At 73.0% G+C, this 56,021-nt stretch carries 54 protein-coding genes (1 of these 54 running past the window's edge); 29 read left to right on the top strand and 25 right to left on the bottom strand.

The genetic code is table 11. The features are described 5' to 3' along the window. Positions 1-127, top strand: the 3' portion of a protein-coding gene (locus MUB56_RS00270; protein ID WP_244929928.1) for a PfkB family carbohydrate kinase. 788 nt of this gene lie to the left of the window's left edge; 127 of the gene's 915 nt are visible here — the last part of the coding sequence; its start codon lies off the left edge, out of view; the stop codon is at positions 125-127. An 86-nt stretch (positions 128-213) separates the two neighbouring features. Here the strand turns inward: MUB56_RS00270 and MUB56_RS00265 are convergent, their stop codons facing one another. Further along, a complete protein-coding gene (locus tag MUB56_RS00265; RefSeq protein ID WP_244929927.1) occupies positions 214-1,890 on the bottom strand; it encodes an FAD-dependent oxidoreductase in 1,677 nt (558 codons plus the stop codon). A gap of 27 nt (positions 1,891-1,917) precedes the next feature. Here MUB56_RS00265 and truA point away from each other — a divergent pair, with 27 nt between their 5' ends. Beyond that, positions 1,918-2,748, top strand: a complete 831-nt coding sequence (gene truA, locus MUB56_RS00260) for a tRNA pseudouridine(38-40) synthase TruA (protein WP_244929926.1) — start codon at positions 1,918-1,920, stop codon at positions 2,746-2,748. Next, positions 2,745-3,344, top strand: a complete 600-nt coding sequence (locus tag MUB56_RS00255; protein ID WP_244929925.1) for a methyltransferase — start codon at positions 2,745-2,747, stop codon at positions 3,342-3,344. The genes truA and MUB56_RS00255 overlap by 4 nt, the downstream gene beginning before the upstream one ends. Before the next feature lie 15 nt (positions 3,345-3,359). On the opposite strand, the gene MUB56_RS00250 is transcribed toward MUB56_RS00255, so the two are convergent. The 8 genes from MUB56_RS00250 to MUB56_RS00215 form a co-directional block, all read right to left on the bottom strand. Beyond that, the gene (locus MUB56_RS00250; RefSeq protein ID WP_244929924.1) at positions 3,360-4,295 is read right to left on the bottom strand and encodes a hypothetical protein; all 936 of its coding nucleotides are present in this window, start codon (positions 4,293-4,295) and stop codon (positions 3,360-3,362) included. Between the two features lie 59 nt (positions 4,296-4,354). Further along, positions 4,355-5,041 carry a maleylpyruvate isomerase family mycothiol-dependent enzyme gene (locus tag MUB56_RS00245; protein WP_244929923.1) on the bottom strand — a complete coding sequence of 229 codons (687 nt, stop codon included), beginning with the start codon at positions 5,039-5,041 and terminating at the stop codon, positions 4,355-4,357. Next, positions 5,038-5,970 carry an aminoglycoside phosphotransferase family protein gene (locus tag MUB56_RS00240; protein ID WP_244929922.1) on the bottom strand — a complete coding sequence of 311 codons (933 nt, stop codon included), beginning with the start codon at positions 5,968-5,970 and terminating at the stop codon, positions 5,038-5,040. Before MUB56_RS00240 ends, MUB56_RS00245 begins: the two co-directional genes overlap by 4 nt. Positions 5,971-6,047: 77 nt before the next feature. Then, a complete protein-coding gene (locus MUB56_RS00235) occupies positions 6,048-7,364 on the bottom strand; it encodes an ABC transporter substrate-binding protein (RefSeq protein WP_244929921.1) in 1,317 nt (438 codons plus the stop codon). Beyond that, positions 7,361-8,440, bottom strand: a complete 1,080-nt coding sequence (locus tag MUB56_RS00230) for a branched-chain amino acid ABC transporter permease (RefSeq protein ID WP_244929920.1) — start codon at positions 8,438-8,440, stop codon at positions 7,361-7,363. Before MUB56_RS00230 ends, MUB56_RS00235 begins: the two co-directional genes overlap by 4 nt. Continuing rightward, entirely contained in the window at positions 8,440-9,318 is an 879-nt protein-coding gene (locus tag MUB56_RS00225) for a branched-chain amino acid ABC transporter permease (protein WP_244929919.1), read from the bottom strand. Before MUB56_RS00225 ends, MUB56_RS00230 begins: the two co-directional genes overlap by 1 nt. 21 nt (positions 9,319-9,339) lie before the next feature. Continuing rightward, positions 9,340-10,044 carry an ABC transporter ATP-binding protein gene (locus MUB56_RS00220; RefSeq protein WP_244929918.1) on the bottom strand — a complete coding sequence of 235 codons (705 nt, stop codon included), beginning with the start codon at positions 10,042-10,044 and terminating at the stop codon, positions 9,340-9,342. Continuing rightward, positions 10,028-10,810: an ABC transporter ATP-binding protein gene (locus tag MUB56_RS00215; protein WP_244929917.1), complete on the bottom strand. Its 783-nt coding sequence runs from the start codon at positions 10,808-10,810 to the stop codon at positions 10,028-10,030. Before MUB56_RS00215 ends, MUB56_RS00220 begins: the two co-directional genes overlap by 17 nt. A gap of 169 nt (positions 10,811-10,979) precedes the next feature. On the opposite strand from MUB56_RS00215, the gene MUB56_RS00210 reads away from it, so the two are divergent. Next, complete coding sequence (locus tag MUB56_RS00210; RefSeq protein WP_244929916.1) at positions 10,980-12,191, top strand: helix-turn-helix domain-containing protein; 1,212 nt, start codon at positions 10,980-10,982, stop codon at positions 12,189-12,191. 7 nt (positions 12,192-12,198) lie between these two features. Here MUB56_RS00210 and MUB56_RS00205 read toward each other — a convergent pair whose 3' ends face one another. The 5 genes from MUB56_RS00205 to MUB56_RS00185 form a co-directional block, all read right to left on the bottom strand. Then, positions 12,199-12,624, bottom strand: a complete 426-nt coding sequence (locus MUB56_RS00205) for a hypothetical protein (protein ID WP_244929915.1) — start codon at positions 12,622-12,624, stop codon at positions 12,199-12,201. Positions 12,625-12,718: 94 nt separating this feature from the next. Continuing rightward, entirely contained in the window at positions 12,719-13,798 is a 1,080-nt protein-coding gene (locus MUB56_RS00200; protein ID WP_244929914.1) for a hypothetical protein, read from the bottom strand. Positions 13,799-13,889: 91 nt separating this feature from the next. Beyond that, positions 13,890-16,520 carry a LuxR C-terminal-related transcriptional regulator gene (locus MUB56_RS00195; protein WP_244929913.1) on the bottom strand — a complete coding sequence of 877 codons (2,631 nt, stop codon included), beginning with the start codon at positions 16,518-16,520 and terminating at the stop codon, positions 13,890-13,892. Positions 16,521-16,602: 82 nt separating this feature from the next. After that, entirely contained in the window at positions 16,603-17,127 is a 525-nt protein-coding gene (locus tag MUB56_RS00190) for a DUF1269 domain-containing protein (RefSeq protein ID WP_244929912.1), read from the bottom strand. 17 nt (positions 17,128-17,144) lie between these two features. Next, complete coding sequence (locus tag MUB56_RS00185) at positions 17,145-17,642, bottom strand: DUF1269 domain-containing protein (protein WP_244929911.1); 498 nt, start codon at positions 17,640-17,642, stop codon at positions 17,145-17,147. Positions 17,643-17,803: 161 nt separating this feature from the next. On the opposite strand from MUB56_RS00185, the gene MUB56_RS00180 reads away from it, so the two are divergent. Further along, positions 17,804-18,007, top strand: coding sequence for a hypothetical protein (locus MUB56_RS00180; protein ID WP_244929910.1), 204 nt, complete (start codon positions 17,804-17,806; stop codon positions 18,005-18,007). A gap of 26 nt (positions 18,008-18,033) precedes the next feature. Here the strand turns inward: MUB56_RS00180 and MUB56_RS00175 are convergent, their stop codons facing one another. Further along, positions 18,034-19,185, bottom strand: coding sequence for an acyl-CoA dehydrogenase family protein (locus MUB56_RS00175; RefSeq protein ID WP_244929909.1), 1,152 nt, complete (start codon positions 19,183-19,185; stop codon positions 18,034-18,036). A gap of 113 nt (positions 19,186-19,298) precedes the next feature. Between MUB56_RS00175 and MUB56_RS00170 the strand changes: the two genes are divergently transcribed. Then, on the top strand, positions 19,299-19,964 hold the full coding sequence (locus MUB56_RS00170; RefSeq protein WP_244929908.1) for a GntR family transcriptional regulator: 666 nt from the start codon (positions 19,299-19,301) through the stop codon (positions 19,962-19,964). A gap of 8 nt (positions 19,965-19,972) precedes the next feature. Next, positions 19,973-20,416 carry a hypothetical protein gene (locus MUB56_RS00165; RefSeq protein ID WP_244929907.1) on the top strand — a complete coding sequence of 148 codons (444 nt, stop codon included), beginning with the start codon at positions 19,973-19,975 and terminating at the stop codon, positions 20,414-20,416. On the opposite strand, the gene MUB56_RS00160 is transcribed toward MUB56_RS00165, so the two are convergent. From MUB56_RS00160 to MUB56_RS00145, 4 genes are all read right to left on the bottom strand, one after another. Next, positions 20,406-22,199: a VCBS repeat-containing protein gene (locus tag MUB56_RS00160; protein WP_244929906.1), complete on the bottom strand. Its 1,794-nt coding sequence runs from the start codon at positions 22,197-22,199 to the stop codon at positions 20,406-20,408. The genes MUB56_RS00165 and MUB56_RS00160 overlap by 11 nt on opposite strands. A gap of 81 nt (positions 22,200-22,280) precedes the next feature. Then, a complete protein-coding gene (locus tag MUB56_RS00155) occupies positions 22,281-23,249 on the bottom strand; it encodes a phosphatase PAP2 family protein (protein WP_244929905.1) in 969 nt (322 codons plus the stop codon). 29 nt (positions 23,250-23,278) lie between these two features. Beyond that, positions 23,279-24,430 (bottom strand): acyl-CoA dehydrogenase, encoded by a 1,152-nt coding sequence (locus MUB56_RS00150; protein ID WP_244929904.1) that lies wholly within the window; start codon positions 24,428-24,430, stop codon positions 23,279-23,281. A gap of 10 nt (positions 24,431-24,440) precedes the next feature. Next, on the bottom strand, positions 24,441-25,586 hold the full coding sequence (locus MUB56_RS00145; protein ID WP_244929903.1) for an acyl-CoA dehydrogenase family protein: 1,146 nt from the start codon (positions 25,584-25,586) through the stop codon (positions 24,441-24,443). Positions 25,587-25,685: 99 nt separating this feature from the next. On the opposite strand from MUB56_RS00145, the gene MUB56_RS00140 reads away from it, so the two are divergent. The 5 genes from MUB56_RS00140 to MUB56_RS00120 all read left to right on the top strand — a co-directional run bounded on the left by MUB56_RS00140 (position 25,686) and on the right by MUB56_RS00120 (position 31,002). Beyond that, a complete protein-coding gene (locus tag MUB56_RS00140; protein ID WP_244929902.1) occupies positions 25,686-26,213 on the top strand; it encodes a SigE family RNA polymerase sigma factor in 528 nt (175 codons plus the stop codon). After that, complete coding sequence (locus tag MUB56_RS00135) at positions 26,206-27,351, top strand: hypothetical protein (RefSeq protein WP_244929901.1); 1,146 nt, start codon at positions 26,206-26,208, stop codon at positions 27,349-27,351. The genes MUB56_RS00140 and MUB56_RS00135 overlap by 8 nt, the downstream gene beginning before the upstream one ends. A 169-nt stretch (positions 27,352-27,520) precedes the next feature. After that, positions 27,521-28,198 (top strand): DUF559 domain-containing protein, encoded by a 678-nt coding sequence (locus MUB56_RS00130; RefSeq protein WP_244929900.1) that lies wholly within the window; start codon positions 27,521-27,523, stop codon positions 28,196-28,198. A gap of 42 nt (positions 28,199-28,240) precedes the next feature. Then, the gene (locus tag MUB56_RS00125) at positions 28,241-29,983 is read left to right on the top strand and encodes an ATP-binding cassette domain-containing protein (protein WP_244929899.1); all 1,743 of its coding nucleotides are present in this window, start codon (positions 28,241-28,243) and stop codon (positions 29,981-29,983) included. Beyond that, a complete protein-coding gene (locus MUB56_RS00120) occupies positions 29,980-31,002 on the top strand; it encodes a GNAT family N-acetyltransferase (protein ID WP_244929898.1) in 1,023 nt (340 codons plus the stop codon). The genes MUB56_RS00125 and MUB56_RS00120 overlap by 4 nt, the downstream gene beginning before the upstream one ends. Before the next feature lie 72 nt (positions 31,003-31,074). Here MUB56_RS00120 and MUB56_RS00115 read toward each other — a convergent pair whose 3' ends face one another. Beyond that, the gene (locus MUB56_RS00115) at positions 31,075-32,448 is read right to left on the bottom strand and encodes a trypsin-like peptidase domain-containing protein (RefSeq protein ID WP_244929897.1); all 1,374 of its coding nucleotides are present in this window, start codon (positions 32,446-32,448) and stop codon (positions 31,075-31,077) included. A gap of 119 nt (positions 32,449-32,567) precedes the next feature. On the opposite strand from MUB56_RS00115, the gene MUB56_RS00110 reads away from it, so the two are divergent. Continuing rightward, positions 32,568-34,136, top strand: a complete 1,569-nt coding sequence (locus tag MUB56_RS00110; protein ID WP_244929896.1) for a long-chain-fatty-acid--CoA ligase — start codon at positions 32,568-32,570, stop codon at positions 34,134-34,136. Between the two features lie 57 nt (positions 34,137-34,193). Here MUB56_RS00110 and MUB56_RS00105 read toward each other — a convergent pair whose 3' ends face one another. Further along, a complete protein-coding gene (locus MUB56_RS00105; RefSeq protein ID WP_244929895.1) occupies positions 34,194-34,841 on the bottom strand; it encodes an HAD family phosphatase in 648 nt (215 codons plus the stop codon). A gap of 73 nt (positions 34,842-34,914) precedes the next feature. Further along, positions 34,915-36,204 (bottom strand): citrate synthase, encoded by a 1,290-nt coding sequence (locus tag MUB56_RS00100; protein ID WP_244929894.1) that lies wholly within the window; start codon positions 36,202-36,204, stop codon positions 34,915-34,917. Between the two features lie 248 nt (positions 36,205-36,452). Here MUB56_RS00100 and rplM point away from each other — a divergent pair, with 248 nt between their 5' ends. The 6 genes from rplM (at position 36,453) to MUB56_RS00070 (ending at position 41,630) form a co-directional block, all read left to right on the top strand. Further along, a complete protein-coding gene (gene rplM, locus MUB56_RS00095; RefSeq protein ID WP_244929893.1) occupies positions 36,453-36,896 on the top strand; it encodes a 50S ribosomal protein L13 in 444 nt (147 codons plus the stop codon). A 38-nt stretch (positions 36,897-36,934) separates the two neighbouring features. After that, complete coding sequence (rpsI, locus tag MUB56_RS00090) at positions 36,935-37,438, top strand: 30S ribosomal protein S9 (RefSeq protein WP_244929892.1); 504 nt, start codon at positions 36,935-36,937, stop codon at positions 37,436-37,438. A 124-nt stretch (positions 37,439-37,562) separates the two neighbouring features. Further along, entirely contained in the window at positions 37,563-38,906 is a 1,344-nt protein-coding gene (gene glmM / locus MUB56_RS00085) for a phosphoglucosamine mutase (protein WP_244929891.1), read from the top strand. Positions 38,907-38,929: 23 nt separating this feature from the next. Then, positions 38,930-39,838, top strand: a complete 909-nt coding sequence (locus MUB56_RS00080) for an ATP-binding cassette domain-containing protein (protein WP_244929890.1) — start codon at positions 38,930-38,932, stop codon at positions 39,836-39,838. Beyond that, entirely contained in the window at positions 39,835-40,629 is a 795-nt protein-coding gene (locus tag MUB56_RS00075) for an ABC transporter permease (protein WP_244929889.1), read from the top strand. Before MUB56_RS00080 ends, MUB56_RS00075 begins: the two co-directional genes overlap by 4 nt. After that, the gene (locus MUB56_RS00070; protein ID WP_244929888.1) at positions 40,626-41,630 is read left to right on the top strand and encodes a GNAT family N-acetyltransferase; all 1,005 of its coding nucleotides are present in this window, start codon (positions 40,626-40,628) and stop codon (positions 41,628-41,630) included. The genes MUB56_RS00075 and MUB56_RS00070 overlap by 4 nt, the downstream gene beginning before the upstream one ends. A gap of 8 nt (positions 41,631-41,638) precedes the next feature. On the opposite strand, the gene coaA is transcribed toward MUB56_RS00070, so the two are convergent. After that, a complete protein-coding gene (gene coaA / locus MUB56_RS00065) occupies positions 41,639-42,607 on the bottom strand; it encodes a type I pantothenate kinase (RefSeq protein ID WP_244929887.1) in 969 nt (322 codons plus the stop codon). A gap of 106 nt (positions 42,608-42,713) precedes the next feature. Between coaA and glmS the strand changes: the two genes are divergently transcribed. The 8 genes from glmS (at position 42,714) to rimI (ending at position 51,234) form a co-directional block, all read left to right on the top strand. Further along, positions 42,714-44,558, top strand: a complete 1,845-nt coding sequence (glmS, locus tag MUB56_RS00060; RefSeq protein ID WP_244929886.1) for a glutamine--fructose-6-phosphate transaminase (isomerizing) — start codon at positions 42,714-42,716, stop codon at positions 44,556-44,558. Further along, positions 44,555-44,905, top strand: a complete 351-nt coding sequence (locus MUB56_RS00055; protein ID WP_244929885.1) for a holo-ACP synthase — start codon at positions 44,555-44,557, stop codon at positions 44,903-44,905. The genes glmS and MUB56_RS00055 overlap by 4 nt, the downstream gene beginning before the upstream one ends. 196 nt (positions 44,906-45,101) lie before the next feature. Next, positions 45,102-46,487: an NAD(P)H-hydrate dehydratase gene (locus MUB56_RS00050; protein ID WP_244929884.1), complete on the top strand. Its 1,386-nt coding sequence runs from the start codon at positions 45,102-45,104 to the stop codon at positions 46,485-46,487. A 16-nt stretch (positions 46,488-46,503) separates the two neighbouring features. Then, positions 46,504-47,664: an alanine racemase gene (gene alr, locus MUB56_RS00045; protein ID WP_244929883.1), complete on the top strand. Its 1,161-nt coding sequence runs from the start codon at positions 46,504-46,506 to the stop codon at positions 47,662-47,664. After that, positions 47,661-48,692: an alpha/beta hydrolase gene (locus MUB56_RS00040; RefSeq protein WP_244929882.1), complete on the top strand. Its 1,032-nt coding sequence runs from the start codon at positions 47,661-47,663 to the stop codon at positions 48,690-48,692. The genes alr and MUB56_RS00040 overlap by 4 nt, the downstream gene beginning before the upstream one ends. Beyond that, positions 48,689-50,143 (top strand): tRNA (adenosine(37)-N6)-threonylcarbamoyltransferase complex ATPase subunit type 1 TsaE, encoded by a 1,455-nt coding sequence (tsaE, locus tag MUB56_RS00035; protein WP_244929881.1) that lies wholly within the window; start codon positions 48,689-48,691, stop codon positions 50,141-50,143. The genes MUB56_RS00040 and tsaE overlap by 4 nt, the downstream gene beginning before the upstream one ends. Positions 50,144-50,152: 9 nt before the next feature. After that, a complete protein-coding gene (tsaB, locus tag MUB56_RS00030; RefSeq protein ID WP_244929880.1) occupies positions 50,153-50,785 on the top strand; it encodes a tRNA (adenosine(37)-N6)-threonylcarbamoyltransferase complex dimerization subunit type 1 TsaB in 633 nt (210 codons plus the stop codon). Then, positions 50,782-51,234, top strand: coding sequence for a ribosomal protein S18-alanine N-acetyltransferase (gene rimI / locus MUB56_RS00025; protein ID WP_244929879.1), 453 nt, complete (start codon positions 50,782-50,784; stop codon positions 51,232-51,234). The genes tsaB and rimI overlap by 4 nt, the downstream gene beginning before the upstream one ends. Before the next feature lie 143 nt (positions 51,235-51,377). On the opposite strand, the gene MUB56_RS00020 is transcribed toward rimI, so the two are convergent. After that, entirely contained in the window at positions 51,378-51,788 is a 411-nt protein-coding gene (locus MUB56_RS00020; RefSeq protein WP_244929878.1) for a DUF2000 domain-containing protein, read from the bottom strand. A 48-nt stretch (positions 51,789-51,836) separates the two neighbouring features. Here MUB56_RS00020 and MUB56_RS00015 point away from each other — a divergent pair, with 48 nt between their 5' ends. Both MUB56_RS00015 and tsaD read left to right on the top strand, forming a co-directional pair. Next, positions 51,837-52,640 (top strand): AraC family transcriptional regulator, encoded by an 804-nt coding sequence (locus MUB56_RS00015; RefSeq protein ID WP_244929877.1) that lies wholly within the window; start codon positions 51,837-51,839, stop codon positions 52,638-52,640. Further along, complete coding sequence (gene tsaD, locus MUB56_RS00010) at positions 52,637-53,683, top strand: tRNA (adenosine(37)-N6)-threonylcarbamoyltransferase complex transferase subunit TsaD (RefSeq protein ID WP_244929876.1); 1,047 nt, start codon at positions 52,637-52,639, stop codon at positions 53,681-53,683. Before MUB56_RS00015 ends, tsaD begins: the two co-directional genes overlap by 4 nt. Before the next feature lie 75 nt (positions 53,684-53,758). On the opposite strand, the gene MUB56_RS00005 is transcribed toward tsaD, so the two are convergent. Next, the gene (locus MUB56_RS00005; RefSeq protein WP_244929875.1) at positions 53,759-55,921 is read right to left on the bottom strand and encodes an MMPL family transporter; all 2,163 of its coding nucleotides are present in this window, start codon (positions 55,919-55,921) and stop codon (positions 53,759-53,761) included. Positions 55,922-56,021 lie beyond the last annotated feature (100 nt).

The following is a 56,021-nucleotide window of genomic DNA, read 5'->3' as shown; positions in this document are numbered from 1 at the left end:
CCGCCCCGCGCTCGCCCAGCTGCGCGACGTGGACCGGGCGGCCCTGCTCCGGCACGCGGTCCAGGCCGCTGCGCTGGTCGTCGCCCGGCCCGGGGCGGACCCGCCGTACCGCCACGAGCTGGGCTGACGGCGGCGGGGTACTCCGTCACACCAGCGGGGTGTTTCGGGCCGTCGACCCCCCTGGTGTGACGGACTACCCCGGCTCTCGGCCCCTCAGGCCTCCGCGGGGGCGAGCCAGCGGTGCACGAGCGGGACGACGCTGGCGCCCTCGCCGCTGGCGGCGGCGACCCGCTTCATCGACCCCGAGCGGACGTCGCCGGCGGCGAAGACGCCGGGGACGGTGGTCGCCAGGCTCGCCGGGGGTACGCCGTCGACCCAATGCTCGCGGGGGATGTCGCGGCCGGTGAGCACGAAGCCGTTCTCGTCGAGGGCGACCTCGTCGGGCACCCAGTCGCAGTGCGGCTCCGCGCCCAGCAGCAGGAACAGGCCGCCGGCGTCGCGCTTGGTGCGCTCGCCGGTGCGGGTGTCCTCCAGGCAGAGCCACTCGAGCCGGCCGTCACCGCCGCCGTCGACGACCTGGGTGCAGGTCTGGACGGCGATGCGGGGGTTGTAGTCGATCTCGCCGATGAGGTACTGCGACATGGTCTCGGCCAAGTCGGGGCGCCGGATGAGGATGGTGACCGAGCGGGCGAAGCGGGAGAGGTGGACGGCCGCCTGGCCGGCCGAGTTGCCGCCGCCGACGACGAAGACGTCCTGGTCCTCCATCTCGCGGGCCGCCGTCATCGCGGCGCCGTAGAAGACGCCGCTCCCGACCAGCTGCTCCAGCGGCTCGACGCGCAGCTTGCGGTAGGCGACGCCGCTGGCGATCACCACCGAGCGGGCACTGACGTCGCCGCCCTCGGTGCGGACCAGGTGCGGAGCGCCCTCGGCACCGGGCCGGAGACCCTGGACCGTCCAGCCGGTGACGAACTGGGTGCCGAACCGGATCGCCTGGTTGCGCGCCCGCATGGCCAGCCGCATCCCCGAGATGCCACGGGGGAAGCCCAGGTAGTTGCGGATCATCGAGCTGGTGCCGGCCTGCCCGCCGATCGCCTCGGCCTCCAGCACCACGCAGGACAGCCCCTCGGAGGCGGCGTACACGGCGGCCGCCAGCCCGGCGGGTCCGCCACCGACGACGCAGACGTCGACGGTGCCGTCGAGCACCCCGTCGACCTGGAGGTCGCTGGGGGCGCCGTACATGCTCATCGCGACCTTGCGGACCGTCGCGGACTCGACGGGCGTCCGGTTCGCCGTCCAGACCAGGGGGTACGCCGCATCCGGCGGGAAGTCGGCCCGCACGTGCCGGGCCACCTCGTGGTCGGGGGAGTAGACCCGGCTGGCCATGCCCATCCGGTCGAGGAAGTCGCGGATCGCCAGCACCTCCCCGTCCTGGACCGGACTGATGATCTTGACCGAGACGACCTCCGGGTCGGCGACGGTGGAGCCCCAGTCGCTGAGCAGGTCGGTGACGGCGTTGTGGAACTCCTCGTCGCGGATGCCGCGCGGCATCAGCAGGTAGGCGTCGTACTTGCCCTTGGCCATGCCCGCGCGCAGCGCCGGTCCGTCGACGAGGAACCGGTCCCAGTGCGCGGCGATCATCCGCCGGGCGTTCGGGACGACGGAGCGCCAGCGGTGGAAGCCCTCGAGGACGTGGCAGTCCGGGAGCACCGAGTCGGAGACGAACAGGGCGACCGTGCTCCCACCCGTGACCACGTCGCGGGCGGCGTCCTCGGCCTCGGTGCAGCTGCCGACGCAGCGGACGTCGTACTCGCGCTCGTAGCGGGTGAACGCGTCGCGCAGGTCGTCGGCGTGGTGCTCGGAGACCAGGATGATCGCGGGGCCTGAGGTCACGGGTCCAGCGTACGGAAGGATGGGGGTGTGCGGCTCCGGATCGATCTCGCCTACGACGGCTCCGACTTCCACGGCTGGGCGGTGCAGCCCGGGCTGCGGACCGTCCAGGAGACCCTGGGGTCGGCGCTCGCGACCTCGCTGAGAGTCCCCTCGGCCGCGCTGGTCTGCGCCGGCCGCACCGACACGGGGGTGCACGCCCGCGGTCAGGTCGTGCACGTCGACGTGTCCCGGGACGCGCTGGCGGCGTCTGCCGGCCGGTCGCCCGACGGCCCCCTCGTCGCGCTGGTACGACGGCTCAACGGGATCCTCCCGCCCGACGTGCGGGTACGCCGGGTCGCCGAGGCCGCGGACGGGTTCGACGCCCGGTTCTCCGCGCTGTGGCGCCGATACGCCTACCGGATCGCGGACCGACCGGACCTGCTCGACCCGCTGGCGCGCTCGCACGTGCTGGCCTGGTCGCGACCGCTCGACGAGGAGCTGATGAACCAGGCCGCGACCACGCTGGTCGGGCTGCAGGACTTCGCGTCGTTCTGCCGGCAGCGTGAGGGGGCTACCACGATCCGCACCCTGCTCGACCTGAGCTGGTCGCGCACCCCCGACGGGCTGCTGGTCGGCACCGTCCGCGCGGACGCGTTCTGCCACAGCATGGTGCGGGCGCTGGTCGGCTGCCTGCTCCCGATCGGGGAGGGCCGCCGGCCGCTGGAGTGGGCGGCTGAGGTGATGCACGCGAGACGACGCCACCCGGCGGTCACCGTCGCGCACGCGCACGGCCTGACCCTGGAGGAGGTGGCCTACCCCGTCGACGACGAGCTGGCCGCGCGGGACCAGCTGACCAGGGCGCGGAGGATGCAGCCATGAACGACGAGCACTACTTCACCGCCGACCCCACGGTCGCTTTCAAGCGGGCGCCGGTGACGGCGCAGGTGTGGGGACACTCGGTGGAGCTGGTCAGCGGATCCGGGGTCTTCGCCCAGGGCCGGGTCGACATCGGCACCGCCGTACTGTTCCGCGAGACGCAGCCGCCCGCGCCCGGCCGGATCCTCGACCTCGGCTGCGGGTACGGCGTGATCGGCCTCGCCGTCGCCGTCGCCGTCCCGGGGGCCGTGGTCACCGCGGTCGACGTGAACGAGCGGGCGGTGCTGCTCGCGAACGAGAACGCGCTCTCCCTCGGGGTGGCCGACCGCTACACCGCTGCGGTCCCGGCCGCGGTCGACCCCGCGGCGGAGTACGACGAGATCTGGTCGAACCCGCCCATCCGGATCGGCAAGGAGGCACTCCACGAGCTGCTGCTGACCTGGCTGCCGCGGCTCGCGCCCGGCGGCCGGGCCGTCATGGTCGTCGGCAAGAACCTCGGCGCCGACTCGCTGCAGCGCTGGCTCGGTGAGCGGGGCTTCCCCACCACGCGGCTGGCGAGCGCCAAGGGGTTCCGGGTGCTGGAGACCCGGCGCGGGTAGGCGGCTCGCGCTCGCTCAGCGTCCCCGGGGACGAGTGGCGGTCAGCCCGAGCAGGTTGCCCTGGAGCAGGGTGCGGTCGGGCAGCGTCGTACCGACCATCTGCAGCGTGTCGGCGAGCGGTCCGACGCCGATGGTCGAGCGGCTGAGCACCCGGCCGGTGCACGGCGCGATCCGGGTGAGCTCGTAGACCAGCGCGCGGCTGCGCGACACCGTGTAGATCACGCCCTCCGCGGTCGACAGTTTGGGTACGGCGGCGGAGCGGACGGTGTTCGTCCAGCGCGACCGGCAGCCCTTCCGGGTCACGTCGAAGCGCTGCATCCCGCCCACGAAGTCGGCGGTCGCGGGGTCGGCCTCGCCCGCGCCGTCGGGGGTCGTGGGGTAGGGGTAGCCGTAGGTGCTGGCGACGTACACCGAGCGGCGCCAGCCGATCGGCGAGTTCTCGGTGCCCGAGCCGGCCGCGTCCAGGAAGGGGACGCGGCAGAGGAGCCGACCGGTGCCGGCGCGGTAGACGAGCAGGTGCGCGCGCGGCCGGGCGTTGTCGGTGATCGCGACGAGCTCGTGCCCGGTGCGGGGGCCGAAGAACGTCGGGGTGGCGCCGCTGCCGTGGCTGAGCTGGCCGGGCTTGCGCGCGGGGCCCCGGTCGTAGCCGCGCCGCCAGACGGTGCGGACCCGTCCGGTCCGGCCGGCACGCAGGAGGTACGTCGCCCGGTCGCTCGTCACCGCCACGCCGTCCGGCGAGGTGGACATGCTGTTGGCGACGATCTCGGTCCGGTCCGAGAGCCGACGCAGCCGCACCTGCTTCGTCCGACGATCGACGTACCCCGCCCGTCCGTGGGCGGTGGCGAACCAGATCCGGCCGTCGTACCCCGGCGCGAGCGTGGTGACCGCGTCGCAGTCCTCGGCGCCACAGACCCGCGCGAACGCCGGCACCACGGGCAGTCGCTGCTGCACGTGGACCCGCCAGCTGTGCCGGCGGGGAGCGGCTTGTGTCCGGGCTCACGCCGCGCGACTCAGGGCGTGAGGGCCAACCCCAGCAGGCCGACCGCCTCAGGCGCCAGGTCGTACGACGCCGGGTCGGCGCGGTGCCACAGCAGGAGCAGCAGGGTCTCGGCGGTCGCGGAGACCTCGACCGGGTCGCCGCCGCCGAGGACCACCGAGTCGAGCCGGTCGGTGGCGACCAGCCGCAGCGCGCGGGGCAACGGCGCGGTCCGAGCGAGGCGGACCTGGCGCGGGTAGAAGACGGTCGCGACCTCGGCGACGCCGTCCCAGGCCAGCTCGGACTCGAGCTCGTGCCGCCGGCCCTGCGAGGCCAGCGCGTCCCAGGTGTGCACCTCGACCTCGTGCACCTGCCGGCGCCGCCAGAAGAGGGCCGTGTGCGGCTCCGGCCCGAACGTCCAGGCCGGGGTGTCGGGGGAGCGCTCGGCCAGGACGTCGACGAGGTGGGCGGCGTGGCGGCGGTACCACTCCGCGACCCCGGTCGCCGGCTCGAAGGTGCCGTCGAAAGGGCCGTCCGGGGTGCCGTGCACGACCGCGTGCGCCGCCCACTGGTGCACGCCACCGACGTGCTCGGCGAGGTCGGCGAGCGTCCAGCCCGGGCAGGACGGCACCGGGGCGGCGAGCTCGGCGTCGTCGAGCACGGTGGCGAACCGGTCGGTCGCGGTCCGCAGCAGCGACAGCCAGTCGTGCTCCATGCTCATGCCCGGCCGTCGAGGAACATCCGCAGTCGGGTGACCGTCTGGTCCACGTCCCCGGGGAGGTGCCCGTTGACCGCGCGGATCGCCCAGCCCAGGCGCACGGCCGGCATCACCGCCGCGGCCAGGTCGACGCCGGGCAGGCGCGCCGCCCACGGGGCCAGGTAGGCGTCGCGGAACGGCGCGGTGTCGACCGAGTCCTCGACGTCGTCGAGGCCCCACGCGATCACGCCCTCGAGCGCCACCGACAGCACGCAGAACGGCTGCGAGACACAGGCGTCGCCCCAGTCCATCACCAGCTGTCTCCCGCCGTCGGCACCGTCCTGCACGAACACCTGCGCGTCGTGCAGGTCGTCGTGCTGGATCGAGTCGGGGATGCCGTACGACGCCAGCTCGGCGCACAGCTCCTCGACGTACCCCTGGGCGGTGCGGAAGCGTGGCTCGGCGTCGATCTCGTCCATCAGCCGGGCGTAGCCCGCGGGCACGCCGGCCAGCCGGTGGTCGGGCACGCCCATCGCCAGCAGCGCGTCGACGTCGTCCTCGACGGCGAGCTGGATCCGGGCGACGGCGCCGAGCGCGTCGTACCAGCGCTCGAGGCTCTCCTCACGGGCCGACACGACCCGCAGCGTCTCGCCGGCGTCGGCCATCAGCATCCAGCCACGCTCGGCGTCGACGGCCAGCAGCGGCGGGACCCGGTCGGGCACCCGCGCCGCCAGCAGGCCGACCACCGCCGCCTCGTGTCGCAGCAGCTCCTGGTTGGCCTTGAAGAAGACCGCTCCGGCGTCGGTCGGCACCCGCAGCACCGTCGACCACCGGGCGACGTGGGGCTGCTCGACCGCGCCGGTGCGGGTCAGCCCCAGGTCGCCGAGCTGCTCGTCGACCCAGTCGTACGCCGTCGCCAGCCAGGCCGGGTCGGTCCACCGCTGCTCGTCCATGGTGGGAAGTCTGGCCGCCGGCGGACCGGCGCGCGCGCGAGTTTCCGCGCCGATCCGCCGTCACCCGACGTCTGGGCTCACTCCGGCACGCCGCTCTCGGGCGGGGCGTCCTCGGCCTGCCCGGAGGCGTCCTCGGTGATCTCGGCGTCGCCGAGGTCGGAGGTGAGCACCGGCGTGCGCGGGTCACCGACGCCGCCCTGGAGCTCCACGACACGCAGACCCGAGATGCCGAGGTGGCTCTCGGGGCTGTAGCGGAACGGCGCGAGCTGGGGCCCGGGCTGGTCGCCGAGCTCCTCGAGGGCCTCGACCAGCCCGTCGCGGGTGAGGTCCTCGCCGGCGGCCTGCAGCGCCTGCACGAAGGCGTAGGCGTGGGACATCCCGTAGATCCGGTAGTTGGTCAGCTCGCCCTCGCCGCCGTGCTCGTCCCAGACCCGCTGCCACAGCTGTACCCAGGGGTCGTCGGGGGCGTCGACCCCGGGAATGTACTCGGTCGTGAGCACCCCGTCGAGTGCGTTCGCGCCGGCCTTGACCGCACCCTCGGAGAACTCCGAGAGCAGCCCGCCCACCAGTCGCGGGTCGGCGCCGACGTTGCTGTAGAACCACTGCGGCTTGAACCCCAGCTTCAGGGCCACCAGCTGGCTCAGCGCCGTGTACGACGGGGTGTCGAACGCCAGGACCAGGTCGGCCCCGGCCGCCTGCAGCCCGGCGATCTGCGGACCGACGTCGGTGTTGCCGGAGGTGTAGCGCTCGACGCCGACGATCTGCTCGTCGACGAACTGCCGCACGCCCTTCTCGGCGTCCTCGCCGAAGTCGTCATCCTGCAGGAACAGCCCGATCTTGGCGTCGGGCAGGTTCTCGGCGACGTACTGCCCGATGATCTTGCCCTCGACCTCGTAGTCGGTCTGCCACCCGAAGGTGTACGGCGACCTCTCGACGTCGTCGCCCCACTGCAGGGAGCCGGAGGAGACGAACAGGTCCGGGACGCCCTCGTCGTTGAGGAAGTCGACCACCGCGCTGTGCGTGGGGGTGCCGAGGCCTCCGACCATCGCGAAGATCTCGTCGGAGAGGACCAGCTCATTGGTGACCTTGCTGGTGTTGGTGGGGTTGTAGGCGTCGTCCTTGACGACGTACTCGATCTGCCGGCCGTGCACGCCGCCGGCGGCGTTGACGAAGTCGAAGTACGCCTGGGCTCCGGTCGGGATCTCGTTGTAGCCGGGCGCCGCGACCCCGGTCAGGGGGAAGTGGGCGCCGACCTTGACGCTGTCGTCGGTGACGCCGGGCTGGGCCGCGGCCGGGCCGTCGCCGTCGTCCTCGTCCCGCCCGTCGGCGCCGCACGCAGCAAGGACGACCGACGCCGCGAGCAGCGGCACCGCCGTCCGGATCAGGTGTCTCATGGTGTTGTTCCCTTCGAGGTGGTGAGGAGCGCGCGCCGGGGCCGGCGACGCGCGACGAACGAGCGGACGGTGCCGGCGAGGCCGGTCGGCGCGACCAGCACCACCGCGACCATCACCAGGCCGTAGACCAGCGGCGTGAGCTCGGCGGCCTGGATGTCGGAGAGGCCGAGGTCGGTGCCGAGGTCCGTGACGACCTGGGGGAGGAAGGTGAGCAGCGCGGCGCCGGCGAGCGCGCCCGCGAGGCTGCCGAGTCCGCCGAGGACGACGGCGGCGAGGAGTGTGAGGCTGAGGGTCAACGAGAAGCTGCTGGGCGCGGCGAGCCGCACGGTGAGCGCCAGCATGGCACCGGCGGCGCCCGCGGCGGCGGCGCTGACCACGAACGCCGAGACCCGGGCCCGGCCCAGGTCGATGCCGGCCAGCTCGGCGGCGACCTCGTGGTCGCGCACGGCCCGCCAGCGCCGTCCGACCCGGCCGCGGGCGAGGTTGGCCAGCAGCACGTAGGTCACCAGCAGGGTGACCCAGGCGAGCAGCGCGACGTACCCGCTGGTGGTGAGGTCCTGGCCGGTGACGAAGTACGCCGCGTCCAGCAACCAGCCGGGCGGGTCGGGCAGCGAGACCCGCAGCCCCTGCTCGCCGCCGAGGGTCTCCTTGAAGTAGAGCGCGATCCCGGGGACCGCCACCGCCAGTGCGAGGGTGGCACCCGCGAGGTACGGGCCGTGCAGCCGTGCGGCAGCGGCGCCGACCAGGGCGCCCACGACGAGTGTCGCCGCGACCGCGGCCAGCACCACCAGGGGGAGCGGCGTGCTGGCGTCGCGGTCGGGCAGCAGCAGCGCCGTCACGTAGGCGCCGACGGCCATCAGCGCGCCGTGGCCCAGGGAGATCTGCCCGTTGAGCCCGGTCAGCACGCTCAGCCCGCCGGCGGCGGTGCCGAGGTAGGCCAGCTCGGCGAGCTGGAAGCGGCGGAAGTCGCTGACGCCCTGCAGCACGAGGACGACGACCACGAACCCGATCGCCGCGAGGAACAGGTGGCGGGCGAGGGCGGACTCCGGCAGGGAGCGAGGCAGTCGGGCGCGCATCAGACCCGCCTCGCCGGGGTGTGGGCGAACAGGCCGCCGGGCCGCAGGGTCAGGACCAGCATCAGGATCCCGAGAGCCGCGAGCGCGACCAGCTGCGACCCGACGTACCCGCTGACGAAGCTGAGGGAGAGACCGAGCAGCACCCCGCCGACCACCGCCCCGACCGGGCTGTCGAGACCACCGAGCACCGCGGCGACGAAGCCGTAGACGACGACGGAGTCCATGTAGCCGGGGTGGACCAGGCTGCCGCCGGCGATCAGCAGCCCCGCGAGCGAGCCGACCACCGAGGCCAGCGCCCAGCCGAGGGTGAGCATCCGGCCCACCCGGACGCCGAGCATCCGGGCGACCTCCGGGCTGTGCGCGGCCGCCCGCATCCGCAGCCCCACGTCGGTGAACCGGAAGAGCGCGACCAGCAGCGCCATCACCACGACGACCGCGAGGACCGTGAAGATCCCGAAGCCGGTCAGGGCGATGGTGTGATCGCCGACCTCCAGCCCGCGGATCCCGAACGGCGCCGGGAAGGACCGGAAGCGGTTGCCGAAGACGACCGCGGCGAGCGCGTGCAGCACGATGAAGAGGCCGAGGGTGAGGATCACGGCGTTGATCTCGGCCTTGCCCTCCACCGGCCGGACGACGACCCGCTCCAGGAACGCCCCGAGGAGCAGTCCGCTGAACAGCGCGGCGGCGAAGCCCAGCCAGTAGGAGTGGCCCGCCTCGATCACCGCCAGCGCCACGAAGGTGGTCACCATCGCCATCGGCGCCTGGGCGAAGTTCACAACCCGGGTCGAGCGCCAGATGAGCACCAGCGCGAGCGCGAACGCGGCGTACACCATGCCGAGGGTGAGGCCGCCGAGGGCGGTGTTGAGGAACTGCTGCACGTGCTCTCCGAGGGTCGGGGGTCAGAAGCCGAGGTAGGCATGGCGGAGCTGGTCGTCGGCGGCGAGCACGGCGGCGTCCTCGTCGGCGACCACCTCGCCGAGGTTGAGGACAACGCCCCGGTCGGCGACCGAGAGGGCGCTGCGGGCGTTCTGCTCGACGAGCAGCACGGTGAGTCCCTGGTCGCGGACCAGGTCGCGCAGCAGCTCGAAGATCTGTACGACGACGCGCGGGGCCAGTCCGAGCGACGGCTCGTCGAGGAGGAGCAGGGTCGGCTCGGCCATCAGGGCGCGGCCGATGACGAGCATCTGCCGCTCGCCGCCGGAGAGCGACCCGGCAGGGGCGGCTCGTCGATCGGCCAGCGGCGGGAAGAGCGTGTAGGTGCGCTCGAGGGCCGCCGCGTCGACCCGGCCGCCGCGGCCGAGCCCCCCGAGTCGGAGGTTCTCCTCGACGGTGAGCTCGGTGATGACGCCGCGACCCTCGGGCACGTGGGCCAGGCCGAGGCCGGGCATCCGCTCCGCGGGGACCCGGTCGAGGGGCCGACCGTCCAGCTCGACGGTGCCGGAGCGGGCGCGGTGCAGACCCGAGACGGTCCGGAGCAGGGTCGTCTTCCCGGCGCCGTTGGCGCCGAGCACGGCGGTGATCCGGCCTCGGGCTGCCGTGAAGCCGACGCCGCGCAGCGCCGTGACCGGGCCGTAGCCCGCGCACAGGTCACGGACGGTGAGCATCCGCGATCTCTCCGCCGAGGTAGGCGGCCAGCACCGCCGGGTCGTCGCGGACCTCCGCGGGTCGCCCGTGGGCGATCACCCGACCGAAGTCGAGCACGGTGATCTCGTCGCAGACCCGCATCACCAGGTCCATGTGGTGCTCGACCAGGAGCACCGCGCACTGCCGGCCGAGCTCGACCAGCAGGTCGCCCAGCTCGGACATCTCGTCGGCGCCCAGCCCGCTCGCCGGCTCGTCGAGGAGCAGCACGTCGGGCTCGGCGACCAGGGCCCGGGCGAGCGCGACCCGCTTGCGCAGCGGGTAGGGCAGGCCGGGTGGGTAGCGGTGCGCGGTGTCGGCGACCCCGAGCCGCGCGAGGGCGTCGTACGCCCGTGCGCGCAGCCGGCGCTCGTCGCCGGTCGACCGGCCGAGCAGGCTGCCGAGGAACCCGGACCGGGCGTGCCGGTCGGCACCGATGAGGACGTTGTCGAGCACGGTCATCCGGTCGAAGAGGCCGAGGCTCTGCAGGGTGCGGGCGACCCCGAGCCCGGCCAGCCGGTGGGGGTGCAGCCGGTCCAGGCGGGCGCCGCCGCGCTCGACCCAGCCGTGGTCGGGTCGCACGAAGCCGCAGGCGACGTTGAAGAGCGTGGTCTTGCCGGCGCCGTTCGGGCCGATCACCCCGTGCACCTGCCGCGGCCGGAGCGCGAGGCCCACGCCGTCGAGGGCGGTCAACCCGCCGAAGGTGACGGTGACGTCGCGGAGCGCGAGCTCGGCAGGCACCTCCGGCATCGGTCCTCCTCGTCGAGCGGCGGGCCCTTTTGGGCGCTGTGACCTGCACCACTTTGGTGGCGGTGCACAGGATGGTCATTGGGCACAGCGCCCAGAGATCCTTGGTCCGGGCGTCCCAGATCCCCGCCGGGGCTGGTCAGCGTTGTGCGCAGAGTGCGAACGTGCAGCCATGCACCGAGCGGCACCCCTGGCCGACGCCGACCTCCGGCACGCCTGGGCGCTGCTCCTCGACCAGGCCGATGCGATCGCCGACAGCATCACCTTGACCCTCTTCGAGCGGGACCTGGACCTGTGGGAGCGGATCGGCCCGGGGTTCCGCGCCGAGGTCCGCTCCTCCACCCGGCAGCACATCGGCCGCGGCCTGCGGATCCTCGCCGGCGAGAGCACCGCCGACAGCGACAGCGCGGTCGACCTGTGGCGGGAGACCGGCCGACGCCGCGCCCGCCAGGGGGTGCCGCTGGAGCTGGTCCTCAACGCCTACACGCTCGGTGCCCGGATCCTGTGGGAGGCGCTGGTCACGCGGGCCGGCACCGACACCGCCGCGGGCATCGACGACCGGGTGCTGCTGGCGGCGGCGAAGACCGTCTGGACCAACCTCGACGTCCAGAACACCATCCTCATCGACGCCTATCGCCGTGAGAGCGCCCGGCTGCAGCGCCAGGACCTGCAGCGCCAGCAGAGCGTCCTGGACGCGCTGCTGGAGGGTCGCGGCGCGGATCCGGAGTACGCCGAGGAGGCGCGCGCCGCTCTCGACATCGGCCCCGACGACGCGGTCGCCTGCGTCGTGGTGCTGTACGACGGCTCGGTGCCCGGTGACGCGCTCGCGCCCGCCGAGGACCGGCTCGACCGGCTCGGCATCCCGGCACGCTGGCACGTGCGCTCGGGGGTCTACTACGGGCTGCTCTCCGGGGAGCTGCCCGACGAGCGCGGCCTGGTCGAGCTGTTCGCCCCGCACGCGGCCGGCCGGATGGGGGTGGCCTCGAGTGCGGACGGCCTCGCCGGCTTCCCGACCGCGTTCCAGCTCGCCACCCGGGCCGCCGAGACCCTCGCCCGGGGTGAGCGGCGGGTGGTGTCGGTGGCCGAGCGGCTTCCGGAGGTGCTGGTCGCCGGGAGCCCTCAGGTCGCCCCGCTGCTGCTCGCGGAGACGCTGGGCCCGCTGCTCACGCTGCCCGAGGCGCAGGCGACGGTGCTGCTCGACACACTGGCGGCGCTGCTGCGCCACGACGGCTCACCCACGCACGCCGCGTCGGAACTGTTCTGCCACCGCAACACGGTGATCTACCGGATGCGCCAGATCGAGCAGCTCACCGGCCGCACCCTGGCCGACCCGCGGGACAAGATGCTGCTGGGCCTCGCGCTGGTGGCGAAGGGACGTGGCTGAGCGCGGGTCAGCGCCGGCGCAGCGCGGGCCCGTCGTCGGCGGACCCGGCGTCCCTGCGCTTCCTGCGGCCGACGACGAGCAGGACGGGCAGCAGGAGCGTGGCCAGGGCGGTGGCCAGCCAGACGATGACCGTCGCGGCGATCCAGGTGGCGACCCCGCCCTCGATCGTGACGGCGTCTCCCCACACCGTGACGACGAGGAGCGCGACGAAGGTGGCCAGCAGCCCCACCCCGCCGAGCAGGGCGGTGGCGTTCTTGGCCGCGACCCGGGCCAGGAACGGCGATATCACGGTCTGGATGACGGCGAAGATGACCACGACCAGCAAGAAGCCCTCGGTCGTGACGGTCACCTCGTCCAGGACCAGGGAGGCGACCACCAGGCCGATGGCGGCCGAGGCGAGGAAGACGATCGTCCGCAGGAGGAGACGGATCATCGCGGACTCCGCGAGGACCGGACCGGACAGGCTCTGGGCATGCCCTCGACGGTAGTGGCCCAGCGACCGAACCGGAGCCCCTCGGGACGGAATTTCACTGGGGGACCTCGGCCGGGGGACCGGCTCGGGCGAGCACCTCGACGAGGAGCAGCACCGACGCCGTCGCCGCGACCACGGTGATCGTCCAGGCCCGGGACGGGTGCTCGGACATCGCGACGAGGACGACGGCCGGGACGAGGACCGCGGCCCGGACGGGTCCGCGGTAGCGGCCCAGGAGCCCGCCGACCGGGCTGCCGACGAGCCAGGCGACGGCCGCGACGACCAGTGCGACGAGCAGCACGCTACGCAGGGTGTACCGCATGAACCGGACGAGGACGTCGTACACCGCTCCGGCCGCGTCCGCGGGCAGCCGGGCGGCGGGGACCGAGTCGAGGTAGACGACGCGGAACGCGTCGAGGGCCATGCCCAGGGCGAGCATCGAGCCGGCCACCACCAGGCAGCCCGCGACCAGGACCCGGCGCCGGCGCCGGGCGATGAGTACGGCGGCCGCGAGCAGCAGGACCGACGCGACCGGCAGCACCCGGGCGAGGGTGGACAGCAGGTCGAAGCCGCGCTGGGCCCGGGCCACGTCGGGGGACTGGACGAGGACCATGGTCGCCCGCACCGACGGCAGCCGGTCGGCGAGCGTGAAGCCAGACGCGACGAGGCGGTCCTGGACGGCCCTGACGAGCACGGCCAGGTCGAGGTGGACGGCGTCGTCCTCCAGCTGCAGGGCCGAGTCGGGATCGCCGGTGAGCAGCGCGACCAGCTGAGCGTGTGCCTCGCGGTTGGCCCGCACCCAGCCGGTGGCGAACTCGTCGGAGCGGACGAAGGCGTCCACGTGCCGGGCCACGAAGCCCTCGATCCCGGTGGCGAGCGGCAGCCCGAGGGCCTCGATCGCCGCGGGCACCTCGAGGCGGCCGACGATCTCCGCGGTCAGCCGGTCGGCGACCGCCGCCTGCACGGTCGGATCGTCGGCGAGCGGTGCGATGGTCTCGACGTACCGGTCGGTGTCGCCGACCTGGTCGCGGGCCCAGGTCGCGACGACCGCGAGCGGTGCCGTGACCGCCAGGAGCACCAGGCACAGGACGACCGCGACGCTCCGCCACCAGCCGCCGATCGAGGGTGCGGTCACGCGCTGACCTCCGGGGCCGGGGAGCGGGGGACGCCGACATGCTGGTCGGGCGCCGCGGTGCCGGGCCTCGCCCGAATCGGGTGGCCTTTTCTCAGAGCAGGTGCAGGGACCGGGCGACGGCCAGCGCCTCGCTGCGACGCGAGACGGCGAGCTTGCCGTACAGGCTCGACACGTGGGTCTTCACGGTGTTCTCCGAGACGACCAGGTTCGCGGCGATGTCGGCGTACGTCGAGCCGCGGGCCAGCTCGCCGAGCACCTCGCGCTCGCGGGGGCTGAGGGCCTGGTGCACCTGGGTCGACGGCGTCGCGGACCGCTCCCGGGCGGTGGCTGTCGTCGGCGCGAAGAGCGACATGATGTCGGGACGTCCGGCGCCGTCGGCCGCCACCTGGCGGGCCCACGAGCCGTCGGTCCGGTCGACCCGGTGCAGCAGGGTCGCGACCGGAGTCCCCTGTCGCGACCAGCCGAGGAACGGGACCGCGTTGCGGCGTACCTCCGTCGCGGTGACGGCTTCGCGCAGTCGATCCATCGCGGCGTCCGGGTCGCCGAGGGCGTCGAGCAGCTGCGCCTCGCACATCAGCGCGAGCGCCCTCGTGGGCGGCTGCGACAGGGAGACGGTGTCCGCGGCTGCGCGGAACAGCTCCGCCGCGGCCCGGCGCTCACCGGCGAGGTCGGCTCGCAGCCCGGCGACCAGGGCGGCCTCGCCGGCCCCGGGCCGCCCCAGGAGCTCGTACTCGAGGTCCCGCAGGGTCGCCTGGTCGGCGGCGAGCGAGGCCAGGAACGCGCGCTCGATCAGCAGGGCGGAACGCAGGTGCGCGGGGAGCCGGCCCACCGAGACCGGCAGGTCCAGCGGGGCGATCAGGATCCGTTCCGCATCGGGGACCGACCCGGAGAGCAGGGCGAGCCGGGAGTCGCGCATCGAGAGCCAGAACCTCGTGCACAGGTCGGCGGCATGCACGGGGGTCGGCTCGGGGACCGGGAGGATCGGTGCGCTGGGCCACGGGAGGTCGACGAGTCCGGCGAGGAGGAGGGCCAGCGAGGAGCGGGCCGCGGCGAACCGGGGCCGCCAGGGCAGTGGCTCCCCGAGCAGGCCCAGGGCCTCGGTGGCGACCTGGGCGCACGCGCGCTCGCGTCCGGCGAGGTACTCGGTCATGGCGAGGTGGCTGGTGGCCTCCGCCGCCAGCGCCGGCAGGTCGCGGGACCGACACAGGTCGATGGCGGCGGCGAGACTGGACTCCGCCCCGGCCAGGTCGCCCGTCCAGTTCCTGGTGATGCCGAGCTCGGTCAGCAGCTGGGGGAGCACCCTGCGGTTGGCGGCGCCGACGGCGCTGTCCTGGTACGACGCCTGCACGACCCGCTCCGCGTGCACGACGGCGTCGTCGACCGGTTCCAGGCCCAGCCGGGCGCGCATCAGCCGCGCGCAGGCCAGCCGGGCGCACGATGAGCCGCCGGCGCCGCCGGTCGACCCGACCTCGTGCTGCGTGACCCGGTCCAGCCAGTGCCGGGCGGCCTCCACGTCGTTGACGACCCACCGCTCGAGGGCGACGGCGAACCACGAGTCCGGATGGGCGCCGATCACCTCCGGGTGCTGCCGGACGAACGCCGCGATGGCCGGGCCGTGCCCGCCCATCACGAGGACCGCGCCGTCGCTCCCCAGGACCTCGGCGGCGGCGTCCAGCTGGCCGACGGCGACCAGGCGGTCGAAGGCGCGGTGCCGCTCCCCCCGCTCGAGGTCGAGCGCGACCGCCTGGCCGACGGTGGCACGAGCGCGCTCGACGTCGACCCCGCCCGCGGCGAGGCGGCGACGGATGACCTCCGCGAGCAGCGGGTGGATCCGGTACTGCACCGCCCCGTCCGGGGACCGGCCGTCCAGGCGGGTGACCAGCAGTCCGGTGGTGGCCAGTCCCGCGAGCGCCTCGGCGGCGGCGGGGTCACGGGAGAGGTGGGCCGCGGTCGCTGCGGACACGGCCTCCTCTCGGGCCACGCAGAGCAGGGTGTGGCGCTCCCGGGGGGTCAGGGAGGCGAACACCTCGCTGACCACCCGGTCGGCGACCTGTCCCTCACCCTCGGCGTAGCGCCGGGCGGCCGCTGCGGGGTCGGGGTCGGCGGCGACCGCACGGGCGGTCAGGACCAGCGCCGCACACCAGCCCGCAGCGTGCGCGGTGATGGTCCGCACGACCTCCGGGTCGGTGGTGCGCGTGTGCTCGTGGATCAGGGCCGCCGCCTCGGCGTCGTCCATCCGGAGGGTGCCCCCGCGCAGCATCGTGAAGTGGCCGAGCAGCTCGGGCACGAGTCGGGTGAGCGGGAGGTCCCAGCGGCTCAGCAGCAGCACCCGCATCGAGTCGGGGGCCGCGCTCAGCCGCTCGTCGACCAGCCGCACCGCTGCCGCGGGCAGGACGTGGGCGTCGTCCACGACCACCAGGCGCGGGACGTCGCGGCCCCGTCCGGCGGCCCCGGCACTGTGGTCGAGGAGCGCGGAGAGTCGCTCGGCGTCCCAGGTCGCGTCGGCGTGCGCCCACAGTGCGTCCGGGCCCAGGTCGGGTCGGGCGACCTGCAGCCAGCCGCCCACCCCGAGCGTCTTGCCCGCTCCCACCGGCGCCACCAGGAGCGTCACCGCGCTCGCGACGGCCCGGTCCAGTCGCTCCCAGAGCACCTGTCGAGGCACGTAGGTCTGCGGCAGGCGGGGCGCCTGGGACCACTGCTCGTGCGACGTCGCTGGGGGCATGGGGGGTCTCCGTCGATCGAGAGCGATCTGAGGGCCGAGGAGGCGATGGTACGACGGATTCGGCTCGTTGGGCCGGGGCGATTCAGCCGCGAGGGACGAGCTCGTCGACCACCCGCTGCAGGACCTCGACGGCGCCCTCGCTCAGCACGACCCGCAGCAGGGCGACGTCGCCACGGGCGAGACCGCGCTGGATGAGAGGTCGTACGACGTCCAGGTCGGTCTCCGCGGTCAGCACCAGGAGGGCGGAGGTGCTGGGGACGATCCGGCACCGGACGTCCTCCAGGAAGGCCTCGTCGATCCCGGTCCCGTCGAGCCGCTCGGCCCAGGCGCCGATGCCGGCGGTGGTCGCGTCGGTGGTCGGGACGGCGGGCGGCAGCACGACGGCGCCGACCAGCGCCCCGAGCACCGACCTCTTCGCGGCCACCTGCGAGGTCCGGTAGCGCAGGTGGCCGATGCGGGGCTGGTGCGCCCCGGGGATCCAGATCACCGTGACCGCGTCCAGCACGGTCAGCGCTCCCCGCTGCTGCAGGGCCCGCAACCGCAGCTCGCCCGCCACGGCCCCCATCGGGGTGTCGTAGAGCCAGACGGTGAGCGTCGTGGGCGACATAGGTGCTCGCGGAGCGGTCAGTCCTCGTCGAAGACGGTGTGCAGCGCGGCCTCCTGCTCGCTGGACAGGTTGGTGAAGATCAGGTCCGAGGGCGGGTTGTCGGCGAACGCGTCGCGGACCTTGTCCATGACCGCGTCCGAGGACATCACGAACAGTGCCGAGGTCCCGGGGGTGATCTGGTCGCGCACCTTGTTGATGAAGCGGTCGTCGATCCCGACGTCGGTGAGCGAGCCGGCGAGGGCGCCGGTGGCGGCACCGATCGCGGCGCCGAGCAGCGGCACGAAGAAGATCAGGCCGAAGAGCATCCCCCAGAAGGCGCCGCCGAGGGCGCCGGCGCTGGTGGTCGGGGTGAGCTGCTGGGTCTTGGGCTTCTTCTTGCCCTGCTCCCAGGAGACCGTGGCTGCGTCGTGCAGCACGATCGACTGCTCGGTGGCCAGTCGGTTCAGCGTCGCGGCGGCGTCGCGGGCGCCGTCGGGGGTGTCGAACTTCCAGACCGTGAGGGTGGCTTTCGGCATCGGGATGCTCCTGCGTGTTCGTCGGGTGGGGACGGCGTGGTGCCTGGTCGGCACTCTTCCCCGGCTCCGCCGGTGCCTGCCTCGCCCGATTCCGGTGAGGCACGGGCGCGGTGCGGGACCTAGCGTCGGCCCAGACAGCACGGACCCGGGGGAGGGCACTGGTGACGAGGACGATGATCCGGGTCGACGCGAAGCTCTCCGACGAGCTCAGCTCGGCCTTTCCGCAGCTGGCCGCCCGGCACCACCGGCCCCAGACGACGCTGGTCGGCGACCTGACCGACCAGGAGGAGCTGCACGGCGTGCTGAACCTGCTCAGCTCCCTGGGCATCACCGTCCTCGAGGTCCTCACCATCCCCGACGACTGAGCCCCGACGACTGACCCTCGCCGACCTCAGGTGAAGGCGCTGATGCCGGTCTCGGCACGCCCGATGAGCAGCTTCTGGATCTGGCTGGTGCCCTCGTAGAGGGTCATCACCCGGGCGTCGCGCAGGTACTTCTCGGCCGGGTACTCGTCGACGTACCCGGAGCCGCCGTGGACCTGGATCGCGTTGTTGGCGGCGCGGACGGCGGCCTCGGAGGCGAACAGCTTGGCCTTGGACGCCGCGACGCCGAACGGCAGGCCGCGGTCGATCAGGTCGGCGCACCGCCACACCAGCAGCCGGGCCGCGTCGGCGTCGAGCGAGATGTCGGCGATCAGGTCCTGCACCAGCTGGAAGCCCGCCAGCGGCCGGCCGAACTGGGTGCGGGTGGTGGCGTACGCGACCGAGGTCTCCAGGCAGCCCTGGACGATGCCGACACAGCCGGCGGCCACCGAGACCCGGCCCTTGTCGAGCGTGGTCATCGCGATCCGGAAGCCCTGCCCCTCCTCGCCGAGCAGCGCGTCGGCGGGGACCCGGACCTCGGAGAGGAACAGCTCGGCCGTGGCCTGGCCGCGCAGCCCGAGCTTGCCGGTGATCGCGCGCGCCTCGAAGCCGGGGGAGTCGGTCGGGACCAGGAACGCGCTGATGCCCTTCGGGCCCGGCCCGCCGGTGCGCGCGAAGATCAGCGCCACGTCGGCCCAGGTGCCGTTGGTGATGAACAGCTTCTGGCCGCTGAGCACCCAGTCGTCGCCGTCGCGCCGGGCCCGGGAGGTCAGGTTGCCGGCGTCGGACCCGGTGTCGGGCTCGGTGAGCCCGAAGCAGCCGAGCAGGGTGCCGGTCGCGATGCCGGGCAGCCAGCGCTGCTTCTGCTCCTCGGAGCCGTTGCCGAGGACCGACTTGCCGACCAGTCCGTTGGAGACCGACACGATGCCGCGCAGCGCCGAGTCGGCGCGACCCAGCTCCTCCATGGCGAGCACGTAGGTCAGGTAGTCGCCCCCGAGCCCGCCGTACTCCTCGGGGATGGTGAGGCCGAAGAACCCGATCTCCGCCAGCTTCGGGACGATGGCGAGGTCGACCTGCTCGTCGCGGTCCCACTGCGTGCGGTGCGGCACCGCCTCCCGGTCGAGGAACTCGCGGGCCAGGGTCCGGAACGCCTCCTGCTCGTCGCTGAGGGCCAGGTCCATACCCGCCATCCTGCACCCTCGCGGGCGGCCTGCCTGTCGGCCCTTCGGCCGGCCTGCCGGTGGCCCCGCCGACTCGCCCCGCCGGAGCCCCACGTCGTGGGAGGATCTCGCGCATGACGAGCGTCGACCACGAGCACGGAGCACTGCGCGAGAACCTCGTCGCGGCTCTGCGGGCCGACATCATCAGCGGCCGGCTCGGCCCCGGTGCGCCGCTGCGGACCGAGGCGATCATGCAGCGCTTCGGCGTCTCCAACTCCCCGCTGCGCGAGGCCTTCGCCCAGCTGGCGTCCGAGGGGCTCGTCGTCGTCCAGCGCAATCGGGGCGCGTCGGTCGCGCCCCTGAGCCGGGGCGCCGCCGACGACGTGCTGCGGGTGGGCGGGCTGTTCCTCGAGCACGTGCTGCGCTGGGGTCTGCCGCGGTACGTGCCGGGCGACGCGGCGGCGCTGCGTCGTACCTCTCTCGACTTCGACCTCGCCTTCCGCAGCGGCGACCTGGTGACGGCGTTCGCGCAGGCTGACCGGTTCGGCGAGCAGCTGTTGGAGCGCTGCGGCAGCCGCGAGCTCGCGGCCGCCTTCCGCGGCCTGCTCCCGCAGCTGCAGCGGCTGGTCCGGCTGCTCGATCCGCTGGCCTTCCTGCCGCTCCAGGCTTCGCTGCAGGCCGCCGTGCTCGCCTCGGCCGAGGACCGCGACGTCGACAGCGCGGTCGCGGCCGTCGGCTCGGTGTGGCGCCAGGTCGCGCGGGCCGTCGAGGACCTCGGCGACGAGCACTTCGGGGCCTGAGGCCCACGATGACCGCCCTCGCCGAGCACCCCGACGCCCTGGCCCTGCGCCGGCGCCAGCGTGCGGGCGTGCTCGGCCGGCGACTCGGTTGGGTGCTGCTGCCGGCCGTCGTCGCCTCGACGACCCTCCACTACGTGGGGGAGTACGACGCGCTCACCGCGGTGCTGGTCAGTTTCGTCGTGCTGCTCAACACGGTGCACGTCGGCCTGTCGGTCTACGTCTTCGGCCTGGTGCGGCCCCGCCGGACCTGGCGGGTCTTCCACATCTACTTCGGCTACGCGCTCGGCGTGCTGATCTGGGCGTCGCAGACCAACCTCGACCGCGAACCCCTGCACACCTGGCTGACGGTGCTGATGGCGCTCGGCATCGCCGCGCACCTGCTGCTCGCGGCGCGCTGCGCGGCCCAGCGCCGGGCCGCGCAGCACGCCTGGGGTCGAGCGGTCAGCGACTGACCTTCAGCACCACCCGGGCGCCGGTGTCGCGCAGGGCCGGGCTCAGCGTCGTCCCGGCGTAGCTGAACCGGAGCTTGCCCCTGCCGGTCGGACGCCACGAGAACGAGCCGGTGAAGTCGCTGTCGCCGCCGCGCAGGGTGAGCCTCCGCAGCACCTTCGTCCGCCCCTTGGCGGGATCGAAGACGACTGTCACCCGGCGCCCCGGGCCGCCGGTGGCGGCGGCCAGCCGGACGGCGTACGTCGTCTTCCTGCCCTGGGGCCTGGGCGAGACGGCGAGCGCGCTGCGGACGGTCTCGACCGTGGTCGTGATCGGGACCTCGACCTTGACGACGGGGGTACGCCGCCAGATCGCGAGCGTGTTGCGGTCGAAGGAGCTGAAGACGAGCTCGGGGACCTGGTCGCCGTCGAGGTCGGAGACGACAGCGCCGCCGGCCTGCCCGAACTCCTCGCCCGGGTCGGTCAGGGTGTGCATCCGGGTCGCGCCGCCCGGCAGCTGCTCGATCCAGAACAGCCGCCGGTCGCCGTCGCCGGAGACCGCGAGGTCGACGTCGCCGTCGCCGTCGATGTCGCCGTACCCGAAGACGCCGGGTGCGCCCTGGCCGTAGCCGGGCCGCGAGGTGATGTCCTCGCCCGGGAAGAGCGGGAGGGTGCCGTTCTTGTACGCCTCGGGGCAGCCCGGCGTGCTGGTGGTCGGGTTGGACAGGGTGGTGAGGGCCCACTGCTCCGTCGGGTCGGCGGGCGGCACGAACTCCAGCACCTGCTCGCTCGGCAGGTAGGCCTGGGTGCAGCGGTTGGTGTGGTTGGTGCCGATCCACGACAACGTGCCGGGTCCGCGGAAGCCGGGCACGGGACGGATCTGGAAGCCCATGCCGGCGCCGCGACCGGCTGCGGTCGGGCCCAGGGTCGCGATCGTGTGCGCGGTGAAGTCACCGGCGCTGAGGCCGGCCTCGCCGTCGTCGCCCCGCTCGAGCCAGAGGAACGTCGCCCGGCCGACGTCCTCGGCGGTGGAGCCCGTGTCGAAGTACTGCGAGGAGACGATGTCGAGGTTGCCGTCCGCGTCGACGTCGTACACGACCGGGAGGCTGCCGCCGACGTCGCCGAGGGCGACCGGCTCGGCGAAGGTGTGGTCGGCCCGGCCCTTGAGGAACTGGGTCTGCACGTCGTCGTCCGTCTGGACGCCGGGGTTGCGGCCCTGCTCGCCGACGGTGAGCAGGTCGCGGATGCCGTCGCCGTCGAGGTCGACGTGCTGGACCCCGTGGAACGACCAGGACTGCGAGACCAGGATGTTGTGCCGCACGAAGGGGGTGGTGGCGCCGGTGTTCTCCCACCAGGTGAGGCTGCCGCGGCTGTTGCCGGCGAACGAGTCGAAGAAGTTGCCCGCCGGCACGATCAGGTCGGCGTCGCCGTCCCCGTCGACGTCGGAGACGGTCGGCTGGTTCGGGAAGATGATGTCGGCGCTCGCGTCGAACACGCTCACCTTGCGCCAGTCGGCCGGGTTGGCGCGCGGGCGGTAGACCTGCAGGGAGCCGCCCCCGACCGGCAGGCCCTGCTGCCCCAGGGCGCCGAAGCCGGAGGTGACCAGGTTCCTCTCGCCGGCGAAGACCTCACCGACGACGGTGAAGCTGGCGCCCTGGATCGCGGTGTCGACGTTGGTCCGGGTGAAGCCGGTCGTCGGTGCCGGGTCCGCCGCACCCGAGGAGGTCGTGGCCGCGGCGACCAGGGAGGCGGGGATCAGGGTGAGAGCGAGGAGCGTCGTACGTCGACGCCGTGATGGGTTGCGCACGGGGCGGTCCGTCCTTCGGTCGTGGGATCGAAGGACAACCGTCGCAGTGATTTCGCACAATCGGTAGAAGTTTCGCGAAATTTACCGACGGGGGGTGTCTGGGTCCCGTCGGCGCTCCCAGGCGGAGGCCGCGGCGAGCACCAGGAAGGCGAGCAGCGCACCGGCCAGGACGTCGATGACGTAGTGCTCGGCGAAGTAGACCAGCGCCGTCGACATGGCCAGCGGGTAGAGCAGCAGCACGAAGCGCCACGGGGTGCGCAGCCGCTGGACGGCGTACATCGCGATCAGGAAGGAGATGCCCGCGTGCAGCGACGGCATCGCCGCGACCGGGTTGCCGACGCCCTGCAGGATCAGGTCGACCCGGTCCAGCCCGATGTCGGACCAGCCGCGGCTGGTGATCCGGGTGACCTCGCCCATGTAGCCCTGCTCGGAGGCCATCCACGGCGGAGCCATCGGGTAGAGGATGTAGACGACCAGGGCCCCGAAGCTGATGCCGAGGTAGCGCCGCATCCACTTCATCCACTCGTGCCGGCTGCGCACCCACAGCACAGCCGCGATGGTCAGGCCGGCGAGGAAGTGCGTGGCGTAGACGGTGGTGAAGAACAGGTCGTACCACCGCGGCTCGCTGTCCTTCGTGCACGGGTCGCCGCACCAGGCGTCCTGCAGCCGCTCGGTCGGGGTGACGCCGCCGCCCAGCCACTCGTCGACGCGGATCGGCATCGTGATGTGCACCGGCAGCCCGAGCTCGTCGGTGAGGCCACGGCTGTAGAAGTAGATGACCAGCCCGACGACCGGCAGCCACCAGTCGCGCAGGAAGCTCAGGTGGTAGCGCGGCTCGGCCTCGACGTTCCAGGCGATGGTGCCGACCCACAGCCACAGGAACACCTGCAGGGTGTCGTTGGGGATGCCGAGTAGGTCGATCCACACCGCGAGCAGCGCCGCGTAGACCAGCATCGCGGCGAGCCGGGCCTTGCGGCGGGTACGGCGGGCCGGGACCGCGCGGGTGGGCTCGTCGAGGACGTCGTTCGGCTCCTCGGCCTGCTGCACCATGCGGAGGAGTCTAAGAGTTGGCTTTGCGCTCAGCCCACCGACGTCTCCAGCGGGTCCAGCGCACGGTGGTCAGCGACACGTGCCGCCAGCGTGCTCAGCTGGAACTGGCCGTCCCCGAGCAGGTGGTCGAGCGCGGAGAGATGGGCGGCGAAGCTGCCGACGGAGTACTCCGCGGTCATCGCGATCCCGCCGTGCAGCTGGATCGCCTCCTGACCGACGTGCCGGCTCGCCCGGCTCACCTGGAGCGCGGCCCGCGCGGCGGCGTCTGCGGTGCGGGCCGCGTCCCCGGTCGCGAGCACCATGGTCGCCCACTGCACGAGGCTGGCGGCCAGCTCCAGGGACACGTACATGTCCGCCGCGCGGAACGTCAGCGCCTGGAAGGTGTTGAGCGTGACGCCGAACTGCTTCCTGCTGGTGAGGTACGACGTGGTGGCGGCCAGGGCGACCTCCATCGCGCCGAGCGCCTCATGGCCGGCCATGATCCGGCCGATGTCCTGCACGGTGGCGATCGTCGACTCCAGGTCCTGCCCGGGCGCGCCGAGCGGGGTGGCCGGGGTGCTCTCCAGCACGACGCGCGCCGCGCGGCCACCGTCGTACGTCCGATAGCCGGTGCGCTCGGCCCCCGCGGGGTCGACCAGGAACAGCCCGGTGCCGCCGTCGGGGAGTGCGGCGCTGACCACCAGCAGGTCGGCGCGGGCGCCGTGCGGGACCGGCTCCTTGACGCCGCTCAGCGTCCAGGTGTCGCCGTCCCGGGTGGCCGTGACGGCGGTCGCGGCGGACGACCAGCGGCTGCCCTCCTCGTCGTGGGCGAAGGCCAGCACGCGCTCACCGGCCGACAGGGCGCCCAGCACCTCGGCCCGCTGCTCCGGGGTGCCGGCGGCGGAGACGAGGCCGCCGGCGAGCACCACGCTGGTGAGGTACGGCTCCGGTGCGAGCACCCGGCCCAGCTCCTGGGCCACGATGCCGATCTCGACCGGGCCGGCGCCGACGCCGCCGTCCTCCTCGGCGAAGGGCAGCCCGAGCAGCCCCATCTCGGCCAGCTGGGCCCAGACCTTCTCGCTGAAGCCCGGGTCGTCGGCCACGGTGCGGCGGCGCTGCTCGAAGTCGGCGTACGCCTTGCCGACCAGGCCGCGCACGGCGTCGCGGAGGGCGACCTGCTCGTCGTCGTAGGTGAAGTCCATCGTCGCTCCCTTACAGGCCGAGGATCGTGCGGGCGATGATCTGGCGCTGGATCTCGTTGGACCCGCCGTAGATCGACGCCTTGCGGAGGTTGAGGTACGTCGGCGCGGCATGCCGGGCCCACTCGGGGACCCCCGACCCGTCGCCGCTGGCCAGCCCCGCGGGGCCGGCGAGGTCGAGGACCAGCTCGGAGACCGCCTGCTGGATCTCGGTGCCCTTCAGCTTCAGCACCGAGCTGGCCGGGTGCGGCTCCGCGCCCTCGGAGTGGGCGACCACGCGGAGCGCGGTGAGCTCGAGCGCGAGCAGCTCGTTCTCGAGCTCGACGAAGCGGGCCCGGGTGAACGGGTCGTCCAGCTGCGCGCCGGCGTACTCCTTGGCCTGGGCCAGCACCCGCTTGGTGGTGCCCACCGGGGCGACGCCCACGCGCTCGTTGCCGAGCAGGAACTTGGCGATCGTCCAGCCGCTGTTGAGCTCCCCGACCAACAGGTCCGCGGGCACCCGGACGTCGGTGAACCACACCTCGTTGACCTCGTGGCCGCCGTCGATCAGCTCGATCGGGCGGACCTCGACGCCGGGGGTGGTCATGTCGATGAGCAGCATCGAGATGCCGGCCTGCTTCTTCACGTCCGGGTCGGTGCGGACCAGGGTGAAGATCCAGTCGCCGTACTGACCCAGCGTGGTCCAGGTCTTCTGCCCGTTGACCACGAAGTCGTCGCCGTCGCGGACCGCCGTGGTGCGCAGGCTCGCCAGGTCGGAGCCGGCATCGGGCTCGGAGAAGCCCTGGCTCCACCAGATGTCGAGGTTGGCCGTCGGCGGGAGGAAGCGCTCCTTGAGCTCCTGGGAGCCGAACTGCGCGAGCACCGGGCCGATCATGTTGGCGTTGAACGCCAGCGGCACCGGCACGGCCGCGGCCTGCATCTCCTCGGTCCACAGATGCCGCTGGAGGTCGCTCCACCCGCGCCCGCCCCACTCCTCGGGCCAGTGCGGTACGGCGAGCCCGGCCGCGTTGAGCGTCTGCTGGCTCTCGACGTGCTGCTCCTTGGTGAGCTCGCGACCGGCGATGACCGCGTCGCGGATCTCCTGGGGAAACTTCGTCGTGAAGAACTCGCGCATCTCCTCGCGGAATGCCTGGTCCTCCGGTGACAGCTCCAGCTGCACGTGCTTCCTCCCTCGTCCGGGCGACCCGTCGGTCGCGCGCCCACCTCATCATGGCTCGGCGTGCCGCAACAGGTTTCGCGTGCACAGCGTTGAAGGTGCATGGAGGCAGTCGTCGTCGGGTCGGAGGTGGGGGTGGCGCTCCCGTCCTTCGACGAATGGGTCGCCGCGCGCGGTCCCGCGCTGCTCCGGCTCGCCTACACGCTGACCGGCGACGCCGCCGACGCCGAGGACGTCGTCCAGGAGGCGCTCTCGCGGGCGCTGCCGCGCTGGTCGCGGATCTCCTCGGTCGAGGACCCCGACGCCTACGTGCGCCGGATGGTCGTCAACGCGCACGTCTCCTGGTGGCGGCGTTTCCGGCGCCGTGAGTCCCCGGCACCGTCCGTCACGCCCGCCGGGGTCGTCGAGGCGCCCGGGGTGCTCTTCGACGAGTCACGCCGGCTCTGGATGGCCTGCCAGGCGCTGCCCGAGGTGCAGCGCACCGCCGTGGTGCTGCGCTACTACGAGCAGCTCGAGTACGCCGAGATCGCCGCCCTCACCGGGGTGCGCGAGGGCTCGGTCCGCTCGCGGGTCTCGCGCGGGCTGGCCACGCTGCGGGCGTCGTACCCCCGGGAGGAGACCGATGACTGATCTCGAGGGGCGGCTGGCCGCTGCCCTGGACACCGGCGCAGCCGAGGCCCCCTCCGCCGCCGGCCTGGCCGAGGGGGCGCGACGGCGGCTGCGCGCGCGGCGCCGTACCCGAGCGGTGGTCGGCGGCGTCCTCGCCGTGCTGCTCGTCGCGGTGCCCGGCGGGGTGCTGCTGGCCCGCGACGACGGTTCGGCGTCACCGGTCGACGGCATCGCCGCCGACGGCTGGCGCACGGTGACGCACGACGGGATCGAGGTCGAGGCCCCCGCCGACTGGGAGTGGCTGGACACGTCGGGCTGCCAGGACGACCGCGACCGGATGGGGGCACCCGACACGAACCGATGCCGGCCCGACCGAGCCCTCTCGTTCTACCGCTCGGCGACGTTCGACCCGTTGTTGATGCCCGGGTTGCATGCTCCCACTGCTGAGCGGCCCGGACCCTGGACCGGCTACGTGTACGCCGGAGACTGGGTGATCCACGTGTCCGCCCCCGACCAGGACGTCGCCTGGCGGGTGCTCGCCTCGGCCCGGGTCGCCGGCGAGGGGGTACCGGACCTGGCGCGCGGCTCGGTCGAGCTGGTCGAGCACGGCCTGCGGGCGACCGTTCCGGTCGACGGGTCGAACTGGTCCCTGCGTTCTACGCCGCGACCGGGGCCGCGCTACCCGACGGTGCGTTCGCAAGACGGTCGGTGGAACGGCCGCGCGGGCCTCCCGGGCGGGGCGATGGTCGTCGAGACGGGCACCCAGGCGCTCGCCCAGCTGGTCGCGGGCTCGGTCGGACCTGCGGGCGTGCGCACCGAGACCTGGCGGGACCTGACCCTGGAGGTGCCGGACGAGTGGGGCGTGGGTGACACGTGCGGCAACACCGGCCCGCCGGTGGTCACCCGAGCGGACAACGTCTCGTGTCCGGGGCTGACCGGGTACGGCGTCCGCCTCGCGCCGTACCCGCGAGCGGCCACGCTGGCCGTCACGGACCGGATGCAGCGGGCCGAGGGTCCGAACTGGCCGGAGGGGTCCTGGAAGGCGATCGTCCAGGCCCCGGGATCGTCGACCGTCGCGATCGTGGTCATCGAGGACCGTGTGATGGGGCAGCGGATCATCGACTCGGTCAGGCGAGCGGGACGTTCGGACAGGCAGTAGTCCCCGGCCGCGGGCCGGCCGAGCGTGGCCGGTGGCTCCCCAGAGGACTATTGCCTGTCTGACGGTCCCCTGTGGATGACGCCGAGCGGGCCGTGGTGCGGCTGGGTCGGGGCGGTTCGCGCTCGCCACCGCCCAGCGCGACCGGCGCCGGGCGGTCGAGCTCGCGGGGGTGACCTCCCACCTCAGCGCCGCCCAGCACCACGGCTGGGCGGTCAAGACGGTGCCCGACCGCCCGTGGGTGACGGTCCGGCGCAAGCGCCGCCTCGACGCCGACACCCGGGCCACCGTCCATGTCGCGTACGCCGACCTCACGAAGAGCGAGGTCCGCGACGGCGTGACGACCCCGCTGCGGACGGTGCTCGACTGCGCGCGCCGGCTGCCGTTCGACGAGGCCCTCGCCGTTGCCGAATCGGCGCTACGGGGCGGCGACGTGACGAAGGACGAGCTGAGAACCGCGGCCGCCCAGGTGCGCGGCCCAGGTGCGACTGCCTGCCGCAGGATCGCCGCCGGGGCAGACGCGAGGTCCGCCAACCCGTTCGAATCCGTGCTGCGCGCGCTCGTCGTCGAGGTCGGCGGACTGGAGGTCGAGCCCCAGCACCCGGTCGTCGCGCGCGGGCGCACCTGGCACCCCGACCTCGTCGACGTACGACGGCGCCTCGTGATCGAGGCCGACTCCTGGGAGTTCCACACCGGGCGCGACGAGCACAGCCGCGACTGCGTCCGCTACACGGCACTGAGCGTCGAAGGCTGGACGGTCCTGCGGTTCACCTGGGAGCAGGTGATGCTCTCCCCGTCGTACGTCCGCGACGTGCTGCGCGAGGTGTCCGAGCTCCCGGCAGTCGCCTAAAGAAGATGCTCGGCGCGACCCGATGGCGGAGAATCCTCCGACGTGGGTCACGTGGATGTCGCAGGGGTGCGTTACGAGCTGCCGGACGGGCGGGCGCTGCTCGACGAGGTCTCCTTCCGGGTCGGCGAGGGCGCCAAGGTCGCGCTGGTGGGGGCCAACGGCGCGGGCAAGACGACGCTGCTGAGGATCATCACCGGAGACCTGCAGCCGCACGCGGGCGCCGTGACCCGCAGCGGCGGGCTGGGCGTGATGCGCCAGCACGTCGGGGTCTCGACAAGCTCGACCACCGACGAGCCCACCGTCGCCGACCTGCTGCTGAGCATCTCGCCGCCGCGGGTCCGCGCGGCCGCCGCCGAGGTCGACCGCCTCGAGCTGGCCTTGATGGACAGCGACGACGAGAAGACCCAGATGGCCTACGCCACCGCCCTGGGGGAGTACGCCGATGCCGGCGGGTACGACGTCGAGGTGACCTGGGACGTCTGCACCGTCGCGGCGCTGGAGCTGCCCTACGACCGGGCGAAGTACCGCGAGCTGACCACCCTGTCCGGCGGCGAGCAGAAGCGGCTGGTGCTGGAGTTCCTGCTCCGTGGTCCCGACCAGGTGCTGCTCCTCGACGAGCCCGACAACTACCTGGACGTCCCCGGCAAGATCTGGCTGGAGCAGCGGGTCCGCGAGTCCGACAAGACGATCCTGATGATCAGCCACGACCGCGAGCTGCTGAACAACACCGCCACCCGGGTCGTCACCGTCGAGCTCGGCGCCGCAGGGAACACGGTGTGGACCCACCCGGGCGGCTTCGCGTCGTACCACGAGGCCCGCAAGGACCGGTTCGCCCGTCTGGAGGAGCTGCGCCGCCGCTGGGACGAGGAGCAGGCCAAGCTCAAGGCGCTGGTGCTCCGGCTGAAGATCAAGTCCGAGTACAACGACGGCATGTCCAGCCAGTACCGCGCCGCGCAGACCCGGCTCCGCAAGTTCGAGGAGGCCGGCCCGCCGATGGAGCAGCCGCGCGAGCAGCAGGTCTCCATGCGCCTCAAGGGCGGGCGCACGGGCAAGCGCGCCGTGGTCTGCGAGGGCCTGGAGCTGCTCGTATCGAGTAGCGAGCGCAGCGAGGGTACCGAGATGACCGGGCTGATGAAGCCCTTCGACCTCGAGGTCTGGTACGGCGAGCGGGTGGCCGTGCTCGGTTCCAACGGCTCCGGCAAGTCGCACTTCCTGCGGCTGCTGGCCGTCGGCGGCAGCGACCCCGACGTCGAGCACCGCCCGGTGGGGGAGGTCGAGATCCGCCCGGTCCCGCACGCCGGCAAGGCCAAGCTCGGAGCGCGGGTGCGGCCCGGGTGGTTCGTGCAGACCCACGACCACCCCGAGCTGATCGGTCGCACCCTGCTGGAGGTGCTGCACCGCGGAGACGGCCACCCGGGCGGTCGTCAGGGCATGGGTCGCGAGCAGGCCGCGCGGGTCCTGGACCGCTACGAGCTGGCCCACGCCGGGGAGCAGCCGTTCGAGTCGCTGAGCGGCGGCCAGCAGGCACGGTTCCAGATCCTGCTGCTGGAGCTCTCCGGCGCGACCCTGCTCCTGCTCGACGAGCCCACCGACAACCTCGACGTGCAGTCCGCCGAGGCGCTGGAGGAGGGGCTCGCGGCGTTCGAGGGCACCGTGCTGGCGGTCACCCACGACCGCTGGTTCGCCCGCGGCTTCGACCGATTCCTGGTCTACGGCGCCGACGGCGAGGTCTACGAGTCCGACGGGCCGGTCTGGGACGAGGGCCGGGTGCAGCGCGCGCGATGAGCGAGCTGCGGATCGTCGACCTCGACGTCTACGACCGCGCCGCCTTCGACGCCTGGCACCGGGCCTACGCCCTCGCCGAGCGGCACGGCCGGGAGGATGTCGCCACCGTCTGGCAGGTCGAGGAGCTGCGGGCGATGATGCAGGACTCCGGCACCCGGCACCGGAACGCCGGCTGGAGCGGTGTCGTCGGCGACGAGGTCGTCGCGGCCGGCTGGCTGCGCACCCCGCTGCTGGACAACCTCGACCGCGCCGAGCTCTCGGTCCACGTGCTCCCCGAGCACCGGCGCCGTGGCCACGCCAGCGCCCTGCTCGCCCACCTGGAGCGGGTCGCGCGCGAGCGCGGCCGGCGCATCCTGGGAGGCGAGGCCCGCTATGCGTACGACGCCGGCCCCGACGGCACCGGCGAGAGCGGGCCGGAGTTCGCCCGGGCCCGGGGCTACGCGCTCGCCCTCGGCGACGTCCAGCGGGAGGTCCCGTTGCCGGTCGCCGGCGGGCTGCTCGACCGGCTCGCGGCCGAGGCGGCGCCGCGTCACGCGTCGTACACGCTGCGCTCGTGGGTGGGACCGGTGCCCGAGGAGCTGCTGGCGGGCTGGTCAGCCCTCACCGCGAGCCTGCTGACCGAGGCGCCGACCGGCGAGCTCGACGTCGAGCCCGAGGCCGCCAGCCCCGAGGCGGTCCGCGAGCAGGAGGCCGTGCTCGCCCGGCAGGGCCGCACCAAGTTCAACACCGTGGCGCTGACCGCGGCCGGCGAGCTGGTCGCCTACTCCGACCTGGCGCTCACCGAGCACGAGTCGGACCGCGCCTACCAGTGGGGCACCCTGGCCCGCCGCGACCACCGGGGCCACCGACTCGGGATCGCCGTCAAGGTCGCCAACCTGCGGCTGCTGCAGGCCGAGCGCCCCGGCCTCGCGAAGCTGATCACCTACAACGCCGAGGTCAACGAGCACATGGTCCGCGTCAACGACCTGCTGGGTTTCGTGCCGGTGGCCCGGCTGGGCGAGTTCCAGAAGCACCTCTGAATCCTCGGCCCAGCCGGGCCACCCTGGCCGGCTCACCCCCAAGCCGGCCCACCCCCGGTCCCCCCGGTCAGGTCAGGACTTGGACGACGAGGCGTCCGAGTCCAGCTTCAGCTCGGCGGTCTTCTCCGCACCGTCGCGCTGGTAGGTGACGGTGACGGTGTCGCCGGGCCGGTAGGAGCGGATGGTGGCGATCAGGTCGTCGGAGCTGGAGATCAGCTGGTCGTCCACCTTGGTGATGACGTCGCTGGCCTTCAGGCCCGCCTTGCCGGCCGCCGAGCCGTCGCCGATCTCCTGGATCTGCGCACCCTCGGTGCTCTGCTCCTGCTCCTGCGGCGCGGTGCCGTTGCCACCGCCGTTGCCACCGCCGTTGCCACCCTGGGTGGCGCCGACGTCGGAGACGGTGATGCCGAGGCGGGCGTGGGTCGGGGTCTCGCCGGCCACGATCTGCTCGACGATCGGCATCGCATCCGAGATCGGGATCGCGAAGCCGAGGCCGATCGAGCCGCCCTCCTGGCCCTGCCCGAACTGCGAGGAGGAGCTCGTGGTCTGAATCGAGGAGTTGATGCCGACGACGTGGCCGGCCATGTCGACCAGCGCGCCGCCGCTGTTGCCGGGGTTGATCGCCGCGTCGGTCTGGATGGCGGGGTACGCCGTGGTGTTGCCGTTGCCGTCGCTGCCGACGTCGACCGGGCGGTTGAGCGCGCTGACGATGCCGCTGGTGACGGTGGCGTCGAGGCCGAACGGCGAGCCGATCGCCACCACGCCCTCGCCGACCGCCAGGTCGTCGGAGGAGCCGAGGGTGGCGGGCGTGAGACCGGAGACGTCCTGGGCCTGGATCACCGCGACGTCGGTCAGCGGGTCGGTGCCGACCACCTCGGCGGGAGCCTTGGTGCCGTCGTTGAACGACACCGAGATCCGGCCGCCCTCGCCGGCGAGGGCGGCGACGTGGTCGTTGGTGAGGATCTGGCCGTCGGAGCTGAGGATGATGCCCGAGCCCGACCCGGACCCACCCGAGCCGGTCACATCGATCTTCACCACCGAAGGCAGCACGGAGGACGCGACGGACTCGACGCTGCCGTCCGCGGCGGGGGAGTCGGGGGTGTCGGCCACCTGGGAGGTGGTCCGCCCCGGAGACGCGGTCCCGCCGGCCGGCTCGTCGTCGAAGGCCGACCAGGCCGCCGCGCCGCCGACACCGGCGGCGCCGCCCACCAGGAGCGAGGCCGCGACGACGGCCGCGGCGAAGCCCTTCCGGCCACGACGTGGCGGCTGGGCCGCGAGCGGCTGGGTCGCGGGGGCCGGCTGGACCGGCGGCGCGAAGGACGGCGGCGGCGGCGGGGGACCCTGGAAGATCGGACGGGTGTCGTCGGTTGCCCGGCCGGCCGGGTCGAAGGGGGGCTGGTCGCCGGGGTGGTTCCCGGAAGGAGAGGTGCTGGGCTGGTCGTTCATGGTCTCCACGATGGGGGCCCAATCTGTGACGACGCTGAGATCCGCCTTCACGTCCTCGAAGAAGCCGGCGTCCCCGCGCCCGGTTGTCGGGTCGTGTGACCCGCGACACAATCACCGGCATGACAGCTCCGGAGCCGCGCTTCGTCGACGACCGGGTCTCCCACTGGGCGGCCACCACCCCCGATGCCGAGTGCATGACCTACCTCGGCCGCACCTGGACCTGGCGCGAGTGGGACGACCGGGTACGCCGGGCCGCGGGCGGCCTGCAGGCGCTCGGCATCGGTCGCGGCGACGTGGTCGCCTTCCTCGACAAGAACCACCCGGCGTGCGTCGAGATCAGCCTCGGGGCCGGGTCGCTGGGTGCGGCCAACGCCATCGTCAACTGGCGGCTCGCGGAAGACGAGATCGACTACGCCGTCAACGACAGCGGCGCCCGGATCCTGGTGGTCGGGACGGAGCTGATGCCCGCGATCGAGAAGATCCGCGACCGGCTCCCGCAGGTCGAGAGGATCATCGAGGTGACCCCGGACGGGGCCGAGGGTGACGAGTACGAGGCGTTCCTGGCCGCGGCGACGCCGGTGGCGCGACCGGCCGACGTCTCGCCCGACGACGTGTGCCTGGTGATGTACTCCTCCGGCACCACCGGCCGGCCCAAGGGCGTGATGCTCACCCACACCAACATGGTCGAGCACACCGTGAACTCCCACGACGGGCTGGTGCTCGACCCCGGCGACAAGATCATGGTCGCGATGCCGCTGTTCCACGTCGGCGGCTCGTCGTACGTCCTGCTCGGCCTGCACGACGGCCTGCCGAGCGTGATGACCCGCGACCCCGACGGTGCCTCGCTGGCCGGCGCGATCCTCAGCGGCGCGAACCGCACCTTCCTGGTGCCGGCCGTCCTCGCGCAGGTGCTGCAGGCCGGGCCCGACGCGGTCAAGCTGTTCGGCGCGCTGAAGACCTACACGTACGGCGCCTCGCCGATGCCGCTCCCGCTGCTCCGCTCGGCGATGGAGGCCTGGCCCGACACCGACTTCGTGCAGGTCTACGGCCTCACCGAGGTCGCCGGTGTGGCCACCCATCTGATGCCCGAGGACCACCGCGACCCCGAGCACCCCGAGCGACTGGTCTCCGCGGGACGGCCGATCCCCGGCATGGAGGTGCGGATCGTCGACCCGGGCACCCTGACGGACCTGCCGGTCGGCGAGCACGGTGAGATCTGGCTGCGCTCGAAGCAGGTGATGAAGGGCTTCCTCGGCAAGCCGGAGGAGACCGCGAAGGTGCTGGTCGAGGACGGCTGGTTCCGCACCGGCGACCTGGGCAAGGTCGACGACGGCGGCTACGTCTTCGTCCAGGACCGGCTCAAGGACATGATCATCAGCGGCGGCGAGAACATCTACAGCCCGGAGATCGAGCGGGTGCTCGCCGAGCACCCCGCCGTCATGGAGGTCGCCGTCATCGGCATCCCGGACGACCAGTGGGGCGAGGCGGTCAAGGCGGTGGTGTCGCTGAAGCCGGACACCTCGGCGACCGAGGCCGAGCTGATCGACTGGTGTCGCGAGCACCTGGCGCACTACAAGTGCCCCAGGTCCGTGGACGTGCTCGAGCTGCTGCCCCGCAACCCCACCGGCAAGATCCTCAAGCGCGACCTGCGCGCGCCGTACTGGCAGGGTCGCGACCGCGCGGTCTGAGCGGGTGCGGGGATCGCAACGCCCGAGAACGTCAGGGGATGGCGGAGAACCCCGGCGTCATACGGGCAGGCCGCGCGCGAGCAGCTCCGCCCGCAGCGAGCCGGCGTCGGTGAAGACGATGCCGTCCATCCCGAGCGAGACGGCGGCGGCGACGTTGTCGGCGCGGTCGTCGACGAAGACCAGCTCGTCCAGCGGCAGGCCGGCGCGCTCGCCCACGATCGCGAAGACCCGCGGCTCGGGCTTCGCGACGCCCTCGGTGCCGGAGACGACGACGCCGTCGAGCAGGGCGAGGAAGTCGAACATCGCCGGGGCGTGCGGCCACAGCTCGTCGGACCAGTTGGTCAGCCCCCACTGGGGTACGCCGGCCGCGTGCAGCGCGCGTACCAGGTCGACGCTGCCGGGCACCTCGCCGACCAGCGACCGCGGGAAGTGGGCGCGATAGGCCCGCGCGTGCGCGGCCCAGTGCGGGTGCGTGCGTGCCACCTCGGCCTCGGCGGGCTCCCACCGGCCGCCCGAGTCCTGGAGGTGGTTCCAGGCCAGGAAGTCGAAGTCGTCGGCCGCCAGGAAGCGGGCCGCCTCGGCCTCGCCCACGGCGGCCGCGACGGCGTACGACGGCTGCCAGTCGATGAGGACGTTGCCGAGATCCCAGACGACCCCCGACGGCGTGCCGTCGGGGGTCGTCTCGGTGGTGCTGTGCTTGGTCACGTCAGGGGGTCTCGATACGCGGGTCGCTCGACACCATCATCCGACCTGCCGTCGCAAGCTCCGGCAGCTCAGATCACGCCCAGCGCTCGGAAGCGGGGACGAACTCCAGGGTGCGGTCGCCGGTGTAGATCTGCTTCGGACGAGCGATCTTCTGCTCCTTGTCCTGCACCAGCTCGTTCCACTGGGCCAGCCAGCCCGGGGCGCGGCCGATGGCGAACAGGACGGTGAACATCTCCGGCGGGAACTGCAGCGCCTCGTAGATGAGGCCGGAGTAGAAGTCCACGTTGGGGTAGAGCTTCCGCTTGACGAAGTACTCGTCCTCGAGCGCGATCTTCTCGAGCTCCTGGGCGATCTCGAGCAGCGGGCTGACCCCGGTGACCTCGAAGACGTCGTCGCAGGCCTTCTTGATGATCTTGGCGCGCGGGTCGTAGTTCTTGTAGACGCGGTGACCGAAGCCCATCAGCTTCTCGTCGCCGTTCTTCACGCCCTCGATGAAGGCGGGGATGTTCTCCTTGCTGCCGATGCGCTTGAGCATCCGCAGCACCGCCTCGTTGGCGACACCGTGCAGCGGGCCGAAGAGCGCGCCGACGCCGGCCGCGACCGCGGAGTACGGGTCGACCTGCGAGGAGCCGACCGAGCGGACCGCGTTGGTGGAGCAGTTCTGCTCGTGGTCGGCGTGCAGGATCAGGAGCACGTCGAGGGCCTTGACCAGGCGCTCGTCGGCCTCGTACTTCTGCTCGCTCATCTTGAACAGCATGGAGAGGAAGTTGGCGGTGTAGCCGAGGTCGTTGTCGGGGTAGACGAACGGCTTGCCCTGCGCGTGGCGGAACGACCAGGCGCCCAGCGTCGGCATCTTGGCGATCATCCGGACGATCTGCATGTGCCGGTTGTCGCCGTCGGAGATGTTGCGCGCGTCGGGGTAGAACGTCGAGAGGGCCCCGACCGACGCCATCAGCATCCCCATCGGGTGCGCGTCGTAGCGGAAGCCCTCCATGAACGACTTGACGTTCTCGTGCACGAACGTGTGGTAGGTGATCTCGTGCACCCACGCGTCGTACTCGGCCTTCGTCGGGAGGGCGCCGTGGATGAGCAGGTAGGCGACCTCGAGGAAGTTCGACTTCTCGGCCAGCTGCTCGATCGGGTAGCCGCGGTACTCCAGGATGCCCTTCTCGCCATCGATGAAGGTCACGGAGGACCGACAGGACGCGGTGTTGACGAAGCCCGGGTCGTAGACGGCGAGGCCGGGAGTCTCGTCCGACTCCTTGATCTTGCCAAGGTCGGCGGCGCGAACCGTGCCGTCGACGATCGGTACGTCGTACTCCTGTCCGGTGCGGTTGTCACGGACGGTGAGGGAATCAGTCACCCCGGCAACTTATCCGTTGCTGATGAACGGTCGACACCCGGTGTCCGCACCGCGGTCTCCGTGCGGTTTTGACCGCCGTGCTGGCAGGCCCGTATCTTGGGTGGTCGCGCCCCTGCCGCCCTGGTGCGTCAAGCACGTGGAGGGCAGTCCCGGACGAGTCTGAGCCGGGCAGTTGTTCGTCAGAAGGCGCGGCATCACCACCTGGTCGGCACACCGACCGGGGTCCAACGAACGAGAAGGCTAGAACTGTGCCCACGTACAGCCCGAAGCCCGGAGACATCACGCGCGAGTGGCACGTCATCGACGCCACCGACATCGTCCTCGGCAAGCTCGCCGTCACCTCGGCGAACCTCCTGCGCGGCAAGCACAAGGCGATCTTCGCCCCGCACGTCGACACCGGTGACTTCGTCATCGTCATCAACGCGGAGAAGGTCGCCCTGTCCGGCACCAAGAAGACGACGAAGATGGCCTACCGCCACTCCGGCTACCCGGGCGGCCTCTCGGCCACCCCGATCGGTGAGCTGCTGGAGAAGGATGCCCGCAAGGCCATCGAGAAGGCCGTCTGGGGCATGCTGCCGAAGAACAAGCTCGGTCGGCAGATCTTGAAGAAGCTGAAGGTCTACTCCGGCCCGACGCACCCGCACGCGGCCCAGCAGGCCGTTCCCTTCGAGATCATCCAGATCTCCCAGTAATCGCATCCGCCGAACCGAGATCTGAAGAGGATTTGACAGTGGCTGACACTGAGACCACCGAGGTCGAGGAGACCTTCGAGACCAACGAGCAGGGCGTTGCCTACAGCTCCGAGAGCGCCCCGTCCGCCGACGCCCCGCTGCGTCCGGCGACGATCGCCCCCGCCGGCGCCACCGGCCGCCGCAAGGAGGCCGTCGCCCGCGTGCGCATCGTCCCCGGCACCGGCCAGTGGCGCGTCAACGGGCGGACGCTCGAGTCGTACTTCCCCAACAAGCTGCACCAGCAGGTCGTCAACGAGCCCTTCGCCGAGCTTCAGCTCGACGGCCGGTTCGACGTGATCGCCCGCATCCACGGTGGCGGCATCACCGGTCAGGCCGGCGCGCTGCGTCTCGGCGTGGCCCGGTGCCTGAACTTCATCGACGAAGAGGCCAACCGGCCGGCGCTCAAGAAGGCCGGGCTGCTCACGCGTGACGCCCGCGTCATCGAGCGCAAGAAGGCCGGTCTGAAGAAGGCTCGTAAGGCTCCGCAGTTCAGCAAGCGCTGATTCTGGAACGCGTGCCGGGCACCTCGCGGCGTTGTCACCGCTCGACGACCCGCTCCGCTCGAAGGTCGCCTTCGCGGCTCCGCCTTGCGAGACACTCCGGCACGCGTCCCAGAAAGTTGTCGTGATGACGAGACTTTTCGGCACCGACGGGGTCCGGGGTCTGGCGAACGGTCCATTGACCGCTTCGCTGGCCCTGGACCTCTCCGTCGCCGCAGCCCGGGTCCTCGTCGACCGCGGTGAGTACGCCGGGCACCGGCCGCTCGCCGTCGTCGGCCGGGACACCCGGATCTCGGGTCAGTTCCTGGAGCACGCGGTCGTGGCCGGTCTGGCCTCCGCGGGCGTCGACGTCGTGCGCGTCCGGGTCGTCCCGACGCCGGGCGTCGCCTACCTCACCGACGCCCTCGGGGCGGACGTGGGCGTCGTCATCAGCGCCTCGCACAACCCGATGCCCGACAACGGCATCAAGTTCCTCGCCCGCGGCGGGGTCAAGCTCGACGACGCGATCGAGCAGGCCATCGAGGAGCTGATGGGCCAGCCCTGGCAGCCGCCCACCGGCGCCGACGTCGGGCGGGTCACGCCGTACTCCACCCCGATCCAGGAGTACGTCGGCCACCTGGTCGCCACGACCAAGCCGCTCAGCGGCCTGAAGGTCGTCCTCGACTGCGCCCACGGTGCCGCGTCGGAGGCCGGACCGCTCGCGCTGGCCGAGGCCGGCGCGACCGTGATCGCCATCAACGCCGAGCCCGACGGGCTCAACATCAACGACGGCTGCGGCTCCACCCATCTGGGGCCGCTGCGCGCGGCCGTGCTCGAGCACGGGGCCGACGCCGGCTTCGCCCTCGACGGCGACGCCGACCGCTGCCTCGCGGTCGACCACCGCGGCGAGGTCGTCGATGGCGACCAGATCCTGGCCATCCTCGCGCTGGGCCTGCGCGACGCGGGCCGACTCGTCGACGACACCGTCGTCGTGACGGTGATGAGCAACCTCGGCTTCGTCCGGGCGATGGCGCAGCACGGCGTCCACGTCCGGCAGACCGCCGTCGGCGACCGCTACGTCCTGGAGGCCATGAACGCCGGGGGCTACTCCCTCGGCGGTGAGCAGTCCGGGCACGTCATCCAGCGCGACTACGCCACCACCGGCGACGGCATCCTCACCGCGCTGCACGTGCTGGAGCGGATGGTCGTGACGGGGGAGTCGCTGGCCTCGCTGGCCGCGGTGATGACACGCTTCCCGCAGGTCCTGCTCAACGTCCCCGGGGTCGACCGGACCCGCACCGACGACCCGGCGCTGGTCGCCGCGGTCGCCGCCGAGGAGGCGGCACTGGGTGACGGCGGCCGGGTGCTGCTGCGGGCCTCCGGCACCGAGCCGCTGGTCCGGGTGATGGTCGAGGCCGAGACCCAGGACCGCGCCCACGGGGTGGCCGAGCGCCTCGCCGAAGTCGTCCGGGACCGCCTCACCCTGACCTGAGCGCCCTCTCCTAGGGTGGACCCATGCCCGACGGCCCCACCCTGAGCATCGAGAGTGTGACCAAGCATTTCGGATCGGTGCGGGCGGTCGACGACCTCTCGTTCACGGTGCGACCCGGGGTGGTGACCGGTTTCCTGGGCCCCAACGGGTCCGGCAAGACGACCACCCTGCGGGTGCTGCTCGGCCTGGCGCAGCCCACCGCCGGGCGCACGCTCGTCGGGGACCGGCCGTACGTCGAGCACCCGCAGCCCGCCCGTCTGGTCGGCTCCTCGCTCGAGCCCGGCTTCCACCCCGGACGCACCGGCCTGGCGCACCTGGAGACGTACGCACCGCAGGTCGGCGTGAGTCGGGCCCGCTGCCGCGAGGTGCTCGAGCTGGTCGGCATGGGCGCGTTCGCCGGACGTCGGGTCGGCGCCTACTCCATGGGCATGAAGCAGCGGCTCGGCCTGGCCACGGCGCTGCTCGCCGACCCGCCGGCCGTCGTGCTCGACGAGCCCGCGAACGGGCTCGACCCCGAGGGCATCGTCTGGATGCGCGGGCTGCTGCGTCGTTTCGCCGCGGAGGGGCGCACCGTGCTGGTGTCCAGCCACCTCCTCAGCGAGGTGCAGCACACCGTGGACGAGGTCGTCGTCATCGCGCGCGGCCGGCTGGTGCACGCCTCCTCGCTGGCCGAGCTCGCCGCCACCGCCGAGGCCGGGACGCTGGTGGTGGCCGCCGACCGGGAGCGGCTGTCCCGGCTCGCGGCCGAGCGCGGCTGGCTCGCGGAGCCGGAGGGGGACGGACTGCTGCTGCACGGGGTCTCGGCGGCCGAGGCGGGCGCCGCCTGCTTCGCGGCCGGCCTGGAGCTGCGTCAGCTCGCCACCCGGGGTGAGGACCTCGAGGCGGCCTTCCTCCGACTGACCGCGGTCCAGCCCGAGGCGGTGCCGGCATGAGGGCCGCGCTGCTCGCCGAGCACCGCAAGCTGGTCTCGACCCGGCTCTGGTGGATCCTGCTGCTCGGCATGGGCGGCTACCTCGCGTTCATCGGTGCCGTGATGGCGCTCAGCTTCACGGTCACGACCGAGGGAGCCGGGGCGCCGCCGCTCGCTGGCCGCGACGCCGCGACCGCGACGTACTCCCTCGTGAACGCGATCGGCTACGTCTTCCCGCTCGTGGTCGGGAGCCTCTCGGTCACCACCGAGTTCCGGCACCGCACGATCACCCAGACCCTGCTGGTCGAGCCGCGGCGGAGCGTGGTGGTGGCCGCGAAGCTGCTCGCGACGGTGCCGGTCGGCTTGGCGCTCGGGCTGGTCGGGGTGCTCGCTCTGGTGGCGGCCAGCGCGCCGGTCCTGGCCTGGCAGGGCGACGGCGCCTTCCTCACCGACCCCGAGGTCGTCGCGGTGCTGGTCCTCGGCGTGCTCACGACGGCGCTCTGGGCGGTGGTCGGCGCGGCGTTCGGCTGTCTGCTCACCAACCAGGTGGCAGCGGTCGTCGTGATCCTCGCCTTCACCCAGCTGGTCGAGCCGATCGCCCGGCTGGCGCTCGGCGCGGTCGACGCGCTGGCCGGGGTCTCGGCGTACCTGCCCGGCGCGGCTGCCGACGCGCTGATCGGCGCGAGCTTCTTCGGCGAGCTCGGTGGGGGCGACCTGCTGCCGCGCTGGGGTGGGGCACTGGTGCTGCTGGGGTACGCCGCCCTCTTCGCGCTGGCCGGACGGCTGACCACCTTCCGCCGGGACATCGGGTGAGCGACGTGGAGCTCCGGGTCGTCGATGTCTCCGACGACGCCGCCCTGCGGGCCTGGTGGGAGGTCGGCGCGGCCGTCACCGCCCATGACCGGCCGTACGACGCCTGGCCGGCCTGGGAGGTCGGCCGGGCGTCGATGCGGGCGGCCCGCTCCGACCTGGACCGCACCCGGCTGCTGGCCGTGCAGGACGGCGAGGTCGTCGGCCACGGGCTGGTGGTGTGGTGGCTGCTGGACAACCCCCGGTTGGCCGAGCTCGAGGTGCGGGTGCTGCCCGGGCACCGCCGTCGGGGCGTCGGACGGACCCTGCTCGCCGAGCTCGAGCGACGCGCGGCGGCCGAGGGCCGGACGACGTACGTCGCCACGACCCACGCCCCCGTCGAGGCCGAGAGTCCGGGCTCGCTGTTCGCCGCGGCGCACGGCTACCCGGTCGCGAGCGCCGAGGCGTCCAAGCTGCTCGACCTGGCCACCGCGGCGGAGCGCTGGCCGGCGCTCGAGGACGACGTCGCCGCCCACCTGGGCGGCTACCGGGTCGCCGCCATCGAGGACCACGTCCCCACCGAGTGGGCCGCGGACTTCTGCGGCCTGCTCTCGTCCTTCATGACGATGGTCCCCAGCGGCGACCTCGACCTGGAGGCGGCCGCGTGGACCCCCGCCCGCCTGGCGGAGCACGAGGAGCGCACGGCCGCCGCGGGCCGGGCCTGGCTGGTCGCGGTCGGCGTGGCGCCGGACGGGCGGCTCGCGGGTTTCACCGAGCTGGGGGTCACCCGCGCTGACCCGCGGCTCGCCATCGTCGGCGGCACGCTCGTGCTGCCCGAGCACCGTGGCCACCGGCTCGGGCTCGGGCTGAAGCTCGCGACGCACCGCCGGCTGCTCGAGCTGTTCCCGGCGTGCCCGGTGGTGGTCACCACGAACGCCGGCGTGAACGCCCCCATGAACGCCGTGAACGAGGCGCTCGGCTACCGCGTCGTCGAGCGCTGCCTGGACGTGCAGAAGCGGACCTGACGGTCAGCTCAGAGCTTCCTGAGCCGCACGTAGCGCACCGAGTGGTCGCGGTCCTTGCGCATCACCAGCGTCGCGCGGGCGCGGGTCGGGAGGATGTTCTCGACGAGGTTCGGGCCGTTGATCGTGTCCCAGATCCGCTCCGCCTCCGCGACCGCCTCCTCGGGGCTGAGGGCGGCGTACTTGGCGAAGTACGAGTGCGGGTCGCGGAAGGCGGTCTCGCGCAGCCGCAGGAAGCGCGAGACGTACCACTCCCGGATCTTGTCGCGCCCGGCGTCGACGTACACGCTGAAGTCGAAGAAGTCGCTGACCGCGAGGCCCGTGCGGCCGTCGTCGCGGGCCCGGGCGGGCTGCAGCACGTTGAGGCCCTCGACGATCACGATGTCGGGCTTGCGGATCGCCACCTTCTCGCCGGGCACCACGTCGTAGACCAGGTGGGAGTAGATGGGCGCCAGCACCTCGTCCTTGCCGGACTTGATGTCGACGACGAAGCGCAGCAGCGCCCGCCGGTCGTAGGACTCCGGGAAGCCCTTGCGGTGCATCAGCCCGCGGCGCTCCAGCTCGGCGTTGGGGTAGAGGAAGCCGTCGGTGGTCACCAGCGCGACGTTGGGGTGCTCGGGCCAGTGCGCGAGCATCTGCTGCAGCACCCGGGCGGTGGTCGACTTGCCGACCGCCACCGAGCCCGCGAGCCCGATCACGAACGGCGTGCGCGGCGGGGTGCGCTGGTGCAGGAACGACTCCTGGGCGCGGTGCAGCTGGCCGGCGGCGCTGACGTACAGGCTGAGCAGCCGACTCAGGGGGAGGTAGACCTCCTGGACCTCGTCGAGGTCGAGGGATTCGCCGAGACCCCGGAGGCTGCGGATCTCCTCGGCGCTGAGCGGGTTCTCCGTCTCCGCCGCGAGCGCGGCCCAGGCCGAGCGGTCGAGGTTGGCGTAGGGGGAGGACTCGTGGGCACCGTCGTGGTGACCGCCGGAAGACATGGGCGCGATTGTTGCAGCATGCTCCCCGGCCGCGGGTGTGGCGTCCGACTCATCGACGGACAGGCGCTCCCCGGCGGCGGCCGGCCGCCGTCCTAGAGTGGGGTCCATGTGCGGAATCGTGGGCTACGTCGGGGAACAGCAGGCCCAGGACGTGGTCATCGAGGGGCTCCGGCGACTCGAGTACCGCGGCTACGACTCCGCCGGCATCGCGCTCGTCGACGGCGGCACGCTGGCCATGGAGAAGCGGGCCGGCAAGCTCGCCAACCTGGAGAAGGCGATCCTCGACGCGCCGCTGCCGGCCTCGACCACCGGCATCGGCCACACCCGCTGGGCGACCCACGGCGCCCCCAACGACGCCAACGCGCACCCGCACCTCGGCCACGCCGGCCGGATCGGGCTCGTGCACAACGGGATCATCGAGAACTTCGCCGACCTGCGGGCCCGGCTGGAGCTTGACGGGCACGACCTGGTCTCCGAGACCGACACCGAGGTCGCCGCGCACCTGCTGGAGCTGCAGGTCGCCTCCGGCGTCGACCTGACGACCGCCATGCAGCGGGTCTGCCAGCAGCTGCAGGGCGCCTTCACGCTGGTCGCCGTCGACGCGCTCGACCCGGACCGGGTCGTCGCCGCCCGGCGCAACAGCCCGCTGGTCGTCGGTCTCGGCGACGGCGAGAACTTCCTCGGCTCCGACGTCGCCGCCTTCATCGAGCACACCCGCGACGCCCTCGAGCTCGGTCAGGACCAGGTCGTCACCATCACCCGCTCCGGGGTCACGGTCACGGGCTTCGACGGCTCACCGGCCACCGGGACGCCGTACCACGTCGACTGGGACCTGTCGGCCGCCGAGAAGGACGGCCACGACTGGTTCATGCGCAAGGAGATCTTCGAGCAGCCGCGCGCGGTGGCCGACTCGCTGCTCGGCCGGCACTCCCGCGGCGGCCTGCTCCAGCTCGACGAGATGCGCCTCTCCGACCAGGAGCTGCGCGACATCGACAAGATCATCATCATCGCGGCCGGCACGTCGTTCTACGCCGGCATGGTCGCCAAGTACGCCATCGAGCACTGGTGCCGGATCCCCGTCGAGGTCGAGCTGTCCTCGGAGTTCCGCTACCGAGACCCGATCCTCGACTACTCCACGCTCGTGGTCGCGATCAGCCAGTCCGGCGAGACCGCCGACACGCTGCAGGCGATCCGGCACGCGCGGCTGCAGCGCTCCAAGGTCCTCGCCATCTGCAACACCAACGGCTCGACGATCCCGCGCGAGTCCGACGCCGTCATCTACACCCACGCCGGTCCCGAGATCGGCGTCGCCTCCACCAAGGGCTTCCTGACCCAGCTGGTCGCCTGCTACCTGCTCGCGCTCTACCTCGCCCAGGTCAAGGGCACCCGGTACGGCGACGAGATCGACCAGGTGATGCACCAGCTCGAGGCCATCCCCGACCAGATCGAGTCGGTCCTCGCGGGGGCACCGGAGATCTACGAGCTCGCCCGGTCGCTCCTCGGCACCCGGTCGGTGCTCTACCTCGGCCGGCACGCGGGCTATCCGGTCGCGCTCGAGGGAGCGCTGAAGCTCAAGGAACTGGCCTACCTGCACGCCGAGGGTTTCGCCGCGGGCGAGCTCAAGCACGGCCCGATCGCGCTCGTCGAGGAGGGGCTGCCGGTGCTGTGCGTCGTACCTCCCCGCGGTCGCGATCAGCTGCACGACAAGATGATCAGCAGCATCCAGGAGGTGCGGGCCCGCGGGGCGCGCACCATCTGCCTGGCCGAGGAGGGCGACGAGGCGATCACGCCGTACGCCGACCACGTGATCTGGCTGCCGAAGGTGCCGGTCCTGCTCCAGCCGCTGGTCGCCGTCGTACCCCTGCAGCTGTTCGCGTGCGAGCTGGCCACCGCGATGGGCCACGACGTCGACCAGCCGCGCAACCTGGCCAAGTCGGTCACGGTCGAATGATCGTCGGGGTCGGCATCGACGTCTGCGACATCGAACGTTTCGGCATCTCGCTGGAGCGCACTCCGGGCCTGCGCAGCCGGCTGTTCACGCCGGCCGAGGCGACCCGTCCGCTGGCCTCCCTGGCCGCCCGCTTCGCCGCCAAGGAGGCGCTCGCCAAGGCCCTCGGCGCGCCGGTCGGCATGTCCTGGCACGACGCCGAGGTGCTGAACGAGTCCTCAGGCCGCCCGTTGCTGGAGATGCGCGGCTCGGTCCTGGCCCGCGCTGAGGCGCTCGGCGTCGGCTCCGTGCACGTCTCGCTCTCGCACGATGCCGGCATCGCCTCGGCCGTGGTGGTGCTGGAGGGCTGAGCGCGGGTCGTGGCTGCGGCCCGCCGTCGGTGAGTTGTCCACCGAAACGGTCGCCGGAACGGTGGGTGGCTCACCGCCCCCGCGGCGGGTCGCCGCGGCCCGCCGGACGAGCGGTGCCTCAACCACCGAACGGGACCGCGTAACGGTGGATGGCTCACCGCCCCCCGCCCCTCCCCGCACTGGCTAGGGTCGGAGCGTGAGGCACGCACACACGGTCGCGCAGGTCCGCGAAGCCGAGGCGGTGCTGCTGGCGCGGCTCCCGGAGGGGGCGCTGATGCAGCGGGCGGCGCACGGGCTGGCGCACGCGATCCTCGACCTGCTCGGGTCGGCGTACGGCCGGCGGGTGCTGCTGCTCGTCGGGTCGGGCGACAACGGCGGCGATGCGCTGTACGCCGGCGCGGTGCTCGCGCGCCGCGGCTGCGCTGTCGACGCCCGGCTGCTCTCCGAGCGGGTCCACGAGGGCGGGTTGGCCGCGCTGCGGGCCGCCGGTGGCCGGGTCGTCGGCGATATCGCCACACGACCCGACGTCGTCGTCGACGGCATCGTCGGCATCGGCGGCCGGCCCGGGCTGCGACCCGACGCGGCGGCCGCGTTGGCGCAGGTGCGGGGGGTCCCACTGGTCGCCGTCGACACCCCCAGCGGCGTGGACGTCGACACCGGCGAGCTCCCCGATGACCATGTCGTCGCCGACCTGACCGTCACGTTCGGGACCCACAAGGTCGCCCACCTGGTCGACCCGGCGGCGCACGCCTGCGGCGCGGTTCACCTCGTCGACCTCGGGCTCGGGCCGGTGCTCCCGACAGCGGACGTCGAGGCGCTGCAGCCCGCCGACGTCGCCCGGCTGCTGCCCCGGCCGGCGAGCGACGCGCAGAAGTACGCCCGCGGGGTGGTCGGCGTGCGGGCCGGGTCGGCGGAGTACCCCGGCGCCGCCCTGCTCAGCGTCGCCGGTGCGGCGAGCGGCCTCGCCGGCATGGTCCGGTACGTCGGCGAGCCCGCCGTCGCCGACCGGGTGCGGGCTGCGCATCCCGAGGTCGTGGGCGCGGGCCGGGTGCAGGCCTGGGTGGTCGGCTCCGGCGGGGGCGAGCACGCCGGCACCGAGCTCACCGCTGCACTGGCCGATGGCGTCCCCACGGTCGTGGACGCCGACGCGCTGGCCCACGTGACCGGCCCGTTGCCCGAGACCACCGTGCTCACCCCGCACGCCGGCGAGCTCGCCCGGATGCTCGGCGTGGAGCGGACCGAGGTCGAGGCGACCCCGTTGGCGCACGCACGGCGCGCGGCCACGACGTACGGCTGCGTCGTGCTGCTGAAGGGTCGCCGCACCCTGGTCGCCGCGCCCGACGGCCGGGTCCGGGTCACCGAGACCGGGACCCCGTGGCTGGCGACGGCCGGCGCCGGCGACGTGCTCGGCGGACTGGTCGGTGCGCTGCTCGCGGCCGGGCTCTCGTCGTACGACGCCGCCTCGGTCGGCTCGTGGCTGCACGGGGCGGCCGCGTCCCTCGCCTCCGACGGCGGCCCGCTCGTCGCGGGAGACGTGGCGCACGCGATCGCCGAGGGGGTCCGCGGCCTGCCGAGGCCCTGATGGGAGAATCGGTGACATGAAGTCCGCCGCACGTGCCGAGATCGTCGTCGATCTCGCGGCAGTCCGGCACAACGTGCACACCCTGCGCGAGCTGACCGGCGTCGCGATGATGACGGTCGTGAAGGCCGACGGCTACGGCCACGGCATGGTCCCGACCGCGCGTGCCGCCCGGGAGGCCGGCGCCGAGTGGCTCGGGGTCGCCACCCTCGACGAGGCGCTCGAGCTGCGAGCGGCGGGCGACACCGGGCGGATCCTCTGCTGGCTCTACGTCCCCGGCGAGGAGTACGACGCGGGCGTCGCCGCCGACCTCGACCTGACCGCCTACACGCCGGCCGAGCTCGACGAGATCGAGGAGGCGGTCGGCGACACCGGGCGGACGGCCCGGGTGCAGCTGAAGATCGACACCGGACTCTCGCGCGGCGGCTCGTCGCCGGCCGCCTGGCCGGCCCTGGTGGAGCGAGCCCGCGCGGGCGAGCTGGCCGGGCACTGGAAGGTCACCGGAATCTGGTCCCACCTCTCCTCCAGCGACGAGCCGGACGACCCGGCCAACGACGCGCAGGAGACCGCCTTCCGAGCGGCGCTGGCGGTCGCGGAGGCGGCCGGCCTGGAGCCCGAGGTGCGCCACCTGGCCAACTCCGCGGCCGCGATCCTGCGCCCGAGCAGCCGCTTCGACCTGGTCCGCTGCGGCATCGCGTCGTACGGCCTGGACCCGGCGCCGGGGGAGACCCCCGACCTGGGTCTGGTGCCGGCGATGACCGCGCGGGCCACCCTGGCGCTCGTCAAGGACGTCGCGGCGGGCGACGCGGTGTCGTACGGCCGCACCTGGATCGCGGACGCGCCGACGACCCTCGGCCTGGTCCCGGTCGGGTACGGCGACGGCGTGCCGCGCCGGGCCGGCAACTCCGCCGAGGCGCTGGTCGCCGGCCGGCGTCGGCCCACCCGCGGCCGGATCTGCATGGACCAGCTCCTCGTCGACCTCGGCGGCGAGCACCCCGCGCCCGGCGACGACGTCGAGCTGTTCGGCTCGGGTCGCGACGGCGGCCCGACCGCCCAGGACTGGGCCGAGGCGGCCGACACGATCAGCTACGAGATCGTCACCCGGATCGGCAGCGGCCGGATGCCGCGCCGCTACGTCGACAGCGATCGTCCCGACCTCAGCGAGGTGGCCCCCGCGTGAGCCTCGCCCACCGGGTCCTCGGCGCCGCCGCCGGGGCCGCCGGTCTCGCCGCGGCCGGAACCGCGGTCGGCGTCGCCCGCCGCCGGCGCTCGATCGCCCGCCGCGACTCCGACGGCACCGAGTTCGGCAGCCTGCGATCCCCGCCCACGACGGTCGTCGCGGCGGACGGCGTACCCCTGCACGTGGAGGTGGACCAGGCCGACTCGGAGCTGACCGTGGTCTTCTGCCACGGCTACGCGCTCAACCTCGACTGCTGGCACTTCCAGCGCCAGGCCTGCCGCCGGGCCGGTCTCCGTGCGGTCTTCTACGACCAGCGCTCGCACGGCCGGTCGGGCCGTTCGTCGCTCGACCACGCCACCATCGACCAGCTCGGCGTCGACCTGGCGCAGCTCCTCGAGGAGGTGGTCCCCGACGGGCCGGTCGTGCTCGTCGGCCACTCGATGGGCGGGATGACCATCGTCGCGCTCGCCGAGGAGCACCCGGAGCTGTTCGGCGACCGGGTGGTGGGCGTCGGGCTGATCGGGACCACCGCCGGCGGGCTCGACCCGAGCCGGCTGCTGCTCCCCGTGCTGCCCGCGAAGCTCGGTGGCGGGATCGCCCACGGGGCGGTCCGCACGCTCGCCCGCGGGCACCGCACGATCGACGGCCTGCGCCGGCTGGGGCGCACGGTCGCCACGGTGGCGACCGACGTGTTCGCCTTCGGCGGTCCGGTGCCGCCGGCGTACGTCGACTTCGTCGACGACATGCTCTCGGCGACGCCGTTCGAGGTGGTGGCGGAGTTCTTCCCGAGCTTCCGCGGGCTCGACAAGTTCGACGCCGTCGAGGTGCTGGGCAAAGTGCCGACCACCATCATCTGCGGCACCGCCGACCGGCTGACCTCGATCGGCCACAGCCGCAAGCTGCGCTCCCGGATCTCCGGCTCGGAGCTGCTGGAGGTCGAGGGATCCGGCCACATGGTGATGATCGAGTCCCACGACGAGGTCGACGCCGCCCTCGCCGAGCTGTACGACGCGGCGGCGGCCCGATGACCACGAACCGGGTGGTGGCCCCGACCGTGCACCGCGTCGGCCCGGAGGCGGCGGCCGAGGTGCTCGCCGTCGTCCGCGAGGCGTTCGCGGCCCGGCCGCCGCTCGACCCGCCCGCCGACGCGCTGTCGGAGACCGAGGAGAGCATCGCGGCGATGCTCGGCCGGCACGGCGGGCTGGTCGCCCGGCTGGGTGCGGAGACCGTCGGTGCGCTGGTCCTCGACCCGATCGGCGGCACGATGTACCTGCGCCGCTTCGGGGTCGTCCCCGGCGCCCAGGGGCACGGCGTGGCCGGCCGGCTGATCGACGCGGCCGTCTACGCCTCCGCGGGCTTCGACGACCTGACCGTGGTCGCGCGCGAGGAGCTACCGCGCACGGTGCGGTTCTGGCAGCGCCAGGGCTTCCGCGAGGTACGGCGCCACTCCCCGAACGTCGAGCTTCGCCGCCCGCTGCGCACCTTCGTCTTCGACGCCCCGGACGCCGAGGCCATGCGCGAGATCGGGCAGCTGCTCGCCGGGCAGCTGGCCGCCGGGGATCTCCTGGTCCTCAGCGGCGAGCTCGGTGCCGGCAAGACCACCTTCACCCAGGGCATCGGGGCCGGGCTGCAGGTGCGCGGCGACGTCACCTCGCCGACGTTCGTGATCGCCCGCGTGCATCCCTCGCTCGTCGACGGTCCGGCGCTGGTGCACGTCGACGCCTACCGCCTCGGCGGCATCGACGAGCTCGACGACCTCGACCTCGACACCTCCTTGGAGGACGCCGTCACCGTCGTCGAGTGGGGCGAGGGGGTGGCCGAGGGGCTCTCCGAGTCGCGGCTGGAGATCCGGATCATCCGGGCCCTCGCCGACGACGACCCCGACGCCGAGCCCGACTCGGAGCTGGACCCGCGCCGGGTGCTGATGACGCCGGTCGGCCCGCGCTGGTACGAGCTCGACGTACCCTCCAGCCACCGCCCGCCGCTCGCCGAGAAGCTCAACGAGAACCTGCTGCTCGACTTCCGCCGCTGCCCCGAGGGCGAGCTGGAGCACCTCGATCCCGAGATCCCGCTGGTGCTCTCGCTGACCGTCGCCGAGCACGACGGACGGACCCTGCTGGTGCGCAACCACTGGAGTCGCGAGTGGGAGCTGTCGGGCAAGGACGTCGACCACGAGCTCGGCGAGACCCCGCGAGAGGCGGCCGGCCGCGCTTTCCGCGCCGAGACCGGCGCGGAGCCGCCGGAGCTGGAGTTCGTCGGGGTGGCGACGGTCCAGCTCGGGCACGAGCGCCGCATCGAGTACGCCGCCATCTTCCACGGCACCGTCGAGCACCCGCCTTCCTCGCCACCCGGCTCGCCGCCGGACTCGGGGCCCGGCGAGGACGTCAAGCAGCTGGTCTGGTGGGACCTGGAGTCCGATCTCGCCGGGCTCTCGCCCATCGACGCCCACCTGGCCCGGCTCGCCCACGGGCTTTCGTAGGCTCGACCCGTGCTCCTCGCCTTCGACACCGCCACGCCGCTCGTGACCGTCGCCCTCCACGACGGGTCCGACGTGCTCGTCGAGCTGTCCTCGGAGCGGCCGATGAAGCACGGCGAGCAGCTGGCGCCCCTCATCTCGGACGCCTTGGAGCGGGCCGGGATCGTCCGCCAGGACCTGACCGCCGTCGCCGTCGGCATCGGGCCGGGGCCCTTCACCGGCCTGCGGGTCGGGCTGGTCACGGCACGCACGCTGGCCTTCGTCCTGGAGATCCCGGTGTACGGCGTCTGCTCGCTCGACGTCCTCGCGGTCGAGGCGGCCTCGGCGCTGGACACCGCGTTCGTGGTCGCCACCGATGCGCGTCGCAAGGAGGTCTACCTGGCGTCGTACGACGCTTCGGGGGCCCGCCTGGACGGCCCGGTCGTCGAGAAGCCGGCCGCGGTCGCCACCGACCTGCCGGTCGTGGGGGAGGGCGGGACGCTCTACCCCGACGCGTTCCCGCACGCCACCGGACCGACCCGGCCGAGTGCCGGCTGGCTGGCCCGGGCCGTCGCCGAGGAGCTGGCCGAGATCGTCGACCCCGACCCGCTCTACCTGCGCCGGCCGGACGCCGAGCTGCCGAAGCCGCCGAAGAAGGTGTCGTGATCCGTCCGGCGACGCTCGACGACGTCGAGGACGTCGCCGCGCTGGAGCAGGAGAACCTCGGCGCCGACGCCTGGTCGCCCCACCTCGTCGGCGAGGGCATCGCGGGCAACCTGCCCACCGTGTTCTACCTGGTCGCCGAGGTCGACGGCACGGTCGTCGGGCATACGGTCGTCAGTGCCGTCGCCGACATCGCCGAGCTGCAGCGGATCGCCGTCACCCCGGCGCACCGTCGCAGCGGGCTCGCGTCCCAGCTGCTCGACGAGGGCTGCCGACTGGCCCGGGAGAGCGGTGCCGACCGGCTGCTGCTGGAGGTCCGCGAGGACAACCCGGGTGCGCTGCGGTTCTACGCCGCCCGCGACTTCGTCGAGGTCGACCGGCGCCCGCGCTACTACCGGGACGGCACCACCGCGATCGTGCTGCGCCGCGCGCTGGTCAGCGGCTGCGGTTGAGTCGGGGTTCCCGGCCGTTGAGTCGGGGTTCCTGACGGTTGAGTCGGGACTCGTGGCGGTTGAGTCAGGGGTGCCGGTGGTTCGAATTCCCGAATCAACGGTCACGAGTCCGGACTCAACCGTCACGAGTCCCGATTCAACCGTCACGGGTGCATCCGGGCGCCCTTCAGGACCTTGTCGACGGCGTTCTTCGGCCCGTGCACGGCCAGGCCGACCAGGTCCAGCTGATCGCGGGCGACCGCCGCGACCGCAGCCCGGTTGTCGTCGTCGTTGCCGGTGCGGAACAGGTCGGCGGTGAAGACGCCGACGGTCAGCTCGCGGCGCAGCGCCCGCTCGTGGGCCGCCCGCAGCAGCTCCGCGTCGCCCTCGAGGATCAGCACCGGCTGCCCCAGCATCCCGAGGTACGACGTCCCGTCGGCGTCGGCGTACGGCTCGCCGACCAGCTGGGGCCACTGTGCCGCCACCCCGCTGGCGAGGAAGGCGGTCGCGTTGAGCCGCTGCCAGCCGGCCAGGTCGTCGCGGAGCAGGACGGCGATCTTGGTCTCGAACCTCATGGGTCAACGATGAGGCGACGGGCTGTTGTCGTCTTGTACGTTCCTGACATGTCGCCGACGCCGACCGTGAAGGCCTGGCGGCCGCCGGTCGCGGGGGTCGTCGAGGTGCTGCACGCGCACTTCCCCGACCACGCCTACCCGCGCCACACCCACGACACCTGGACCCTGCTCGTGGTCGATGACGGCACCGTCGCCTTCGACCTGGACCGGCAGCACCTCGCCACGGTCCGCAGGCAGGTGACCCTGCTCCCGCCGCACGTCGCGCACGACGGCCGGGCGGCCACCACGCAGGGCTTCCGCAAGCGGGTGATCTACCTGGAGGAGCACGTCCTCGGCGCCGACCGGATCGGTGCCGCGGTCGACCACCCGGGCTGGGCCGACCCGGGTCTCGCGGGGGACGTCGACAGGCTGCACGCCGCCCTGGTGCACCGGGGTGACGCGTTCGAGGCCGAGTCGCGGCTCGCGCTGGTCGCCGAGCGGCTCCGCGGGAACCTCTCCGGCGCGCCGGTCGAGGACGTCCGCCGGGACCGGCCGCTCGCGCGCACGGTCCGTGACCTGCTCGACGCCCGGGTGGTGGAGGGCCTGACGCTCGCCGACGCCGCGGCGGCGTCGTACGCCTCCCCGACGCACGTGGTGCGCGCGTTCACCCGGGAGTTCGGGCTGCCGCCGCACCGCTACCTGACCGGCCGCCGCCTGGACCTCGCGCGGCGGCTGCTGCTGGCGGGGGAGCGGCCGGCGGACGTCGCGGCCGTCGTCGGGTTCCACGACCAGGCGCACCTGAACCGGCACTTCCGGCGGCTGCTGGGGGTCACGCCCGGTGCGTTCGCGCGGTCGGGCACGATGGCGGGGTGAGAGACGAGCCCCTGGTCCTCGGCATCGAGACCTCCTGTGACGAGACGGGCGTCGGCATCGTCCGCGGCCACACCCTGCTGGCCGACGCGGTCGCGAGCAGCGTCGAGGAGCACGCCCGCTTCGGCGGCGTCGTACCCGAGGTCGCCAGCCGGGCCCACCTGGAGGCGATGGTCCCCACCATCGAGCGGGCCTGCGAGACGGCCGGGATCCAGCTCCGCGACGTCGACGCGATCGCCGTGACCAGTGGTCCCGGGCTGGCCGGCGCACTGCTGGTCGGTGTTGCGGCGGCCAAGGCGCTGGCGCTGGGGCTAGGCAAGCCGATCTACGGCGTCAACCACCTGGCCTCCCACGTCGCGGTCGACCAGCTCGAGCACGGCCCGCTGCCCGAGCCGTGCCTGGCGATGCTGGTCAGCGGCGGCCACTCCAGCCTGCTGCGCGTCGAGGACGTCACCAGTGGCGTACAGCCCCTCGGCGCCACCATCGACGACGCCGCCGGGGAGGCCTTCGACAAGGTCGCCCGGCTGCTCGGGCTGCCGTTCCCCGGCGGCCCGCACATCGACCGGGTCGCCCGCGAGGGCAGCAGCGTGTACGTCGACTTCCCGCGCGGGCTCTCGTCGCGCCGGGACCTGGAGCGGCACCGGTTCGACTTCTCGTTCTCCGGGCTGAAGACGGCCGTCGCGCGCTGGGTCGAGGCGCGCGAGCGGTCCGGCGAGCCGGTGCCGGTCGCCGACGTCGCCGCGTCCTTCCAGGAGGCGGTCTGCGACGTACTGGTCCGCAAGGCGCTCGACGCCGCGACGTCGGAGGGCATCGAGGACCTGCTCATCGGCGGCGGGGTCGCCGCCAACTCCCGGCTCCGCGCGCTCGCCGAGGAGCGGGCCTCGAAGCTGGGCATCCGGGTGCGGGTGCCCCGGCCGGGGCTGTGCACCGACAACGGGGCCATGGTGGCCGCGCTCGGGTCGGAGATGGTCGCGCGCGGTCATACGCCGTCCGCCCTCGACCTGCCCGCCGACTCCAGCCTGCCGGTCACCGACGTCCTGGTCTAGGCAGCGGACGTCATACGATCCGGGCGCCTGGGAGCCCGGATCGTATGACGTTGCGCGCGCTGGTCCGCGTCGCGCTCAGACCTTGACGGCCTCGCGCTCGGGCTGGTCGTCGGCGTCGGGCGCCTTCTCGTCCCCGTGGCCCGGCCACCAGGCGGCGTGCCCGATCAGCGCGGTGAGCGCGGGGGTGAAGAACATCGACATCACGAACGCGGCGATCAGGATGCCGAAGGAGAGCGCGAAGCCCATCGACATCATCAGGCTGTTGCCGCTCAGCATCAGCGAGGCGAACGTGCCGGCGAGGATCACGCCGGCGGCGGCGATCGTCGGGCCCGCGTGCTTGAGCGCCTCCGCGGCCGCCTCCCGTGGCTCCCGGCCCTCGCGGGCCTCCTCGCGCAGCCGCGCGATCATCAGGATGTTGTAGTCGGTGCCGAGCGCCGTCACGAACAGGTAGATGTAGATCGGCAGCATGAAGATCAGCCCGCTCTCGCCCCCGAGGTGCTGGAAGACGATCACCGTCGCCCCGAGGGTCGCGGCGAAGCCGAGGCCGACCGCGGCCATGAGGTACCACGGCGCGACGAGGCTGCGCAGCAGCAGCATCAGGATCAGCAGGATCAGGCCGCCGGCGACGGGGAAGACGACCTTGTAGTCGCGGATCATCGCTGCCTGGAGGTCGGCGAAGATCCCCGGTGTCCCGCTGACGAAGGCCTGGGCGCCGTCCGGCGCGGCAGCGTGGGCGGCATCGCGGATCGGGCCTTTGACGTCCTCGAGCGCCTGGTCGGAGGTGGGGCTGCTGCTGAGCTCCATCATGAAGAGCGCGGTCGAGCCGTCCCCGGAGGGCTGAGGCGGGTAGACCTGGCTCACGCCCGTGGCCTCGGCCAGGGCACCGCCGAAGGACTCCAGGTCACCCTGCTCGAGAGTGCCGTTCTCGGACGAGAGGACCACGGGGACGAGCTCGCTCGCCCCGGCCGAGAAGTGGGCGTTCGAGATCTCCGTGGCCTTCGTCGACTCGACGTCGTCGGGCAGGCTGGAGTTGAAGTCGAACGACGGGCTGAAGCCGATCGCGAACACGGCCAGGCCGGCCATCAGCAGACCCGAGGCGGCGGCGAAGGCACCGGGCCGGCGGCCCATCGAGTTGCCGACCTTCGCGAACCGGGCGCCCGTGGGCTCCTCGCGCCACTTCTTCGACGGCCAGAACAGTGCCCGGCCGAGCACGGTCACGATGGCGGGCACCAGGGTCAGCGCCGCGAGCAGAGTGACGGCCACGGCGATCGCGAGGGCCGGGCCGATGGCCTGGAAGATGCCGAGCGAACTGAGCAGCAGCGCGAGGAAGGCCACGATCACGGCGCCGCCCGCGGAGGCGATCGCCTCGCCGGCGCGCTCCAGGGCGTGTACGACGGCCGCCTTGGTGTCGGCGCCGTGGCGCATCCGCTCGCGGTAGCGGAACAGGAAGAACAGGATGTAGTCGGTGCCGATGCCGTAGAGGACGACGACCAGGATCGTCTCGATCGAGGAGTCCGCCTTCAGATCGAAGATCTCGTTGGCCCAGCCGATCAGCCCGTTGGCGACCACCGACACGATGCCGACCACCACGATCGGCAGCAGGCAGATGATCACGCTGCGGAAGATGATGGCGAGCAGGCCGACGATCAGCACGATGGTCGCGATGCCGACGATGGCGAGCGCCTGTTCACCGGACTCCTGGGAGTCGAGTCCCTGCGGGACCGAACCGGTGGTCAGCGCCTCCAGGTCCGTGCCCTCGGTGAGGTCGGCGAGGTCGTCGCGCATCGCCTTGGCGTCGTCCATCGCCGCGGTGTCGAAGCCCGTGGACCCGTCGGCCAGCGCCACGAAGGCGTTCTGGACGAGGCCGTCCTCGGAGATGCTGGGCTGACCGTCCGGTCCCACCGTGACGACCTCCTGGACGAAGGTCTTCTTGCCGAGCTTCGGTCCGAGCTCCTCGGCGATCCGGATGATCTCCGCCTGGTCGTCCTCGGTGAGCGCGGCACCGTCCGCGCGCTGGAAGACGAGCTGCGCCGCGGAGGTCGTGTTGATCTCCGGGAACTTCTCCTCCAGGAGCTTGACGGCCTGCACCGACTCGTAGTGATCCGGCAGGAACTCCGACTCCTCCTGGGTGGTCTCCAGGGAGGGGGCCAGGACGAAGACCCCGACGGCGATGACCAGCCAGGCGGCGATGACGAACCAGGGACGACGCGAGGTGAAGCGACCGAGGGCAGCAAACATGAGGGGCACGCTATCCATTCGCAACGGTGCCCCGCACCTGACTTAGGTAGGAGTGTTGGACAAAACCTGGGGATCACTCGGCGAACAGGTGCTCGGTCTC

The sequence above is a fragment of the Nocardioides sp. W7 genome (assembly GCF_022919075.1).
GTDB lineage: Bacteria > Actinomycetota > Actinomycetes > Propionibacteriales > Nocardioidaceae > Nocardioides.
Note: the sequence above shows the minus strand (reverse complement) of the source record. Positions and strands in the feature narration are given on the sequence as shown.

Bases quoted from the DNA above. Each gene is read 5' to 3' on its own strand.
- glmM (WP_244929891.1), top strand. From the start codon at position 37,563: ATGACGAGACTTTTCGGCACCGACGGGGTCCGGGGTCTGGCGAACGGT.
- MUB56_RS00055 (WP_244929885.1), top strand. From the start codon at position 44,555: ATGATCGTCGGGGTCGGCATCGACGTCTGCGACATCGAACGTTTCGGC.
- MUB56_RS00245 (WP_244929923.1), bottom strand. From the start codon at position 5,041: ATGAGCATGGAGCACGACTGGCTGTCGCTGCTGCGGACCGCGACCGAC.
- MUB56_RS00140 (WP_244929902.1), top strand. From the start codon at position 25,686: ATGGAGGCAGTCGTCGTCGGGTCGGAGGTGGGGGTGGCGCTCCCGTCC.
- MUB56_RS00205 (WP_244929915.1), bottom strand. From the start codon at position 12,624: ATGATCCGTCTCCTCCTGCGGACGATCGTCTTCCTCGCCTCGGCCGCC.
- MUB56_RS00115 (WP_244929897.1), bottom strand. From the start codon at position 32,448: ATGAACGACCAGCCCAGCACCTCTCCTTCCGGGAACCACCCCGGCGAC.
- tsaE (WP_244929881.1), top strand. From the start codon at position 48,689: ATGACCACGAACCGGGTGGTGGCCCCGACCGTGCACCGCGTCGGCCCG.
- MUB56_RS00080 (WP_244929890.1), top strand. From the start codon at position 38,930: ATGCCCGACGGCCCCACCCTGAGCATCGAGAGTGTGACCAAGCATTTC.
- MUB56_RS00110 (WP_244929896.1), top strand. From the start codon at position 32,568: ATGACAGCTCCGGAGCCGCGCTTCGTCGACGACCGGGTCTCCCACTGG.
- MUB56_RS00170 (WP_244929908.1), top strand. From the start codon at position 19,299: ATGACGAGCGTCGACCACGAGCACGGAGCACTGCGCGAGAACCTCGTC.
- MUB56_RS00165 (WP_244929907.1), top strand. From the start codon at position 19,973: ATGACCGCCCTCGCCGAGCACCCCGACGCCCTGGCCCTGCGCCGGCGC.
- MUB56_RS00195 (WP_244929913.1), bottom strand. From the start codon at position 16,520: ATGCCCCCAGCGACGTCGCACGAGCAGTGGTCCCAGGCGCCCCGCCTG.
- coaA (WP_244929887.1), bottom strand. From the start codon at position 42,607: ATGTCTTCCGGCGGTCACCACGACGGTGCCCACGAGTCCTCCCCCTAC.
- MUB56_RS00135 (WP_244929901.1), top strand. From the start codon at position 26,206: ATGACTGATCTCGAGGGGCGGCTGGCCGCTGCCCTGGACACCGGCGCA.
- MUB56_RS00235 (WP_244929921.1), bottom strand. From the start codon at position 7,364: ATGAGACACCTGATCCGGACGGCGGTGCCGCTGCTCGCGGCGTCGGTC.
- MUB56_RS00230 (WP_244929920.1), bottom strand. From the start codon at position 8,440: ATGCGCGCCCGACTGCCTCGCTCCCTGCCGGAGTCCGCCCTCGCCCGC.
- MUB56_RS00190 (WP_244929912.1), bottom strand. From the start codon at position 17,127: ATGTCGCCCACGACGCTCACCGTCTGGCTCTACGACACCCCGATGGGG.
- MUB56_RS00255 (WP_244929925.1), top strand. From the start codon at position 2,745: ATGAACGACGAGCACTACTTCACCGCCGACCCCACGGTCGCTTTCAAG.
- MUB56_RS00120 (WP_244929898.1), top strand. From the start codon at position 29,980: ATGAGCGAGCTGCGGATCGTCGACCTCGACGTCTACGACCGCGCCGCC.
- MUB56_RS00005 (WP_244929875.1), bottom strand. From the start codon at position 55,921: ATGTTTGCTGCCCTCGGTCGCTTCACCTCGCGTCGTCCCTGGTTCGTC.
- MUB56_RS00185 (WP_244929911.1), bottom strand. From the start codon at position 17,642: ATGCCGAAAGCCACCCTCACGGTCTGGAAGTTCGACACCCCCGACGGC.
- MUB56_RS00175 (WP_244929909.1), bottom strand. From the start codon at position 19,185: ATGGACCTGGCCCTCAGCGACGAGCAGGAGGCGTTCCGGACCCTGGCC.
- MUB56_RS00075 (WP_244929889.1), top strand. From the start codon at position 39,835: ATGAGGGCCGCGCTGCTCGCCGAGCACCGCAAGCTGGTCTCGACCCGG.
- MUB56_RS00210 (WP_244929916.1), top strand. From the start codon at position 10,980: ATGCACCGAGCGGCACCCCTGGCCGACGCCGACCTCCGGCACGCCTGG.
- MUB56_RS00150 (WP_244929904.1), bottom strand. From the start codon at position 24,430: ATGGACTTCACCTACGACGACGAGCAGGTCGCCCTCCGCGACGCCGTG.
- MUB56_RS00020 (WP_244929878.1), bottom strand. From the start codon at position 51,788: ATGAGGTTCGAGACCAAGATCGCCGTCCTGCTCCGCGACGACCTGGCC.
- MUB56_RS00220 (WP_244929918.1), bottom strand. From the start codon at position 10,044: ATGCTCACCGTCCGTGACCTGTGCGCGGGCTACGGCCCGGTCACGGCG.
- MUB56_RS00015 (WP_244929877.1), top strand. From the start codon at position 51,837: ATGTCGCCGACGCCGACCGTGAAGGCCTGGCGGCCGCCGGTCGCGGGG.
- glmS (WP_244929886.1), top strand. From the start codon at position 42,714: ATGTGCGGAATCGTGGGCTACGTCGGGGAACAGCAGGCCCAGGACGTG.
- MUB56_RS00155 (WP_244929905.1), bottom strand. From the start codon at position 23,249: ATGGTGCAGCAGGCCGAGGAGCCGAACGACGTCCTCGACGAGCCCACC.
- alr (WP_244929883.1), top strand. From the start codon at position 46,504: ATGAAGTCCGCCGCACGTGCCGAGATCGTCGTCGATCTCGCGGCAGTC.
- MUB56_RS00215 (WP_244929917.1), bottom strand. From the start codon at position 10,810: ATGCCGGAGGTGCCTGCCGAGCTCGCGCTCCGCGACGTCACCGTCACC.
- MUB56_RS00240 (WP_244929922.1), bottom strand. From the start codon at position 5,970: ATGGACGAGCAGCGGTGGACCGACCCGGCCTGGCTGGCGACGGCGTAC.